A 44,315-nucleotide genomic window follows, 5' to 3' on the forward strand; every position below is an offset into this window, starting at 1 on the left:
CGGTTGTCGAGGGCAAGCCCTACTTCGTGTTCCATGAAGCGTTCGACTACTTTGAGGATGCCTACGGCCTCAAGCATGCGGGTGTGTTCAGTGTGGCCGCCGAAGTTCAGCCCGGTGCCCAGCACGTCGCTGCGATGCGCGCGCGTCTGCAAGCGGTCGGCAAGACTTGCGTGTTCAGCGAGCCGCCGCTGCGCCCTCGCCTGGCCGAGACGCTGGTGGCCGGCCTGCCGGTGAAACTGGCGGAACTTGATGCGCTGGGTGGCTACACACCAGCCACCGCACGGGGTTATGAGCAGGTGCTGGAGAAGTTGGGGAATGATCTGGCGGGGTGCCTGGAGTCGCTGTAACCGGAAAACAGGCGCCATTCCATTCGCGGGCAAGCAGAATGCCGCCCGCGATGCCTTTAAATGGCGAACGGCAGCGGCGTGCTGACCAGTTGACGCTGCGCCAGGCGATGCTCGAACTCTTTCGGGTCGTGAATCAGCACGTCCTGTCCGGCAAAGGACTCGGCAGCGATCAGGCGTGACAACCAGAAGCGCACGCAGGCCACCCGCAACAGGGTCGGCCACAGTTCGGCCTCGGCCGGGGTGAACGGCCGCAGCGCGGCGTAGGCGCCGAGCAATGCCCGCGCCCGTGGGCCGTCAATCAAGCCGTCATCGTCCGAACACCAGTCATTCAGGGCGATGGCCACGTCGTAGAGCATCGGCCCCGAGCAGGCGTTGTAGAAATCGATCAGCCCGGTCAGGTGCGTGCCTTCAAACATGGCGTTGTCGCGGAACAGGTCGGCGTGGATGTTGGCCCGTGGCAACGCCAGGATGCTGTCTTTGCGGGCGGTGATTTCATCCAGTGCGCGCTGTAGCAATGCGCGCGACTCAACCCCCAGGTGCGACAGAAGTTGTGTGCCCTCTTCGAGCATCCAGTCCAGGCCGCGATCGGTCTTGCGCTTGATCATCTTGTCTTTGGTTGCCAGGTGCAGATGCCCCAGCAGTTCCCCGACCTGCACACAGTGCTGCGCGTTGGCGACTTTGATGTGCTTGCCGGCCAGGCGTGGCTGCAACAGCGCAGGCTTGCCCGCCAGCTCACGCAGGGCGACACCCTCGGTGGTGCGTAGCGCATAGGGCACCGGCAGGTCGGCGTTGTGCAACACGTCGAGCAGTTCGATGAAGAACGGCATTTCCTGCGCCGGGCCACGCTCAATCAGGGTCAGGACAAACTCGCCCTGCTCCAGGCTGATGAAGTAGTTGGTGTTTTCACTGCCCGCGGCGATCCCCTGGAAATCAAGCAGGCGGCCGAGCCCATAAGGGGCGAGAAAGGTTTCCAGCTCGGGCCGAGCCAGGGGGGTGAACACAGACATGGTTAAAAACTGCTCAGTTCGGGTGCTGCTATAGAGCCAGCACCGATTAAAGTTAAGAAACTACTTCCACGAAAAAATTTCCCAGGCAGGGATCAGCATATCCGGCTGATCCGAGCGGATGAAATTGGCTTCCGTTCCGTCCGAGCGCACCAGGAAATACGGTTTGCCGCCCTTCGGAGTGACCTTGATCGCATACAGGAAGCCGTTCTGGCGGTATTCCTGGATGGTCTTGTCACCTTCAGTGCGAATGGTGACTTCCGGTTCTGGGGTCGGTGCGTCATCCGCTGCCATGGCAGCCAGCGGAATGCAGGTAAACAAGCCAGCCAGCAACAGGCGATTGAGTGTACGCATGATAACCTTGTCCCTTTGTCGTCAACGGTCCCGCTATTCTAGCGCCGGACCCGCCGAAAAGGTTGATCCTGCTCATGAGCCAAGCCCCCCTCGTCCTGGTGGACGGTTCTTCATACCTGTACCGCGCCTTTCACGCGCTGCCACCTTTGACTACCTCCAAAGGCCTGCCAACCGGTGCGGTCAAGGGCGTGCTGAACATGCTCAAGAGTCTGCGCAAGCAGTACCCGAACAGCCCGTTCGCCGTCGTGTTCGACGCCAAGGGTGGGACATTTCGCGACGACATGTACGCCGAATACAAGGCCAATCGCCCGAGCATGCCCGACGATATGCGCGTGCAGATCGAGCCCCTGCATGCCAGCGTGATTGCCCTGGGCTTCCCGCTGTTGTGCGTGGAAGGCGTTGAAGCGGACGACGTGATCGGCACGCTGGCCCGCAGCAGCGCGGCCGCTGACCGCCCGGTGGTGATCTCCACGGGCGACAAGGACATGGCGCAGCTGGTCGACGGGCACATTACCTTGGTCAATACCATGACCGGTAGCGCGATGGACGTGGCTGGCGTGAAGGAGAAATTCGGCGTCGCTCCCGAGCAGATCATCGACTATCTGGCGTTGATGGGCGATTCCTCCGACAACATTCCGGGCGTTCCGGGGATTGGCCCGAAGACTGCGTCCGGCCTGTTGGTGGGCGTCAATGGCGGCCTGACCGAGCTGTATGCACAGCTCGATATCGTGCCGACCCTGCCGATTCGCGGGGCCAAGACCCTGCCGGCCAAGCTCGAAGAGCACAAGGAGATGGCGTTCCTCTCCTATCGACTGGCGACCATCAAGGTCGACGTGCCGCTGGACGTGGGGCTGGACGATTTGCACCTGGGCGAGCCGGACCGCGAAAAACTGGCCGAGCTCTACACCCTGCTTGAATTCAAGAGCTGGTTCGATGAGCTGCAACGCGATGCCAAGCGTCTTGAGCTGAGTGCCGCTCCCCAGCCTGAGCCGGTGGCTGATCTGTTGAGTGCCACCGAGACCGAAGCCAGCGCGCCCGTGGTCGTTGAAGCGCGCTACGAAACCATCCTCGATCAGGCCCGTTTCGACGCCTGGCTGAAGAAGCTCAATGGCGCCAAGCTGTTTGCCTTCGACACGGAAACCACCGGTATCGACGCCCAGCAGGCGCAACTGGTGGGGCTGTCCTTCGCCGTGCAACCTTTTGAAGCGGCCTACATTCCGCTGATTCACGCCTACGAAGGTGTGCCGGAGCAGTTGGATCGCGACAGCGTCCTGCGTGCCCTGAAGCCGCTGCTGGAGGACCCGGACAAGCTCAAGGTTGGCCAGCACGCCAAGTTCGACATGAATATCCTGGCCAACTGCGCCATCGGTGGCGATCCAGCCTGCGGCATCACCGTGCGCGGCATTGCCTTCGACACCATGCTTGAGTCCTATGTGCTCAACTCCACCGCCACCCGCCATGACATGGACAGCCTGGCGCAGAAGTACCTGGACTACACCACCGTGAGCTTCCAGGACATCGCGGGCAAAGGGGCCAAGCAGCTGACCTTCGATCAGATCGCCCTTGAGCAGGCCGGGCCTTATGCTGCTGAAGACGCCGATGTGACCCTGCGGCTGCACCAGACCCTGCACGAGAAGCTGGCCGCCATCCCGAGCCTGGCCAGTGTGCTGAGCGATATCGAGATGCCGTTGGTGCCGGTGCTGGCGCGCATCGAACGCCAGGGTGCGCTGGTGGATGCCGAGCTGTTGGGGGTGCAGAGCATTGAGCTGGGCGACAAGATGACAGCCCTGGAGCGTGAAGCCATTCACATCGCCGGTGAGGAGTTCAATCTCGGCTCGCCCAAGCAGTTGGGTGCGATCCTCTACGAAAAGCTCGGCTATCCGGTGCTGAAGAAAACCGCCAAGGGCCAGCCGTCCACCGCCGAAGAGGTGCTGGCCAAGCTGGCGGAAGATGACTACCAACTGCCCAAGGTGCTGATGCAATACCGCTCCATGAGCAAGCTCAAGAGCACCTACACCGACCGCCTCCCTGAGCAGATCAACCCGCGCACCGGGCGGATTCACACCTCTTATCACCAGGCGGTGGCGTCCACCGGGCGCCTGTCCTCCAGTGATCCGAACCTGCAGAACATTCCGGTGCGTACCGCCGAGGGCCGGCGCATCCGCCAGGCTTTTATCGCCCCGAGCGGCTACAAACTGCTGGCGGCGGACTATTCGCAGATCGAGCTGCGGATCATGGCGCACCTGTCCCGGGACGAAGGCCTGCTCAATGCGTTTCGCAACAACCTGGACGTGCACACGGCCACGGCCGCCGAGGTGTTCAAGGTTGAGCTTCAGGACGTCACGTCCGACCAGCGTCGCAGCGCCAAGGCGATTAACTTCGGTCTGATCTACGGCATGGGGGCGCAGAAGCTCGGCAAGGACATTGGCGTCGATACCAAGCAGGCCAAGGCCTACATCGACACCTATTTTGCCCGCTATCCCGGCGTGCGCGAGTACATGGAGCGCACCCGTGCCCAGGCGGCGGACCAGGGGTATGTAGAAACGCTGTTCGGGCGCCGCCTGTACCTGCCCGAGATCCACTCCAACAAACCCCAGGAGCGCGCTGGCGCCGAACGCACGGCGATCAACGCGCCGATGCAGGGCACGGCGGCAGACATCATCAAGAAAGCCATGGTGGCGGTGGATAACTGGCTGATGGCTTCCGGCCTGGACGCCAAAGTCATCCTGCAGGTACACGATGAACTGGTGCTGGAGGTTCGCGAGGACCTGGTCGACCAGGTTCGCGAGGAAATTCGCGTGCACATGAGCGGCGCGGCGGCCCTGGATGTGCCTCTTCTGGTGGACGTCGGTGTCGGAAACAACTGGGATGAGGCTCATTAAGCCGTTTTGAGGCGCAATTGGCCGCGGCATAGTGTCGCGGCCATCGCAGGCGAAGGGCTGTTAGCTCGAAAAAATCTTGGATTATTCCAATCGATTTTGAAACTGGCCGGAACTAAATCCGTGAACCCCCACTCAGAATTACTGAATGGGTGGTGAAGCCCTTCGATGCTCCTATGTTGTGTTAAGTGTTGGCAGATATCTGGACCCCGCCCTAGCGGTCCGGAACTTAGACCCCGAACTACTCCCTCCCCATATGTAGTTCGGGGTTTTTTTTGCCTGAAAACTGTCTGTGGAACGGCCATGCTGCGTTAAAAGCGCGGCTCGAAATGCTCATTTAGGCCCCTAAAGTCGAACGCGACCCCGGTCGTTTCGAGCTGCGCTTTTGCCTTGCCTGACCGTCCCACAAACAGTTTTCGCATTTCCCAAAAGCTTATTGAGCTTCTGTCTCGGCGCCCTTGTCCGCCAGTTCCATCCAGTCCGCCAATACCGTGTAGGCCTCTTCCAGACCCAGGCGTTTGGGGGCCGAGAACAGCTGGATGGTCACGGCTTCGCCCCAGCCTTTGCGGATTTCTGCCTGAACCTTGAGCAGTGAGTTCTTCGCCGCGCCGTAGGTCAGTTTGTCGGCCTTGGTCAGCAGAATGTGCATCGGCATGCCGCTGGCGACAGCCCAGTCGAGCATCAACAGGTCGAAGTCGGTCATTGGATGACGGATGTCCATCATCAGAATCAGGCCCTTCAAGCTCTCGCGGCTGCCCAGGTAGGCTTCCAGGTGGCGCTGCCAGTGCTGCTTCAGCGGGATTGGCACTTTCGCGTAACCGTAGCCCGGCAGGTCGACCAGACGCCGATCTTCGTCTAGCTTGAAGAAGTTCAACAGCTGTGTGCGACCCGGAGTCTTCGAGGTGCGCGCCAGGCTGGCGTGGGTCAGGGTGTTCAGCGCGCTGGACTTGCCGGCGTTGGAACGCCCGGCGAAGGCCACTTCAAAGCCTTCGTCGTCAGGGCATTGATCGACTTTGGCAGCGCTGAGCATGAAGGTGGACTGTTGGCACAGACCAAGGATGGGGTTCTTGAGTTGCATGGGATTTCCGATGTGGGCGGTGCCGAGAATGGTCGCAAAGAGCTGCGTCGTTTCCGTTTCAGTGACGCCAGTATATAATGCCGCAGATTTTGTGTGCGCTTTGTCCCAGCGTAGGATGAAGTTCACGAGAGCGATTGACCTTGATTGCGCATAAGAACGCAGCACGCTCTCAACCCTGAAAAGGTCGTTTTATGACGAAATGGCTGCTAGCTGCCGGTGTCTTGATGCCGCTTTATGGCGCGCAGGCTACACAGGATCCGGAAGCTGTGTACAACCGTGTTTGTGGAGCCTGTCATTCCGGCCAACTCCCGACGGCGCCTCAAAAGGGCGATCAGGAAGCTTGGGCGCCAAGACTGGCGCAAGGTATGGAGACGCTGGTGCAACACGTGACCCAGGGTTTCAAGGCGATGCCGCCGCGTGGTTTGTGCATGGACTGCAGTGCCGAGGATTACCAGGCAATCATCCAGTGGATGAGCGAGTGATCCCGGTCCATAACTCTTTAACCCTTAGCCGTAGTTGGATTAGCTGATGAACAAATTAGTCGTGAGTCTGCTGTTGACCCTGGGCATCGCAGGTGGCGCCCATGCTGCGGGCGACGCTGCTGCTGGTCAGGCGAAAGCCGCAGTATGTGGTGCTTGCCATGGCCCGGATGGCAACAGCATGGCGCCAAACTTTCCAAAACTGGCGGGTCAGGGTGAGCGTTACCTGAACAAGCAACTGCACGACATCAAGTCGGGCAAGCGCACCGTTCTGGAGATGACCGGCCTGCTGACCAACCTGAGCGATCAGGACCTGGCTGACATTTCAGCCTACTTCGCCAGCCAGAAAGGCAGCGTCGGCGCGGCAGACCCGAAAGTCGTGGCTCGCGGTGAAGAGTTGTTCCGCGGCGGCAAACTGGAGCAGGGCATGCCATCGTGCACCGGTTGCCACTCGCCTAACGGCGCCGGCAACGCGGCAGCTGCTTTCCCGCACCTGGGTGGCCAGCACGCTCAATACACCGCCAAGCAACTGACCGATTTCCGTGAAGGCAACCGTACCAACGACGGTGACGCGAAAATCATGCAAAGCGTTGCAGCCAAGCTGAGCAACAAAGACATCGAAGCGGTGTCCAGCTACATTCAGGGCCTGCACTAAGGTCCGTCGAGCGGGCGTTACGCGGGAGGTTGAACCCGCACAACGTTAACGCTCGATTAATCCTTCGATGCAAGCATAAAAAGGGTGGCTTAGGCCGCCCTTTTTTGTGGCCGCTGCCGTTACACTAGAGAACTGATGCCCGCCATGGCCTGCCAGAAAGCAGGTCGCGCGAGGCGAGCCAATTTGCCCAGGAGTAAAGCATGCGTAATCTGATTCTCAGCGCCGCACTCGTCACTGCCAGCCTGTTCGGCGTCACCGCCCAGGCTGCTGAGCCGCTTGAAGCCGGTAAACAATATGTCGAACTGAGCAGCGCCGTTCCGGTGGCTGTGCCCGGCAAGATCGAAGTCGTGGAGCTGTTCTGGTATGGCTGCCCGCATTGCTATGCGTTCGAGCCCACCATCAACCCTTGGGCTGAAAAACTGCCGGCCGATGTGAACTTCGTGCGTATCCCGGCCATGTTCGGTGGTATCTGGAACGTGCACGGCCAGCTGTTCATCACCCTGGAAGCCATGGGTGTAGAGCAAAAGGTTCATAAAGCAGTGTTCGAAGCCGTCCACGATGGCAAGAAGCTCGCTACCCCGGAAGAAATGGCCGAGTTCCTGGCCGGCGAAGGTGTCGACAAGGACAAGTTCCTGAGCACCTACAACTCGTTCGCCGTCAAAGGCAAGGTTGAAGACGCCAAGAAGAAGGCCCAGGCCTATCAGATCTCCGGCGTACCGAGCATGGTCGTCAATGGCAAGTACCGCTTTGACCTTGGCACCGCTGGTGGTCCTGAAGGCGCTCTGAGCGTGGCTGACCAGTTGATCGCCAAGGAGCGCGCCGCTAAGTAAGCGGCGCACGCCATGCGTCGTTGGGGTACTGAACGCGTCGTCGGCCTGCATGATCCGCAGGTCAACGAGCATCATCTGGAACCCTCGGGCTTGCCCGCGGACAGTCGTCTGCGTCTGCTGAGCTTCAACATCCAGGTGGGTATCAGTACCGAGCGTTATCGGCACTACCTGACCCGTGGCTGGCAACACCTGCTGCCGCACACCGGGCGCGCCGACAACCTGCAAAAGATCGGCAACCTGCTGGGCGACTACGATCTGGTCGCCTTGCAGGAAGCGGATGGCGGCAGCCTTCGTTCCGGCTACGTCAATCAAGTCGAACACTTGGCCCAGCTTGGCGCCTTCCCCTACTGGTATCAGCAACTCAATCGAAACCTGGGTCGTCTCGGCCAGCACAGTAATGGTGTGCTCAGCCGGATGCGGCCCTGGCAGATTGAGGATCACCCGCTGCCTGGGCCCAAGGGCCGGGGTGCGATTCTCGTGCGGTTTGGCGAGGGGCCCGAGGCGCTGGTCGTCGTGATGATGCACCTGGCGCTCGGTGCCCGGGTTCGCAGTCTGCAACTGGCCTACATTCGCGAGTTGATCGGTGGCTACAAGCACCAGGTGCTGATGGGCGACATGAACACCCATGCCAGCGATCTGCTGCAAAGCTCGCCTTTGCGCGACCTGGGCCTGCTTGCGCCGCAAGTCGAAGCGACATTCCCCAGCTGGCGCCCGCAGCGTTGCCTGGACCATATTCTGCTCAGTCCGACCCTGACGCTTGAACGGGTCGAAGTGCTGGCGCAACCCATCTCCGATCACCTGCCGGTCGCGGTAGAGATTCGTCTGCCGGGTTCGCTCACGGCCGATGCATTGCCCGCGTTGAGTCCTGCCCTTCGCGGAACCCCTGAATGAGCGACGAAGCAAACCGCTGGAAAGAGAAGTACCTCAAAAGTATCGAACAGCAGGAAAAACTCGAGCGTCGCTGGGATGCCCGCCTCGACTTGCTGCGTCGTGGGCTGGTGCGCAGTACGCTGGCTGCCGAGGGGACCGACCGTGCGGTAGACCAATGCATGAAGGAAATGCGCGAAGTCATCCGCACCAATGAAATGGATGCCGGGTTGGCTGCGTTGCTGCCACGTCTGGAAAAAGCCGTGCTGGATTCCGAGCAGCGGCGCGAAACCCGGGTTGATCAGATCGGCTCGGCGCTTACCGCACTGGTCGCGCAACTCCAGGCCTTGCCATTGCCACGAGAGGTCAGTCGACCGCTCAAGACCTTTGCCAAGCAATTGGATGGTCGCGTCAGCCAGGCCCGCGAGATTCCCTTGCTGCTCGGTGAACTGAGTCAGTTACAGAGCCAGGCACTCAGTGTGCTGGAGAGCCCTGATGAACCTGACCGCCCAGGGTTGTTGCAGCGTCTGTTTGGGGGGCGTGATGAGGGCGGCGAAGAGCAGCCGGTCGGTTCGACCCAGCCAGTGCCTGCTGTTGGCATGACGCCTGAGCCTGTGACAGTGCCGATCGCGCAGCAGGCTCAGGAAGCATCGACAGCCGTCGTAGTGGAGTCCGAGCCTGAGCCGATCGAGGAGTCATCAGCGCTCGCAGTGGCCGCTTTTGAACCGCCGGTGCAGCAGGCTCGGCACGACTCGACCCAGGCTGCGGATCAGGATCTGGCAGTCCTGGACGAGCGGGAAGCGCCGCTTGCCCTGCAACCCGAGGTCGAAACCACGCCATTGGTCGACAGCCTGCCCTTGTCTCCAGCCGTGGCACACATCCACACCGAAGTGGATCCTGAGTATTGCGAACCGGACGCGCTTTATGCGCTCCCGGATTCGCCAGAGCCGTCCTACAGCTCGGTGGCCAAGCACATCGAAGGCACGCTGCTGGGGCTGCTGGACGATCTATCGTTGCCCGAACGCCACCGCCCGCAAGCCGAGGCCATGCGCGTACGGCTGAGAAACGGGTTGAATTGGTACGAACTGCTACCGATCCTCGATGATCTTGCGGTGTTGATGCTGGCGATCACCGACAGTGGCCAGCACGAGTTCGAGGTCTACCTCAAGCAGCTCAATGAGCGCCTGGAATCCTTCCAGAGCAACCTGCAAGCGGCCAGTGACGGGCACGCGGACAACCGTTCGGCCGCTCGCGAGATGGACACACAGCTCCGTGAACAGGTCGACGGATTGCACAGCAGCATGCAGGACGCTGCGGACCTGGAGGATCTCAAGCGTGTATTGGAGAACCACCTCGAGGGCCTGCTCGGCACTCTGGACCAGTACCAGCAGCAGCGCGACGAGCGCGAGCAGGAAGTTGCAGCGCGTCTGCAAGGCCTGGCGCAAAGGGTGGCGAGCATGGAGCAGGAAGCCCAAGGCTATCGCGAACACCTGGAAGAGCAGCGCCAGAAGGCCTTGGTCGACCCGCTCACCGGCTTGCCGAACCGGGCCGCCTGGAGCGAACGCCTGGAGCATGAAGTGGCCCGGTGGCAACAGCACGGCACGACCTTGTTGCTGGCGATGCTCGACCTGGATCACTTCAAGCGCATCAACGATAACTACGGCCACCTGGCCGGCGACAAGGTGCTGAAAATCATCGCAACGGTGCTGCGCAAGCGCCTGCGAGGTTCGGACTTCATTGCCCGCTTTGGTGGCGAAGAGTTTGTATTGCTGGTGCCCGACACCTCGCTGGCAGCGGGTGTGAACCTGCTGGAAACCTTGCGAGCGGCCATCGAAGCCTGCCCGTTTCACTTCAAGGGCGAACCGGTGACCATTACGGTTTCCATCGGTGTGACGGCGTTCAAGCCGGGAGAACGTAGCGATCTGGTGCTTAAGAGAGCCGATCAGGCGCTATATCGGGCAAAAAATGCCGGACGAAATCGCGTTGAGCCGGCCTGACGGCAATTGTTCCATTTTATTTAATCCGGCGCTTTTAGCGGCTCAGGTACAAGACGGTACGTTACACTGTTGCATTACTGTCTTCAGCGTACTGTCACTGCCATGAAATTCATTACTTTGCTCGTGTCCTTTCTTGTCCTGGCAGGTTGCGCCAGTGGTCCTCGTTACGATACCAGCCACCCTTCGGCCAATTACGACAACCGTGTGCAGTTCGTCGTCATGCATTACACCTCCGCGTCGCTGACGCAGTCACTGGCGTTGTTGACCCATGGCGAGGTCAGCAGTCATTACCTGGTCGGTGATGATAAAAACGCGACCATCTACAAGCTGGTGGATGAGAACTATCGCGCCTGGCATGCCGGTGAAAGCGAGTGGCAAGGGCGTACCTGGCTGAACTCGAGTTCCATCGGCATCGAGATCGTCAATCCGGGCTTCAGCGATACGCCGACCGGACGCGTCTGGTATCCCTACAGCGAAGCCCAGGTGCAGTCGCTGATCGTCCTGCTCAAGGACATCAACAAGCGTCATGGCATCAGCCCTCGCCAGGTGATCGGCCACAGTGACATCGCCCCCTTGCGCAAACTCGACCCAGGCCCGTTGTTCCCGTGGAAGCGCCTGGCCGAAGCCGGTGTGGCGCTCTGGCCCAACGAGCAGGCAGTCGCCCGTCAGCAAGCGGTGTTTGCGACACGGTTACCGAGCATCAGCTGGTTTCAGGAGCAACTGACGCGCCTGGGCTACACGACGCCGCAGACCGGCGAGCTGGATGTCGCCACCCGGCATGTACTGGCGGCCTTCCAGATGCGCTTCCGGCCATCGCGCTTCGACGGTACGCCAGACGCGCAAAGTGCTGCGATTCTGCAAGTACTCAATCAGACAAAATAATGACGCCCGCTCGACGGTAGGGGTCATATCTCAATCAGTAGCTATAACTCATTGGTAATCCTTCGGATGTTTAATGATGGCGGCTGCTCGAAAGACCCTGCGCAACTGGTTTCATCGCCCTTGGTTTTTGGCGATGCTGGCGGCTGCGCTCAGCGCGGCCTTGTTGTTGGCCGGTAGCCTGGGGTTGTCGTTGCGTCAGGTCCAGTTGCGGGAAAGCGAACAGATGAACGCCCAGGGGGAGCGTTTCCTGGAGCGACTGGAGCAACTGTTCGGCCAATTGCGCGAAGGCCTGGACGACCTTGAGGCACAACCACTGCGTGGCTGTGACATGAACATGCTCACGACCTTGCAGCAGGTCAGTTTCAACTACCGTTTCGTGTATGAAGCTGCCTACATCGACAAGACACAGTTCTGCTCCAACCGCCCTCATCAGGAAGCGCTTTCGGCCATCCGCCCACCCGATATCAAGGGCCCGACCTACAGCTATTGGCTCAATACGTCGACCGAACCCGATGAAAACCGCGCGGCATTGATGCTTGGGCGCGGCAATTTTCGGGTCGCGACGTCGCGCGGGCATTTGACCGACATGGTCGACTTGCCACCGGGCAGCAGCCTGTTGGTGATCCTCGATCATGGTGCCCGGGCGGTTCCGGTGCTTGGCGCGCCGCAAGCCTGGCCACTGACTGAGCCTTGGTCACCGTTCAGCAATGAGCCATTGCAGATCACCCGGACCCAGCTGATCTATCGGATGCCGACCAACAATCCTGAGTACCAACTGGTTTTGACCTCTCCGCGCACCCGCATGAGCTTGCCGGCACTGTGGTGGTGGTTGGTGTCGGCAAGCCTGATGGTGGGATTGAGCATCGGCGCGGTGGTGTATCTGTTGGCCCGGCAGCGACAGTCAATGGGCGGTGAGTTGCAGGGCGCGCTCAAGCGCGGCGAACTGCAGGTGTTGTATCAACCGATCTTTGACCTGCGCAGCCGCAACTGTGTCGGCGCTGAGGCCTTGTTGCGCTGGCGTCGACCGGACGGCACGCTGACCAGTCCGGACCTGTTCATTCCCATGGCGGAGAACACCGGGCAGATACGCCAGATCACCGACTTTGTCTTACAGCGCCTGCTTGAGCAGCTCGGCCAGTTGCTGCGCGCCAACCCGCAGCTGTATATCTCGGTCAACCTGGCGGCCTGTGATGTGATGGTGCCGAGAATCGGCGAAGTCATGGCCCGGCTGCTGGCCTTGCATCGTGTTGCGGCGCGGCAGATCGCGTTTGAGGTCACTGAGCGCGGTTTGATCGACGTGGCGGTCGCATGCCAGAACCTGCAAGCCTTGCGCGATGCCGGGCATCAGGTGCTGATCGACGACTTTGGCACCGGTTACTGCAGTCTGGCCTACCTGCAAACCCTGCCGGTGGACTGCCTGAAAATCGACAAGGCGTTCATTGATGCACTGGGTCATGACGCCGCGAGCAGCGGGGTGGCCCCCCATATCATCCGCATGGCGCATGCTCTGCAGCTTACGGTCATCGCCGAAGGCATCGAACATGAAGCCCAGGCCATGTTGCTGATGAGTGAAGGGGTGAATTACGGTCAGGGCTGGCTGTTTGCCCAGGCCCTGAGTGCGATGCAATTGATCGAGCTGGTGACCCGCGGCCGCCGACGGGCGCCGCGGCGTATCGATGACGAGGCTTGAACGCCTGCTATAACGGCAACGCCATGTAAAACTGAGCCCCCTGCCCCGGCCGTGAATACACGCCGATGCGGCCACCGTGCAGTTGCACGATCTCCTTGCACAGGGCCAGGCCAAGCCCGGCGCCCCCTTTCTTGCGTCCGACCTGAACAAACGGCTCGAAGATTCGCCCTTGCTGGCCATAGGCGATGCCTTCGCCGTTGTCTTCGACGCTGATGATCACCCGTTCGCCATTGCGACGGGCTTGTAAGCGTATCTGCCCGTTGGGGCGGGTGTGGCGCAGGGCATTGTCGATCAGGTTGTCCAGCACACGCTCCAGTTGCGCCTGATCGGCCTGCAGCCGTGGCATCGGGGCCTGTACCTCCACCCGCAACTCGATGCTGTGCTCACTGGCCCGTTCGACAAAGCGTCCTTGCGCTTGCTCCAGCAAGTTATCGACGTTACAGGCCGCCAGGGAGAGCTTTTGCAGACCGTTTTGATAGCGCGAGAAGTTCAGCAGGTCGTTGATCAACTGCACCAGACGCTGCATTTCGTCATTGACCGTATTCAGCAGATCCGTTTCGCGAGATTCTTCGGAAAAGTGTGCTCGTTCGCGGAACAAGCCGAAGGCCATGTGCATGCCGGTGACCGGCGTGCGCAGTTCATGGGAGGCGCGCAGTACGAACTCGCTGCGCACCCGCTCAAAGGCTCGCTGTTCGGTGACGTCGTGCAGCACCATCACCGCGCCGAGAATATGACCTTCGGTATGGCTGACGGGGGTCAGGCTGTAGCTCAGCAGGCGAGATTGGCCGTCGACTTCGATGCTCAGGTCTTCAGGTGCGCGCTCCAGCGAACCGCCATGCAGCACCCGTTGCAGTTGTTCATCGAGCTCCGGACGTTGCAGCGCGGCGCCCAGGCCCTGACCCAGGCGATCGTCGTCCCAGCCCAGCTGGCGTTGCGCGACCGGGTTAAAGTGCTCCAGATGCCCTTGGCGGTCGATCATCAGCAAGCCGTCGTCGATGCTGTCGAGCACCGCCTGCAAGCGTTGCTGGCCGGCGAGCAGTTCGTCGACGTTGGTTGCCTGATGTTCGCGCAAGGCTTCGGCCATGAGGCCGAAGCGCCGAGTCAGCTGGATCATCTCTGCGGCCGGGGAAATCGGCAGGGTAACGTCGAAATTGCCTTGGCCAATGTCGTCCGCCGCCTTGGCCAGCGCTTCGATGGGGGCACCGAAGCTTTGCGCGATACCGTGTGCGGTGACAAAACCGACGATCAGCACCGCCAGCGCCACCAGGCCAAGCAGGCCGGCGACCAGCAACGCACGTTGACGGACATCGTGCTGAGTGCTGGTGATGTTCTCCAGTACCCGTTTCTGTTCGGCAATCAGGCCGTTGCGCAGGATGTCGAGTTTTTCGGTGAGCGCCTGATTACCGCTGAGTGTGGCGGAAGGTTCCTGTGAGTGACGAAAGGCTTCGAGGAGCGCCCGGTAGTCATTGCGAGCCTGCTGGAAGCCGTGGTGGTCGGTATCGAGGCTATTCTCATGGGCGATGCCTTGGTCCAGTAGCTCGAAGGCGTGTCGCTCTGATGCGTGCAGCGCTTCAAGGTCGGGCGTTTCGTTGAGCATGATGACCCGTTGCTCGTCCAAGGTCTGTTGCAGCTTCAGGTCCAGGTCCAGGGTGATGAAGTTGTCGCGAACCAGCCCCTCCTGATCGCTGGTCATCTGCATCACGCTGACCAGCCCGAGCACCAGCCCGAGCAAGGCGACGGTTATCAATGCCGAGATGCTCAGAAACAGTCGCGTGCGCAACTTTATCGCCAGCTTCATAAGGTACTGCTCACAAATTGTACTGCTTGCGTTTGCGATACAGCGTCGAGGCGTCGATGCCCAGGGTCCTGGCGGCTTGGTCCAGGGTGCCGGAGCTGGCCAGTACCGCGCCGATGTGGGCTTTCTCCAGTTCATCCAGGCTCAACGCGGCACCGATTCGCGGAGCATTATTGGTGGTCTGCTCAGCCATGCCCAAATGGCTGATCTCCACCCTTTCCTGTGGGCAAATGATGCTCGCCCGTTCGACCGCGTTACGCAGTTCACGGATGTTGCCGGGCCATCGGTATCCCAGTAGCGCCTCGCGTGCCTCGTCGCTGAACCCTCTGGCCGGCCGGGCGTACTCTGTGACGAATCCGGCGAGGAAGCGGTCGGCCAGGGTCAGAATATCCTCTGCCCGTTCGCGTAGCGGTGGCAGGTGCAAGGTGATGACATTCAACCGGTACAGCAGGTCTTCACGGAAACGACCGTCGCGGACCATGTCTTCGAGGTTGAGGTTGGTGGCGGCGAGAATCCGCACATCGGCGCGACGGGTCACCGGGTCACCGACCCGCTCGTATTCCTTGTCCTGAATGAAGCGCAGCAGTTTGGACTGCAAGGTCAAAGGGAAATCACCGATCTCATCGAGGAACAGTGTGCCGCCATCGGCTTGATTGACCCGGCCCAGGGTGCTTTCGCTGGCCCCGGTGAATGCCCCCCGGCTATGACCGAACAGCTCGCTTTCCATCAACTCGGCCGTCAAGGACGGGCAGTTGACGGTGACGCAGGACTTCTTCGCGCGCTTGCTCCAGCCATGGATGGCCCGTGCCAGCTCGCCTTTACCCGTGCCTGACTCGCCGAGAAGCAAGATATTGGCGTCGGTGCTGGCAACCTGGCGCGCAGTTTCCAGGACGACTTTCATCGCCGGGCTATGGGAATCCAGGCCGTTGCCGGGTTTGCGCAGTTCGCCTTCGAGGGCTTCAAGGCGTGCCGAAAGCTGGCGAACCTCCAACTGTTTGGCAGTGGCCAGTCGCAGTTGATCCGGGCTGCAAGGCTTGACCAGATAATCGGCGGCACCGGCCTGGATGGCGTCGACGGCGGTGTCCACGGCTGAGTGTGCGGTGACGATGACCACGCGCATCCACGGTGCCTGGATGCGCATTTGCGCCAGCACGTCGAGACCGTTGTCTTCGCCCAGCCGCAGGTCGAGGAAGCACAGGTCGAAGACCTGACGCTGCAGCAGGAGATCTGCCTGGGCGGCGCTGTTGGCAGTGGCGACGTTGTAGCCTTCGTCTTCGAGGCAGTAGCGGAAGGTGCGCAGGATGGCTGCCTCATCGTCCACCAGCAGAATGCGGCCTTGATGCTCGTTGGCGAATTCCATTTTTCCTGCGCTCCTTGAATGAGTGATCTTGATTTAGTCCCGGAGAAATCAGGCAAGTTGCATGATTCATTCTGGTCGCTTCTGATCAAAGCGAAGCCGATATCTGCGCAACTCATCAATAAACGTACGTTTTTGTCAGGTATTACTGCCCATTCACGGGTGTTGGGTTGTCCTGCCTCCTTTTCTGACATCTGCACCGCCCCATACATTCCAAAAATTTTCCATTTGTCTCAGACCGATCGTGCATATCGCACGAGCGACCCTCGCGCATCGTGCAGGATGCGCTCAAACGGATTCTGGGTTTATTTATAACTGTCTGATTTTATTGGTGTTTTAACTGGAAAGAAGCTGGCATGCCGGCTGCAATGTTCTGGTTGATCCGGGTCGCTCATGACACAGCGCCCTCAAACCCATCACCACCCGTGTGGGAGGAGCATCAGGATGAATCGCCAACGTGGCGCCCCATTGCGACTCTTGCCGCTGTGTATCCAACAGGGACTGTCCATCGTGCTGGCGTTGGTGGTCACCCTGATCGGAGGCCAGCAGTTCTTGCGCTGGGAGCACAGTCAGCAGCCGGATGCAGGCATCGCACCAACCCTGCATATCGCCCCGCCCCGTTCCAGTGCTGTCAGCAGCCACCTGCCTGACGCGACTTCCAGGCGAATGATGGACATTGATCAGGCTCGGCCTGAGTTCAAGGGGCCGCCTCAGGAGCGCTGGGTGTTCTAGGCAGCAGGCCGGACGTGCGTTTCACACATCGGGTAAGGCAGCACCACTAATAGACGTGTAAGGAGAATCATCATGTTGAGCTGGGCAATCACATTCCTGATTATTGCCATTGTCGCTGCCGTACTTGGCTTCGGTGGTATCGCGGGCACCGCCACGGGTATCGCCAAGATTCTCTTTGTCGTGTTCCTGGTGATGTTCATCGCTTCCTTCTTCTTTGGCCGTCGCGGTGGTCGAGGCTGATCGCGAGGACTTGCTGCCAGTTTGAAAACCGAAAGGGATCAACAGGGTCTCTTTCCTTTGCGCCCACCCGAGGACGGTGCGCGCATGACCAGGGGGCCGGGACGTTCTGATTGTTTCAGGATCGGAGTGACCTACGGGTACAGGGAGTGCCCGCGAAAGGACCGGGTCAGGCAACGCAAAATTGCGCCGTCTGTTCGCCACTCGCTTGCAAGGTGGTGAACAGGCGGCGCGCTCACAAGTGCAAAGCACTGTCCTAGAGCGATCCAGGGATATTTATCGGGTAATTGTTCCTGCATCTGCCTGGCAAAGCATTTCGCAGTGTTTCCAAGTGACCGTATATCGAGATTTTTAAGATTAATTTCCGGTCATTTTTCGTCACTGCGAGTAGGGAAATTCTGTTTTTTTTGTCCCTTATCAGCTGATCAAAAAACAATCACTGTCCTCTGCGATGGCCGGTTCACGGCACTTATGCCTGCCGAAATGTCGTATTCGAACCGGTTGGGACGGCCGTTTTGTTTGAAAAAACTCATGCCGATTCGGCATAGGGTAGGCGTTTACGGCATTAGACGCGGTGTCCTTGCATCGGAATAGTTGCGCCTTTTTTCGCCTGCCAGAGAGCCGTATACACGCGTTCCGGGGCACCTTATACGGGGGTAGATGCTCAAACTTTTCCGCCATTGAGCGTTCCAGTTCGTGCATCTGCCCGAGTCAAACGCAAGTAAGGGTAATGATATGAAGAAGGCAAAGCTTAGCCTCGCCTGGCAGATCCTCATCGGTCTGGTCCTGGGTATAGCAATCGGCGCAGTGCTCAACCATTTCAGTGCTGAAAAAGCCTGGTGGATCAGCAACGTCCTGCAACCGGCGGGCGATATCTTTATCCGTCTCATCAAGATGATCGTGATCCCGATCGTGATCTCCTCGCTGATCGTCGGTATCGCTGGCGTGGGTGATGCGAAGAAGCTCGGGCGCATTGGTCTGAAGACCATCATTTACTTCGAAATCGTCACCACCATCGCCATTCTGGTGGGTCTGGTGCTGGCCAACCTGTTCCACCCGGGCTCGGGCATCGACATGAGCACCCTGGGGACTGTGGATATTTCCAAGTACCAGGCGACGGCGGCCGAGGTTCAGCATGAACATGCGTTCATCGAAACCATCCTCAACCTGATTCCATCGAACATCTTTGCTGCCATGGCGCGTGGCGAGATGCTGCCGATCATCTTCTTCTCGGTCCTGTTCGGCCTCGGTCTGTCGAGCCTGCAGTCCGACCTGCGCGAGCCGCTGGTGAAGATGTTCCAGGGCGTATCGGAAAGCATGTTCAAGGTCACTCACATGATCATGAACTACGCGCCGATCGGTGTGTTCGCGCTGATCGCGGTGACCGTTGCCAACTTCGGCTTTGCGTCCCTGCTGCCGCTGGCCAAGCTGGTGATCCTGGTTTACGCCGCCATTGCCTTCTTCGGCTTTGTCGTTCTGGGCCTGATCGCACGCCTGTTCGGTTTCTCGGTGCTTAAGCTGATGCGCATCTTCAAGGATGAGCTGGTGCTGGCCTACTCCACCGCGAGCTCGGAAACCGTGCTGCCGCGCGTGATCGAGAAGATGGAAGCCTACGGCGCGCCGAAAGCCATTTGCAGCTTCGTGGTGCCGACCGGTTACTCGTTCAACCTCGACGGTTCGACCCTGTACCAGAGCATCGCGGCAATCTTCATTGCCCAGTTGTACGGCATCGACCTGTCGATCAGCCAGCAACTGCTGCTGGTACTGACCCTGATGGTCACCTCCAAAGGTATCGCCGGCGTGCCGGGCGTGTCCTTCGTGGTGCTGCTGGCCACTCTGGGCAGCGTGGGTATTCCGTTGGAAGGCCTGGCGTTCATCGCCGGTGTCGACCGCATCATGGACATGGCCCGTACCGCACTGAACGTGATCGGCAACGCCCTGGCCGTACTGGTTATCGCGCGTTGGGAAGGCATGTACGACGATGCCAAGGGTCAGCGCTACTGGAACTCCCTGCCGCACTGGCGCAGCAAAGAGAAGCTGCCGGTCGGCGAGACTTCCAGCAACTGAGTTCGCCTACATGATCGTTCCCGCGCCCTGCGTGGGAATGCATCCCCGGACGCTTTGCGTCCGGCCCACAAACCCCGGAGAAATCCGGGGTTTGTCGTTTCTGCCCACCCCGCTATCATTCGCGCATCTTTTGGGGGGATTTGACTGATGCTCAATGGCCTGTGGCTTGGCTTTTTCGTCGTGGCGGCCGTTTCGGCACTGGCTCAGTGGCTGATCGGTGGCAATGCCGGGATCTTCGCGGCGATGGTGGAAAGCATCTTCGCCATGGCCAAGCTGTCGGTCGAAGTGATGGTGCTGTTGTTCGGTACCTTGACCCTGTGGCTGGGCTTTCTGAAAATCGCCGAGAAGGCCGGTATCGTCGAATGGCTGGCCAAGGCCCTGGGGCCACTGTTCCTGCGCCTGATGCCGGAAGTGCCGGCCGGCCATCCGGCCATCGGCCTGATCACCCTCAACTTTGCAGCCAACGGCCTGGGGCTGGACAACGCCGCCACGCCGATCGGACTCAAGGCCATGAAGGCGTTGCAGGAGCTCAACCCCAGCGCAACGGTGGCCAGTAACGCGCAGATTCTGTTCCTGGTGCTCAACGCGTCGTCACTGACCCTGTTGCCGGTGACCATCTTCATGTACCGCGCCCAGCAAGGCGCGCCCGATCCGACCCTGGTGTTCCTGCCGATTCTGTTGGCGACCAGTTGTTCGACCCTGGTCGGCCTGCTGTCGGTGGCGTTCGTGCAGCGTCTGCGCCTGTGGGACCCGGTGGTGCTGGCTTATCTGATTCCGGGTGCGCTGGTACTGGGTGGCTTCATGGCCTTGCTGGCGACGCTCTCAGCCACCGCGCTGGCCGGCCTGTCCTCGATCCTCGGCAACCTGACGCTGTTTGGGCTGATCATGCTGTTCCTGGTGATTGGTGCGCTGCGCCAGGTCAAGGTCTACGAAACATTCGTCGAGGGCGCCAAGGAAGGCTTCGACGTGGCCAAGAACCTGCTGCCGTACCTGGTGGCGATGCTCTGTGCGGTGGGTGTGCTGCGAGCCTCCGGCGCGCTGGACTTCGGCCTGGACGGGATTCGTCATCTGGTGGAGTGGGCTGGCTGGGACACCCGCTTCGTCGATGCCTTGCCGACGGCGATGGTCAAGCCGTTCTCGGGCAGCGCGGCGCGCGCCATGTTGATCGAAACCATGAAAACGTCAGGGGTGGACAGCTTCCCGGCGCTGGTCGCGGCGACGGTTCAGGGCAGTACCGAAACCACCTTCTACGTGCTGGCGGTGTATTTCGGCGCCGTGGGCATCCAGCGCGCGCGGCACGCCGTGGGCTGCGCCCTGCTGGCGGAACTCGCTGGCGTACTGGGCGCGATCGGGGTGTGCTACTGGTTCTTTGGGTAGTCCGCTATCTCTGTGGCGAGGGTGCTGACTGAAGGTTTCGTGGAAGCGTTCTGCTGCCCCTGCTCCACTGTCCACGCAATCACCTGCCTGGTCAGCGTATCGCCGGCCTGGCCGAACCCGGTCACCACGGCGGGCACTTTCACATCGTTCAATGGCTGGCGCACTTCAAAGCGCCGGCTGGCGAGGATGCGCTGGTCGGTGCCACGCACCAGCAATGCATCCAGGCGAATCACCACCTGTGCACTGTTGCCCTGATACTCGGTCTGGAAGGCTTGCAGGTTGCCGCCCAGTTCCAGGTCGGTCTGGAAGTTACTGTCGTCGGTGCTCAGCAGGCCTACGCGGCCGTCCTGGGTAAAGCCGTCGAGCAGACGGTTGCGCAGCAGGATTGGCGTCGCGTCGCTCCAGCGCGAAGCCTTGTAGCTGCTGATCAGGTCACCTTGCGGGATCACGGCGATCTTGGCACTGTTCAGTACGTCACCCGCCTGTGGTTTGGCGACCTTCAGCGACCAGCGTACCCCATTGGCGTGAGTCGACGGAGTGCTACCCTGGGCCGCGGGCAGGCGATAGATGTCCCGAGGCTCCGGTTTGGGGAGGATCGAGCAGGCGCTGGTCAGCGCCAGGCTTGCCAGCAGCGTGCCGTGGGCAAAAGTGCGGTAGACACCCTTCATGGTGTGAACTCCTTGTCATTGTCGCCGCCCAGCAGGTAGCCGCTGGGGTTGGCTTCGAGGCGACGTGAAATGGCCCGCAGCGAACTCAGGGTGTCGCGCAGTTCGCGCACGGCCGGTGCCAGGCCATTGAGCCCCTGCATGCCGTTGTTCAGTGCGTCCTGATTGCTGCTCAGCAGCGTGTTGATGGTTGCCGTGCTCTGCTCCAGGGATTTCATGGCGTGCTCGGCACTGCCGAACATCTGCTTGCCCTGGTCATTGAGCAGGCCATTGGCGTTACGCATCAACGCGGCGGTCTGTTCCATGGCGGCACCGGCCTGTTTGCCGACAACCGCCAGTTGTTGCATGGCCTGGCGGATATCGCCGCGCTGGTCGGCAATGGCCCCGGTGGTCTGTTCCAGATGATCGAGGGTCTTGCTCAGACGCTCGACGTTTTCCGGCGACAGCATCTGGTTGGCGTTGTACAGCAGCCGGTTGATGCTGCTCATCACGTCGTCGCTGTTGTCCAGCAACCGTGCGATGGGTGACGGCGAGGCGACGATGATTGGTAATTCACCGTCCTTGCCTTGCAGTTCCGGGCTTTTGGGGGTGCCGCCGCTGAGCTGGATGATCGAGGTGCCCGTAATGCCGGTCAGTGCCAGTTTGGCCCGAGTGTCTTCCTTGATCGGGGTGTCGCCACCCAGGCGAATCCGTGCCAGCACCCGGCGGGGATCGTCGGGGTCCAGGCGCAAACTCACCACATCGCCGACCTTGATCCCGCTGTATTGCACCGCACTGCCTTTGGACAGGCCGCTCACAGCTTCGTTGAAGACGACTTCATAATCCTTGAACTCCGTGTCGACACTGGACTTGGCCAGCCACAATCCGAACAGCAAGGCGCCGGCCACGACGATTACAGTGAACAGGCCGATCAATACATGATGGGCTCGGGTTTCCATGTCATACCTCGTTGAGCTGTGAAGCGGCTGTCAGCGCCGCGCGGCCACGTGGGCCATGGAAGTACTCGTGAATCCACGGGTCGCTGGTCTCGGACACGACGTCGATGGCATCGGCCACCAGCACCTTTTTCTGCGCCAGCACCGCCACCCGGTCGGTGATGGTGTAGAGCGTGTCGAGGTCGTGGGTCACCAGGAACACACTCAGTCCCAACGCATCGCGCAGCGTCAGGATCAACTGATCGAATGCGGCTGCACCGATAGGATCAAGGCCCGCGGTCGGCTCATCGAGAAACAGGATGTCCGGATCCAGCGCCAGTGCCCGGGCCAGTGCAGCACGTTTGATCATGCCGCCGGACAGCGAGGCCGGGTACTTGTCGGCCGCCGACAGGGGCAAGCCGGCGAGGGCCAGTTTCACGGCGGCTAGGTGCTCGGCATCGTCGCGGCTCAGCCCGGCGTGTTCGATCAGTGGCAGCGCGACGTTTTCAGTCACGGTCAGCGACGAGAACAATGCGCCCTTCTGGAACAGCACGCCGAAGCGCCGCTCGACCATTGAACGCTCATGCTCCGACAGGCTGGGCAGGTTCTTGCCAAATACCGTCACGTTGCCTTCGCTGGGCTGGCGCAGGCCGACGATGCTGCGTAGCAACACCGACTTGCCGCTGCCGGAACCACCCACTACGGCGAGGATCTCGCCCTTGTATAGATCCAGATCGAGATTCTCATGCACGCTTTGCTTGCCGAAGCGGTTGCACAGTCCACGGACTTCGATCACCGCTTCGGTGGGTGCACGGGGTAAGCGACTCACCAGCCCATCTCCATAAAGAACATCGCGGCCACCGCATCCAGCACGATCACCACAAAAATCGACTGCACCACGCTTGAGGTCGTGTGTGCGCCCACGGACTCGGCGCTGCCGCTGACCTTGAAGCCTTCCAGGCAGCCGATGGCGGCGATCAGGAAGGCGAAGATCGGCGCTTTGACCATGCCCACCAGAAAGTGCTGAACGCCAATGTCCGATTGCAGTAAGGACAGGAACATCGCCGGCGAGATATCCAGAGAGAGGGCGCAGACCACCCCGCCGCCGACAATCCCCGAGAGCATGGCCAGAAACGTCAACATGGGCAGTGCCACCAGCAACGCCAGTACCCGCGGCACCACCAGCAACTCGGTCGGGTCCAGGCCCAGGGTGCGGATGGCATCGATTTCTTCGTTGGCCTTCATGGAGCCGATTTGCGCGGTGAAGGCACTGGCAGTGCGGCCAGCCATGAGGATCGCGGTCAGCAATACGCCAAATTCACGTAAAAAGGAGAAGGCCACCAGGTCCACGGTAAAGATGCTCGCGCCAAAGCTGGCGAGTACTGTCGCCCCGAGGAACGCCACTACCGCGCCCACCAGAAAGGTCAGCAAGGCGACGATGGGGGCGGCGTCGAGCCCGGTTTGTTCGATGTGTGCCACCATCGGGGTGATCCGCCAGCGCTTGGGGCGAAACAGCCCGCGGGCGATGGTTTCCAGGATCAGGCCGACAAAGCCCAGCAGTTGCAGGGTGTCTTGCCAGACGGTATCGACAGCGCGACCAATCCGGGTCAGCAACTGGACGCCAACGCTGATGTCGGGTTCTTTGACGGGGATGCAGAAGTCGGCCATTGAGCAATAGACCGTTTGCAGCAGCGCGCGGTCGGCGGCTGACAGGCTGCAGTCGGGGTGTTCGGCCGATTTGCCGAGGCGCTCGGCCCCCAACAGTTCGACCAGCAAGGAAGCGCCTGCCGTGTCGAGGGCACCCAGTCCGTTAAGGTTAATGGTGGTGCGCTCGTCGTACTGACCTTTGAGGGTTTCACGCAGGCGCTTGAGGTCGGCGTAATGGGCGAGCGTCCAATCCCCCGTGATCCTCAGCAGCGCGGGGGTCTGCGAGGTATCGAGTCGGGCACTGCCGGTTATCGTATTGCTCATAAGCTCCTTGCTTGTTCGGCTGATACGCAGTGCTACGTAATAGCATGATCGCCGTTACTTTACCTCGTTCGGCGCCTGATTGTTTTGACCTGCGTCGCTCACGACGAAGCGCAGGACACCAATCACCTGGCCGTCTTCGGTCAGTACCTGAACCTGCCATTTACCCACCGGATTGCCGGGGAAATTCTGCTTGTGGGTCCAGGCCCGGTAGCCCTCCTTGCGCCCGCCGTGGATATCCAGGGCAATGCGGTCGACCTCTTTGCCGTTGAACTTCCAGACGTGATAAATCCGCTCGTCCAGCCCGCGCGGGGCGTTGATCGCGGTGTAGGCGTACAGGCCATCGCGGCTCAGTTGGGCAACGCTGACCTGATGCAGGCTGTCGCCTGGCGTACGGTCCTGCAGTTGGGTGCTGATGGCCACCTCGGTCATCCACAAGGTGGCCGGCGGTACCCACGAGCGCATGAACCAGCCAGTTGCCCCGATGACCAGGGTGATGCACAGCACGCTCAGCCCGCCGCGCAGTGTGCGAATCGGAAAGATCGAGGCCAGGCTCGGGAACGACAGCAGCATGGCGGTGCCCAGTGCCAGTTTGAAGCTCTGTGCAGTGGTCAGGTGCAGGATGATCGGCAGTGCGGTCAGCAGGGCGGCGAACAGCGTCAGGGTGTGCATGGCCAGGAACAACCAGCGCCGCGGTGCCAGCCACTTGTAGTACAGGGGGTCGATGATCGAGATCAGCGCCGCGGCGCCGAGCAGCCCGGTGAACACCAGTTGCCCGCTGTTCCAGGCGGTCGTGATGAAAAAGAACGGCAGGACGAAGAACAGGCTTTCCTGGTGGATCATCTGCGTGGCATAGCGCAGCAGAGGTTGCGGAATTTCGCGCTTGAACACCTTGGCGAACAGTTCGGTCAGGCTGTTTTCCAGCATCAGCCAGACCCAACTGACCAGCATGATGATTGCAATCCAGGTCGCCAGACCTTGTTGGCGGTCAACCAGGATAAAGCTGCCGATCCCCGAGATGAAACCACCCAGGGCAATGACCCCGGGGTAGCGCTTCATCAGTTCGAGAATGCGCTGTACGGTCTGGGGGAGATTAGGCATTGGACGGTTCACAGTGCTCAAGGGAAAAACCCGCACAGGATACCGCTGGCACACTGATGTTGCGAGAAGCCTGTGGCGAGGGAGCCAGTGCCCTCGCGATCGTTACGGGTGCCTGCGATGCCAACGCCAGCCCAGCACACCGAATACCAGCACCCCCAACATGCCACCCAACAACCACAGCACCTGGTCATCGCTGAGCAGTGGCTTCTCGATTCGCAGGTAACCCGGCTGGTCGAGCAGTGCATGCAGGGCCAGGTTGGCCTGTTTGAGCGTCACCGCGCGCAAGCGTCTGGCGGGGTTGTCGAAGCGACCGTCTTCATAGTCTGACAGGGCGCTCCAGTAGTAGTCGGCCAATCCGCTGTTGCCTTGCACGGCCCAGGCTTGCCGGGTAATGGCCGCCTGTTTCAGGCGCTCGAAGCCGACAGGGTCGAGGCCGTTTTTCAGCAGGTCGGCCTTGAGCTCATCCAGGACCTGCTGCGCCTGCGGCAGGTCATCGCGCTCAAGATCCGCATTGAGGCTCATGAAGCCTACGCCACCGAACACTTCGCGTTCGGCGGACGGGCCATAGGACAAGCCATGTGCCAGTCGTAGCTGACGGTAAAGCGCCCAGTCGAGGTAGTCCTTGAGCAGATCGAAGGTCTCGTCGTACTGATCGTCGAGCACCGGCTCCGGGAGCAGCCAGTGCAGCCTGGCACCGTCGCCCACCCATCCGTGGATCAGGTTGCGCCGGGCCTGGGCGGTGTTCTGAATCTGCGGCAGGGGCGGATGCGCGGTGGGCTCGATCGGCTTGAGTTGACCGAAAGTGCGTTCAAGGTAGGCCGGTAGCAGGCGATCGAGGTCGCCCACGATAATCAGCGTCATGTTATTGGGGGCATACCAGTCCTTGCGCACCCTCTTCAATTGTTCGCGGGTCAGATGATGGACTTCGGCCCGCTCCGGGCACTTGAGGCCCAACTCCACGGCCAGTTGATTACTCGCCGTGTGGCCCAGGTCCTGGCGGTCGAGCCAGCGTTGCAGGTGGGTGTAGTGGCCACCATCTTCACGTTCAACCACCTGTTTGGCGGCGCGGATGGCCGTGTCGTAGATGCGGGTTTTGGTCAGCAGTGCCAACAGGACGTCCAGGACCTTACGCTGGTTTTTCGCCGGGGCTTCGATGACGAAGGTGGTGTCGGCATTGCTGGTGTAGGCGTTCCATTCACCCCCCAGCCCCTGCATGCGCTCTTCAAGCCCACCCTCGCCTCCGGCGTCGATGCCGCTGAACAGCACATGCTCAAGCAGGTGAGGCAGTTCTTTGTCAGCGCAGGCGAAATCATCAAGGCCAACTCCAACCACCAGACGAATGGCGACATGGCCACGTTCACTGCCGGGTTTGAGCAGAATCTGCAGGCCGTTTGGTAGCACGTAACCTTCAACCTGAAAGCGGTCCAGGGCCCATGAGCAGGTGGAGCCGAGCAGCAGACACGCGAACAACAGACAACGCATAACAACCTTCCTGGCGGGTAGAGGCGGGAGCGAGGGTTTTCATTCAGCTTTTATAGGGACTTTTTACAACGCTAGACGTTCAGGGTGAATGGGTGATGTCAGCCATGTCCTCGACAGCCAGGGCGCCGGTTTCGAAGGTTTCCAGCACCACGTAGGCGCTGCCGCAGAACAGTGAGTTCAAGCGTTTCATGTCGGCAATCAGCTCCAGGTGCAGCGAGCTGGTCTCGATGCTTTGTACGATTTTTCTTTGTAGCCGGCTGACGTGGGCATGGGCCAGGCGTCTCTCCTGAGCCCGAAAGCGGCGTTTCTCGCGCAACAGCTGTCGGGCACTTTCCTTATCGGCGCTGAGAAACACCGACAACCCCAGGCGCAGGTTGGCGATCAATTGATGGTGCAAACCGGCCAGTTCTTCTAGGCCGACGTCGGAAAAGGAGCGACGCTGCGAGGTCTTTTGCTGCTGAACCTTGCGCAGCATACGTTCGATCAGGTCCGAGGCGAGCTTCAGGTTGATCGCCAGCTCGATGATTTCCGCCCAGCGCCGGCTGTCCTGGTCGCTGAGGTCTTCGCGGGGCATCTGCGCCAGGTAGAGCTTGATCGCGCTATAGAGGGCTTCAACGTCATCGCTCAAGCGCCGCACTTCCTGGGTGACGGCGGTCTGCTTGCCGCGCAGCACGTCGAGCATGGCTTCGAGCATGTTATCGATCAGGTCGCCGATGCGCAGGGTTTCCCGGGAGGCGTTGGCCAGGGCCAGGCTCGGGGTGGTGAGGGCTGTTGGGTCCAGATGCCGGGGTTTTGCCTGACCGTTGGTTTCCGGACGCTCCGGTAGCAGCCAGGCGCAGAGCCGTGCCATCGGGCTGACGGTGGGCAGCAGGATCAGGCAGCGAAGGGTGTTGTAGAGCAGATGAAAACCGATCACCAGGCCCTGAGGGCTGAAATCAAGGCTGTCCATCCAGTGCACCAGCGGGTCGAGTACCGGAATGATCAACAGCAGGCCGATCATTTTGTACAGCAGGCTACCCAGTGCGACTTGCCGCCCTGCGGCGTTTTGCATGCTGGTGCTGAGGAATGCCAATACACCGCTGCCAATGTTGGCGCCAATGACCAGGCCAATGGCCACTGGCAGGCTGATCACTCCGGCGCCGGCAAGGGTCGCCGTGAGCAGTACCGCCGCCAGACTGGAGTAGGAAATCATCGCGAACAGTGCGCCGATCAGGGCATCGAGCAGGATGTCGCCGGTCAGCGAGGCAAACAGCACCTTGACGCCCTGGGCATGGGTGATGGGAGCCGCGGCTTCGACGATCAGTTGCAGGGCCAGAATAATCAGCCCTAGGCCAATCCCTACCCGGCCGAGTTGGCCTGCGCGAGTTTGCTTGCGCGAGAGAAAGAGAATCACGCCCAGGAAAATCAGCAGCGGCGACAGCCAGGACAGATCCAGGGTCAGGACCCGCGCCATCAACGCGGTACCGACATCGGCGCCGAGCATGGTTGCCAGGGCCGGCGTCAGTGCCATCAGGCCCTGGCCGACGAATGAAGTTACCAGCATCGCGGTGGCGTTGCTGCTCTGGACCATGGCGGTCACCAGGATCCCGGCGATGAAGGCCAGCCAGCGCTTGGACATGTTGCGGCCAATGACGTGGCGCAGGTTGGAACCGTAGACCCGCAGGATGCCGGTTCGCACGATGTGCGTGCCCCAGATCAGCAGGGCCACCGCAGACAATAGATTGAGCAGGGTCAGCATAGTGGGCCCCCTGAATGCATAGCGCCCCAAAGGGGCAAGTTGACGGTGCCGCGTAACGTTATGGATTCTGTACTTAAGCTGTAGTTGGCGAATGGTCCTGACGCCAGCATCGCATAGCTAAAGAGGTGATTGAAACAAAGCTGTCATGAAAACAGCGTTCTGCAGACGTGAAAAAGGGGCTCGAAAGCCCCTTTTCCTGCCGCGCAGTCGGGTTACTGGCCCGGGATGTCCTTGCGCAGTTTTACCGGCTCGTGAGCCAGGTTCTTCTTTTTCGCCATTGCCGAGCGCATCTTGATGTTGAACGCTTCGACAGCCAGCGAGAACGCCATGGCGAAGTAGACATAGCCTTTTGGCACATGCACTTCGAAGGCTTCGGCGATCAGCACGGTACCCACCACCAGCAGGAACGACAGCGCGAGCATTTTCAGCGATGGGTGCTTGTCGATGAACTCGCTGATTTTGCCAGCTGCCAGCATCATCACCAGCACTGCAACGACGATCGCGGCCACCATGACCGGAACATGGGACACCATGCCGACGGCGGTAATGACCGAGTCCAGGGAAAATACGATGTCGATGATTGCGATCTGGATGATCGTGTAGAGGAAGTTGCCGCCCTTGCCGCTTGGCTCGTCGGTTGTTTCGTCCTCACCTTCCAGTGCGTGGTACATCTCCTGGGAGCTTTTCCACAGCAGGAACAGGCCACCGAAGAACAGGATCAGGTCCCGTCCGGAAATACCCTGGCCGAAGATTACAAACAGATCTGCGGTCAGACGCATGACCCAGGTGATCGACAGCAGCAACAGGATCCGGGTGATCATGGCCAGCGCCAGGCCAAAGATCCGGGTACGTGCCTGCATATGCTTGGGCATGCGGCTGACCAGGATCGAGATCATGATGATGTTGTCGATGCCCAGAACGATTTCCAGGGCCGTCAGTGTGAAGAAGGCAACCCAGATCTCCGGGTTGGTCAGCCATTCCATGTGTATTCCTTTGAGCGAGTGTTAAACCACGACGCCAGCCGCTTCAAACATCGAAGTCAGGCTGGCGGCGCAGTGATGTGAGGATGTTACAGGGTGCTGAACAATGGAAAAATACCCATCAGCAACGCGGCGACCAGTATGCACAAGCAAACCAGCACTGCCCACTTGAGGGTGAAGCGCTGGTGATCGCCGAATTCGATCCCGGCCAGCGCCACCAGCAGGTAGGTCGAAGGCACCAGCGGGCTCAGCAAGTGTACGGGTTGGCCAACGATCGAGGCACGGGCCATTTCCACGGCGGTGATGCCATAGTGGCTGGCGGCTTCGGCGAGAACCGGTAACACGCCGTAATAAAATGCATCGTTGGACATGAAGAACGTGAACGGCATGCTCACCAGTGCGGTGATCACGGCCAGGTACGGGCCCAGGAACTCCGGAATCACGGCCAGCAAGCTTTTGGACATGGCATCGACCATGCCGGTGCCGGACAGGATACCGGTGAAGATACCCGCGGCAAAGATCAACCCGACGACCGCCAGTACACTACCGGCGTGAGCCGCCACGCGGTCCTTCTGTTGTTGCAGGCACGGATAGTTGACGATCATCGCGATACTGAACGCGACCATGAACAGCACGGGCAGTGGCAGCAGGCCGGCGATCAGGGCGCACATCAGGACCAGCGTCAGGGCACCGTTGAACCAGATCAGCTTTGGACGACGGGCGTCCGGGAACTGGGAAACGCTGATCTCGCTGTGGTCGATCTCATCGCCTGCCAGGTGCAATTCACCCAGGCGTGCACGCTCACGCTTACCGTACAGGTAGGCAATCGCCAGGATCGCCACCACGCCGGCAAGCATGGCCGGGATCATCGGCACGAAAATGTCCGACGGGTCGACATGCAATGCGCTGGCGGCTCGGGCGGTCGGGCCACCCCAGGGGGTCATGTTCATCACGCCACCGGCGAGGATGATCAGGCCGGCCATGATCCGCGGGCTCATGCCGATGCGGCTGTACAACGGCAGCATGGCGGCCACGCAGATCATGTAGGTGGTCGCGCCGTCACCGTCCAGGGACACGACCAGGGCCAGCACGGCGGTGCCGACGGACACCTTCAGCGGGTCGCCCTTGACCAGCTTGAGGATCTTGCGCACCGCCGGGTCAAACAGGCCGGAGTCGATCATCAGTGCGAAATAGAGAATGGCGAACATCAGCATCACCCCGGTCGGGGCCAGCTTGGTGATGCCTTCGAGCATCATCGGGCCGATCTTCGGCGCAAAGCCACCGAACAGGGCAAACAGGATCGGAACGATGATCAGGGCGATCAGCGCCGAGAGGCGCTTGGTCATGATCAGGTACATGAACGTGATGACCATGGCAAAGCCAAGGAAAGTCAGCATGGGAATACTCCAGGCGTAGCGCGACTAGGGAATGGCGGACCGGATGGGGTCAGCGCAGAACGGGAGGCACGAGGCGTACGAAGGGAGTCGGGGCGAACAGGCGGGTAGGAGCGAACATCAGAATCACCATTGTTGTTGTTAAATGGGCCGGGCAAACGATGCAACGTTCGCGTCGGCCAACCGGTCTATTGCCGGTAGTGAGGCGATCCTAATCGGCCAACCTTTCAGCTACCTTTCGCAGAACAAACAGCGGACGAGATGTTCAAGGTCGCAGGTTGACGCCTAAAGTAATGGGCTGGACGCCGACCGGACGGCCCGAAGCCTGAGTAGGGGGATCTGCAGATGAGCGAACTTCACACCGGTGGATGCCATTGCGGGCAACTGCGTTATGAATTCAGCGGGCCATTGCGCGACATCGCCCATTGTCACTGCTCGATATGCCGACGGGTCAGCGGAGGTCTGGTGACCACCTGGATCACCCTGCCCCGCTCTGCATTCCGATGGCTGGCCGGGACTGCGGCGCGGTACGACTCTTCTGAAAACTGCGCGCGGTTTTTCTGCGCCCATTGTGGTGCGCACCTGGCGCTGATCACTCAGCTGAGCCCGGACACCATCGACGTGACCATCGCCACCCTCGACCATCCTGAGCACGCCCCGGCCGACCGGCACATCTGGACCGACAGCCGCTTGCCCTGGCTGCACCTGGATGAGCAGTTGCCTGAAGAGGCACAGGAAAGCCTGTAGCCCAGGCCTCAAGGCAGCTCCAGGCCTCCGGCTGCCTTGTGCAGGGCTCGCAGGTGTTCACCCAATTGCTTGAGGTTGGCCTCGCTGGCTGCAATTTCTGCTGCGCGCGCGGGTTCCAGCAGCGCCCTCACCTCTTTGTCCAGATCGCCGGTCAGCGCCAGCAGTTTCTTCTGCCGGGTGCTGCTCTCCGATTCCAGGCGTTGCCATTCATTGGCTTGCGGCAGTCCATAGCCGCCCCTGTCGAGCAATTCCGCGGGGCGGCTGAGGAAGCCGCTGTTAGCGAGAATCTGCTGCAAGGTCTGGTTGGCTTTATCCATGCCGCCGTTCGTCAGCTCGCGGGCGTCCAGGTAGCGTTGTTTCACTTCATTCTGGGCCAGCATCAGTTGCTGGCGGAAACTGGCCTGTTCCAGCAACAGCAGCGCGGCGCTGGTCCGCAGATCGGCCTGGTCAAACCACGGGCGACGCTCTGCGGCGCTCAAGGCCAGCCAGTCTTCAACCTTGTCCTGTCTGATCGGCAGGTGTTTTTTCAGTACCTCGAACATGGCCTGGTAGCGGTCACGGAACGAGTCAAAGCGATAGCCAAGGCGCAAGGCTTCACGTGGATCGTCGAGCACGCTGGTGTCCGCCAGTCCCCGGGCCTTGAGCACTTCCAGCAAGCCGTTGGGCATGATGCTGTCCAGCCCGGTCAACTGCGGGTTGTGACTGCCGCTGCGCAACAGCTTCAGGCTTTCGACCGCGCAGTTGTTGGACAGGAAGAAGTAGTTGCCGTCGTAGCTCCAGTGCATCTCCGCCGCGTGCTCGACCACCTCTTCGATTTCGCTGCGCGACAGATTGAGCGGTACCGAGGCCAGGCTGCGCAGTTCGGTCTTGGTGTATTCGTCGATGACCTGGGACAGCGGCAGCACGAAAAGCCGCGACGGGTACTTGCCGACCAGACCGTCCCAGCTCGAGAGCTGTACGTCCCCGACGAACGCTCGGTAGGACAATACCAGTGAGTATTCCAGGTCCAGGCGACAGTCCGGCCCGCGTGGGCGGCCCGGTGCGCAGATCACCAGGCGCAACATGCTGTGGCCCCAGCGACTGACCAGGTTCTGGTTGGCTTCGGCCAACAGGTAGTCAACGGCGTAGACCCGTTCAGGATCGACCTGCCCCAGCGGCTGCCTGGCGAAGTCGTTGCCGGCGTTCAGGAAGGCGTAGGAGCTGGCGCAGGTGTCTTTGGTGGCGGGTGCCCAGCCAAAGTGTTCCTGGTAATAGCGGTACAACGCGGGACGGCGGCAGGCGTAACTCGGGTCGAGGAGGAAGTACTCCATGTTGACCGCGACGAATTCCTTGGGGCTGCTGGTCTCGTAGAGATCCGGGCTGCGGACGATCTGGCGGTTGTGTTGCTCACGTTCACCCCGACGACCGACGTACTGCTGCCAGCCGGCCAGGTCCAGCAGGCGCGGGTCGTCACTCAGGGTAAAGCGACGCCCCGTCTGGCCACGGCACTGATCGGGGATGCCGACCAGTCCCGAACTGTTGTTTTGTCGCGTGCAGCGCTGGATCAGCACACGTTCGGGGCCTGACCACAGGCGCGCACGGTCGTAGATATGGGTGAGTTCGTGCAGCACCGTGGCGAGCATTTCCCGGCGTACGGTGCCGTGCGGGCGATGGGTTTTTTTCGTCGCGGCACTGCCGTCGGTCAGGCTGGCCAGCAGCTTGCGATTGAGATCGAGTTCCGACACCAGCGACGCCTGGCCGTAAGCGTTGCTCGGCATGTTGTCGGTCCAGCCGACATCGATGCGACGGTCCAGTTGCTCGATAAAGCGTGGCGGCAGTGCCTGCATCGCTTCATCCAGCAGTGCCTGGCTGGCCTGTTGCTCTGCCGGGCTCAAACCTTCGGTCTTGAGGTGTAGTTGCAGGCTGGCTTGCGCTGTGCCGCCGAGCAGCAACAAGCATGCACTCAGCAGCCAGGTGACGAGCGGCCTCACAGTGCGAGGATAGCTTCGGCGAGGACCTGATCACTGGCGTCGCGAGCTTCAGGCACGCGGGTGCGCAAGGTGTCGAAGGCGGCTTCCAGGTGCGCGCCACGGATATCACCGTTGCTGGCAACGAAACTGGCGGCATCGTCCCGGGCCTCACGGATGACTTTCATGTCGCGGATCGAGGTGGTGGTATCGGATGTGAAATCCAGGGTGCGCTGGGTCGCACGGATCAATATGTTGCTGGTGGCTACCAGGGTGTGTGCCTGGGCCACATCGGCCAACAACAGTAGGCCAAGGGTGGCAGCAATCAGCGGGTTACGCATGGAACGACTCCGGAAGAACAGGGATAACTATTGGACGAGAATTGTCTGTGCCAGTTCAAGCTCGCTGACACGAAGTTTTGGCGGAGCCTGGCGCAGGTAAACCAGCGCAGGCTCCAGGCGCACGGCTCGGGGCAGAGCCTGCGCGGAGGAAGCGGGGCCGGTCAGGCCGACCCCGTTGACGTGCAATCAGATGGTCAGGATGGCCTGAGCCAGCTGTGCATCGGTCGCGCTCAGCTGTGGAACCTGCTTGCGGATGTGCTCCAGAGCGCTTTCCAGGCGAACGCCACGGATGGCGCCTTCGCTGGCCACGAAGCTGGCCGCATCGTCGCGAGCCGCTCGTACGATCTTGTCGTCGCGGAACGAAGAGGTGACATCGGAGGTCGCGTCGGAAGTGGCTTTGAGTGCGCCGACAATTGCGTCAGTGGTGGCGATCAGGCTGGTCGCGTGCGAGTTGGCGGCAACGGCCAGCAGGGCCGCAGCGCTGAGCAGACGAAGACGGGACATGGGGGTAACTCCTGTTGATGAACAAAAACCAAAAAGTGGTGCTGAATACGCCGGGCAACACACCGTGTGTCGCGTTGAAGCTGTGAATCAGACGCGTCATACGCAGTGTTCGCCACGTGTTCTTGGATATTAGGCCGTTGCCCAAGGGTTCGAATAGTCCCATCGCACTTTGTCACACCTCCAATCGCCAAAATGGCCTATCCAGTTCGGCGGCTCGGTCCGAGTGGCTCAGGCCAATGTCGTGCAGTTGCTGGTCATTGAGTTGAGCCAGCAGGCGCCGGGTTCGTGCCCTCTCCATGCAACGACCGGTAGCCGCGAACAGGCGGGCCATCAGCTTGAGGGTGCTTAAGCGCTGGGGGCGTGGGAGCGAAATATCGAGTGAGCGGTCCATGATGAAGTCCTCGCGCAGAGGCTGGTAAAGCAGCCTTGGGAGAACAGGGTGAGCTTTTTTGTGGCACTGGAGCAGCTACAGCAGTGTTTAATTGTACTGGTTCAGTTGTTTGGTATTTGAAACTGTACCTGTCAGGCATCAACGCTTCTGTACCGACGTTTATTCAGCCCTGAAACGACAAAACCCGTCGCGATTGCCCGCGACGGGTTTTGTGTATGCAATTCAGGGTGCTGGCGGTGGACCCGGTGGGTCAGGGCCAGCGACGCTAACTTAGCGCCAGAACGGCTTGCTCAGCTCTTCGTAACGCTGTGCTTCGCTAATCCCTGCGTCAGCCAGCAGACGCGAATCCAGGCGAGCCAGTTGGTGGCGGCTGGAGATGCGGCGTTGCCACAGCATCAGGTTGGCGAGAACGCGCAGAGGCATGGAAGCCTGGGTTTTTTCAGCTTTGTCTTCGAAGAACAGTTCGGAACTGAGTGTACGTTCCATGATTGACATCCTTCCGCTTGTGGCGGGATTAGGTAGTGGTTTAACTGGTACCCATGATCCTCTCGTTTGGCCAGTCTCTCTAGATACAGTTCACCTGTATTGTGAGGGACCAGTTAACTGTTAATAGGGGCTGTACTGGTCTAAATTGAGGCAACTGTACCTATCTGCACTGTAGTAGTGCATTTTTAAGGTTTTTGTCTGGGAAGGTAGGCAAATAGGGTAGGAAAAGGCCGGTACAGTAGTACAGTTTTTGCTGGATTTTGATTGAGTGAGGGCGAGCTGACGAAACTGTGTTTGCGCCAGCCGCCTTCTGTATCAATCACACGGCGAGCATGTGACCGGTTTCTTCCAGGTTCATGTGCCAGCTGAGTGCATCGCGCAGGATGTGTGGCGTGTGTCCGCCGAGGGCGCAAGCCTTGTCGAAGTAGTCATTCAGCGCCTGGCGATAGTCCGGGTGCACACAGTTGTCGATGACCACCCGGGCACGCTCCCGAGGTGCCAGGCCGCGCAAATCGGCAAGGCCGATCTCGGTAACCAGGATGTCCACATCATGTTCGGTGTGGTCAACGTGGCTGACCATCGGCACCACGCTGGAAATCGCCCCGCCCTTGGCAATCGACTTGGTGACGAAGATCGACAGGTGCGCGTTACGGGCAAAGTCTCCCGAGCCGCCGATGCCGTTCATCATCCGCGTGCCGCAGACGTGGGTGGAGTTGACGTTGCCGTACAGATCGAACTCCAGGGCAGTGTTGATGCCGATGATGCCCAGGCGACGAACCACTTCAGGGTGGTTGGAGATCTCCTGCGGGCGCAGCACCAGCTTGTCCTTGTAGCGCTCCAGATTGCCGAACACATCGGCATTGCGTCGGCTCGACAGGGTGATCGAACTGCCCGAGGCAAAGCTCAGTTTGCCGGCGTCGATCAGGTCGAAGGTCGAGTCCTGCAGCACTTCGGAGTACATGGTCAGGTCTTCGAATGGCGAGTCGATCAACCCGCACATCACGGAGTTGGCGATGTTGCCAATACCGGCTTGCAGCGGCCCGAGCTTGTTGGTCATGCGCCCGGCGTCCACTTCCTGCTTGAAGAAGTCGATCAGGTGGTCGGCAATCGCCTGGGTCTCGCTGTCGGGCGGCAACACCGTGGACGGTGAGTCCGACTGATTGGTGATGACGATCGCGACGATTTTTTCCGGCGGGATCGGGATGGCGGTGCTGCCAATGCGATCATCGACCTTGACCAGCGGGATCGGGGTGCGGGTCGGGCGGTAGGTCGGAATATAGATGTCGTGCAGACCTTCCAGGTTCGGGTTGTGCGCCAGGTTGATCTCGATGATCACCTGCTGGGCGAAAATCGCGAAACTGGCGGAGTTGCCGACCGAGGTCGTGGGCACGATGTGGCCTTGCTCTGTGATTGCCACGGCTTCAATCACCGCGATGTCCGGCAGCTTGAGTTGCTGGTTGCGCAGCTGCTCCACGGTCTCCGACAGATGCTGGTCAATGAACATGACTTCGCCGGCGTTGATCGCCTTGCGCAGTGTGCTGTCGACCTGGAACGGCATGCGACGGGCCAGCACGCCGGCCTCGGTGAGTTCTTTGTCGAGGTCGTTGCCCAGGCTGGCACCGGTCATCAGGCTAATCTTCAGCGGCGTGACCTTGGCGCGCTCGGCCAGTGCATGGGGCACCGCCTTGGCTTCGCCGGCGCGGGTGAAACCGCTCATGCCGACGGTCATGCCGTCTTGAATCAGAGCGGCAGCATCGGCGGCGCTCATCACCTTATCCAACAACGAAGGCAAGCGAATACGGTCACGGTACATGGATTGTTATCTCGGGCAGCGGAAGCAAGATGCGCAGTCTAGTGATTTCAAAAAAATTCGTCCCGCTACCATGGTCGAATGCCGATCGCTGATTTAGAGCCTTTGGTCGGGTTATAGCGGGTAATAAAAAACCCCAGCCTACTAGAGGCTGGGGTTTGGGGTATTGCGCTGGCGCAGGTTTTAATCGACTGCTTTAACCATATCCTCGATGACTTTCTTGGCGTCACCGAAGACCATCATGGTTTTGTCCAGGTAGAACAGTTCGTTTTCCAAACCGGCATAGCCGCTGGCCATCGAACGCTTGTTGACGATTACGGTCTTGGCTTTATAGGCCTCGAGGATCGGCATGCCGGCAATCGGCGACTTCGGATCGTTCTTCGCCGCGGGGTTGACCACGTCGTTGGCGCCCAGCACCAGCACCACGTCGGTCTGGCCGAACTCGGAGTTGATGTCCTCCATCTCGAACACTTGCTCATAAGGCACTTCGGCCTCGGCCAGCAGGACGTTCATATGGCCTGGCATCCGCCCGGCGACCGGGTGGATCGCAAACTTCACAGTGACACCACGGTGAGTCAGCTTCTCCGCCAGCTCCATCAGCGAGTGCTGGGCACGTGCCACCGCCAGGCCGTAGCCCGGCACGATGATCACGGTGTCGGCGTTGGTCAGCAGGAACGCGGCATCGTCGGACGAGCCGGACTTCACCGGACGAGCTTCCTGGGCGCCAGCTGGGCCTGCGGTATCCGTTGCACCGCCAAAACCGCCGAGCAGTACGTTGAAGAACGAGCGGTTCATCGCTTTGCACATGATGTACGAGAGGATGGCACCGGAAGAACCCACCAAGGAGCCTGCGATGATCAGCATCGAGTTGTTCAGCGAGAAGCCGATACCCGCTGCTGCCCAACCGGAATAGCTATTGAGCATTGACACCACCACCGGCATATCGGCACCGCCGATCGGGATGATGATCAGCACGCCCATCACGAAGGCCAGGGCCAGCATCAAGGCGAAAGCGCCGAGGTTGCCGGTCAGCATGAAGGTGATGCCCAAGCCGAGCGTCGCCAGGCCCAGCACCAGGTTCAGCTTGTGCTGGCCGCCAAACTGTACCGGTGCGCCCTGGAACAGGCGGAACTTGTACTTGCCCGACAGCTTGCCGAAGGCAATTACCGAACCGGAGAAGGTGATGGCACCAATCGCCGCGCCAAGGAACAGTTCCATGCGGTTACCGGCCGGGATCGGATCACCCAGCTGTTTGACGATGCCCAGCGACTGCGGCTCGACCACGGCGGCGATGGCGATGAACACGGCGGCCATACCGATCATGCTGTGCATGAACGCGACCAGTTCCGGCATCTTGGTCATTTCAACGCGCTTGGCCATGATCGAACCGGCCGTGCCGCCCACCAGCAGGCCGACGATCACATAGCCGATACCCGCGGTGGCCAGCTCTGCGCCCAGCTTATAGATGAGGCCCACGGTGGTGATGATGGCCAGCGCCATGCCGAGCATGCCGAACAGGTTGCCGCGGCGTGAGGTGGTTGGGTGCGACAGGCCTTTGAGGGCCTGGATAAAGCAGATCGACGCGATCAAGTAGAGCGTCGTTACGAGGTTCATGCTCATTACTTGGGCGCCTCTTCTTTTACGGCTTTCGGGGCTTTTTTCTTGAACATCTCAAGCATGCGGCGGGTGACCAGGAAGCCACCGAACACGTTGACCGCAGCCAGTGCCACGGCGAGGGTGCCCATGGTCTTGCCCAGCGGTGTCACGGTCAAGGCGGCCGCCAGCATGGCGCCAACGATCACGATCGCGGAGATGGCGTTGGTCACGGCCATCAGCGGCGTGTGCAAGGCGGGTGTAACGTTCCAGACCACGTGATAACCGACATAGATCGCCAGCACGAAGATGATCAGGTTGTAGATACCGGGGGAGATAAGCTCTTCCATCGTCTGAATCCCTGCTTAGGCGTTTTTGCGGATGACTTGGCCATCGCGGCACATCAGGCACGCGGCGACGATGTCGTCTTCTAGGTTGATCTCGAACTGGCCTTCTTTGGTGAAGACCAGTTTCAGGAAGTCCAGCAGGTTGCGGGCGTACAGCGCCGAGGCGTCTGCACCGACCTGTGCGGCCAGGTTGGTCGGGCCGGCAATCGTCACGCCATGCGCGACGATCACTTGATCGGCCACGGTCAGCGGGCAGTTACCGCCTTGCGCCGCTGCGAGGTCGATGACCACCGAGCCCGGTTTCATTTGCGCGACGGTTTCCGCGCTCAGCAGGACTGGCGCCTTGCGACCCGGAATCAGTGCGGTGGTGATGACGATGTCAGCCTGCTTGGCGCGCTCATGCACGGCCTGGGCCTGACGTTGCATCCAACTGGTCGGCATCGGGCGAGCGTAACCGCCAACGCCGACCGCGCACTCACGCTCTTCGTCGGTTTCGTACGGGACGTCGACGAACTTCGCACCCAGGGATTCAATCTGTTCCTTCACGGCCGGACGTACGTCGGACGCTTCAATCACGGCACCCAGGCGCTTGGCGGTGGCGATGGCCTGCAAGCCCGCGACACCGGCGCCCAGAATCAGCACGCGCGCGGCTTTCACGGTGCCTGCTGCGGTCATCAGCATCGGCATGAAGCGCGGATAGTGATGCGCGGCCAGCAGCACGGCTTTATAGCCGGCAATGTTGGCTTGCGAAGAGAGCACGTCGAGGCTTTGTGCGCGGGATGTGCGTGGCGCGGCTTCCAGGGCGAACGCGGTAATGCCGCGCTCGGCCAGTTTGGCAATGGTTTCATTGCTGAACGGGTTGAGCATGCCAACCAGCACGGTTCCACTTTTGATCAGGGTCAGTTCGATGTCGCTGGGGGCGACCACCTTCAGAATCAGCTCTGCACCAAATGCATCGTGGGCGCTGCCAATCACCGCACCTGCCGCTTCATAAGCACTGTCCACAACGCTGGCATTGACGCCCGCGCCGCTTTGCACAGTGACTGTATGACCCTGGCCGATCAGCTTCTTGATGGTTTCCGGGGTTGCAGCAACCCGCGTTTCACCGGTCTGGGTTTCGAGAGGAACACCAATGTGCACGTCAAATCTCCTGCTTGATCTTATTGCTTTGATCTTTCTTGGAAGTCCAGCGCACTGCGGAGGGTGCACTGGGGCGGCCGATCAGCACGACTCCGCCGTATTTCGGGCGGGGCGCGGCATTTTGCAGGCGAACTTTGTGCCCTTCAAGGGATTATGACGGGTGACGGAAAATTAACTACAAGTCACCCCGTGACCGAATGTCGCAACTGAACTGTTCAATCCCTTGCAGGCCGTGCCTTTCAAGGATTCTGGCCGAAATTCAAGAATTTACACATCGGCCGTATGAATGATGCGCCATGGTATCGATTCAAGGCCGCAAAGCCGCGTCGTTAGGCGCGTGTGGCACGATTGTACCGGTTGTGGGTACAGTCTACGGATATGCGACAAATAGTTATATCTGTAGGGCTTTTGGTTATTTGACTACGGGGTCAGCTAATGTCGGGCAGCCCCTGTCCTTCTATGTTGTAGCTGTGAGCCTGCTTGATCAGCCAGTCTCGAAATGCGCGTAAAGAGGCAGATTCGACCTTTCGATCAGGAATCATCAGGTAATAGGCCTTGATACTCGACAGTGCCTGGGTGTTGGCAATGACCAGTCGTTTCTCTGCCAGTTCGCGTTGAATCAGGAAGGGTGGGATCAAGGCAATACCCATGTCATGCATGGCTGCTTGGGCGAGCATGGAGAATAGCTCGTATCGGGGGCCTGTCATGTCGCGGGGGATGTTCAGGTGCTGTGAGTTGAACCATTGACGCCAGGCATAGGGGCGCGTGGTCTGTTGCAGCAGGGGCAGGTCGGCAATCATCTCGGCACTCAGGTGAGTGCGATCGCCCAGCAAGGTCGGGCTGCACACCGGCATTGGGTTCTCCCCCATCAGCCTGTGGGATTCGGTGCCGGACCAGTCGGCATCGCCAAAGTAGATCGCAGCGTCGAATTCGGTGTCGGCAAACAGAAAGGGCCGTGTGCGGTTGGTGAGGTTGACCGTCACTTCCGGGTGTTGCTGCTGAAAGTCCTTGAGTCGTGGCAGCAGCCATTGAGTGCCGAAGGTGGGGACAACCGCCAGTTCGATGACATTGGCGCCCTGCTGGCCCATTACCGACAGTGTGTCGCGCTCAACGGCGTCCAGTTGGGTGGCGACGCGTCGGCTGTAGGAAAGACCGGCTTCCGTCAGCTTCACTCCGCGCCGCGAGCGTCGGAACAGTTCGACGCTGAGGAATTCCTCCAGGCTGGCGATCTGTCGGCAGATGGCGCCTTGAGTCAGCGAAAGCTCCTGGGCCGCCTTGGTAAAGCTCTCGTGGCGGGCGGCGGCTTCGAAGCTGATCAGTGCGGCAGTGCTGGGTATTTTGCGGCGCATGTACGGCAACCTCACACGTTATTGGTGCTTTCAGGGTTTCAGGAAGTTACGGAGTGAGAAACTAGCACAACAGCATGCAAAATCCTCGTTTGCCCAATGCCTAAACGGCGCCTAGGATCAGTCCACGATATTTGACCTACTCGCGAGGACACTCTCATGGCCGGTAAAGCTAGCTTCAACTGGATCGATCCCCTGCTGCTGGATCAACAGCTCACTGAAGAAGAGCGCATGGTGCGCGATAGCGCTGCTCAGTTTGCGCAGGACAAGCTGGCGCCACGCATTCTTGAAGCGTTCCGCCATGAGAAAACCGACCCGGCCATCTTCCGCGAAATGGGCGAGATCGGCCTGCTGGGCGCGACCATTCCCGAGCAATACGGCGGCAGCGGCCTGAACTACGTGAGCTACGGCCTGATTGCCCGTGAAGTCGAGCGTGTCGACTCTGGCTATCGCTCGATGATGAGTGTGCAGTCCTCCCTGGTCATGGTGCCGATCAATGAGTTTGGTACTGAAGCCCAGAAGCAGAAATACCTGCCGAAACTGGCAAGCGGTGAGTGGATTGGCTGCTTCGGTCTGACCGAGCCAAACCATGGTTCCGATCCAGGCTCGATGATTACCCGGGCGCGCAAAGTGGAAGGCGGCTACAGCCTGACCGGCAGCAAGATGTGGATCACCAACAGTCCGATCGCTGACGTATTCGTGGTATGGGCTAAGGACGATGCCGGCGACATTCGTGGCTTCGTGCTGGAAAAAGGCTGGAAAGGGCTGAGTGCCCCAGTCATCCACGGCAAGGTAGGCCTGCGTGCCTCCATCACTGGTGAGATCGTGATGGACAACGTGTTTGTTCCCGAAGAGAACATCTTCCCGGACGTGCGCGGCTTGAAGGGTCCATTCACTTGCCTCAACTCTGCCCGTTATGGCATCTCCTGGGGCGCATTGGGTGCGGCCGAGTTCTGCTGGCACACCGCTCGTCAGTACACCCTGGATCGTCAGCAGTTTGGCCGCCCTCTGGCTGCCACTCAGTTGATCCAGAAGAAGCTGGCCGACATGCAGACTGAAATCACCCTCGCCTTGCAAGGTTGCCTGCGTCTGGGGCGTATGAAGGATGAAGGCACGGCCGCTGTCGAAATCACCTCGATGATGAAGCGCAACTCGTGCGGCAAGTCGCTGGATATCGTCCGTATGGCCCGTGACATGCTGGGCGGCAACGGCATCTCCGATGAGTTCGGTGTTGCACGTCACCTGGTCAACCTCGAGGTGGTCAATACCTACGAAGGCACCCATGACGTCCATGCGCTGATCCTGGGTCGTGCGCAGACCGGTCTCCAGGCGTTCTATTAATAGGAGAGCGGCCATGGGTGCGTTATCGCATTTGCGGGTACTGGATTTGTCGCGGGTACTGGCCGGGCCTTGGGCCGGTCAGATCCTTGCGGACCTTGGTGCCGAGGTGATCAAGGTCGAGCGTCCCGGTAATGGCGATGACACTCGCGCCTGGGGCCCGCCCTTCCTGAAGGATGCCTACGGCGAAAACACCAGCGAGGCCGCCTATTACTTGTCGGCCAATCGCAACAAGCAATCGGTGACCATCGACTTTACCCAGGCTGAAGGTCAGCGCCTGGTGCGTGAGTTGGCGGCGAAGTCCGACATCCTGATCGAAAACTTCAAGGTCGGCGGTCTGGCGGCTTACGGGCTGGACTATGAGTCGCTCAAGGCGATCAACCCTAACCTGATCTATTGCTCGATCACCGGTTTTGGTCAAACCGGTCCTTATGCAAAGCGCGCCGGCTATGACTTCATGATTCAGGGGCTTGGCGGCCTGATGAGCCTGACGGGGCGACCCGAGGGGGATGAGGGGGCTGGACCGGTGAAAGTCGGTGTGGCGCTGACGGATATTCTGACGGGCCTCTACTCGACGGTGGCGATCCTGGCAGCCTTGGCTCACCGGGATCATGACGGTGGCGGCCAGCACATCGATATGGCGCTGCTGGATGTGCAGGTCGCGTGTCTGGCTAACCAAGCGATGAACTACCTGACGACGGGGGTGGCGCCCAAGCGCTTGGGCAATGCACACCCGAACATCGTCCCTTACCAGGATTTCCCGACGGCGGATGGCAACTTCATCCTGACAGTGGGTAATGACGGGCAGTTTCGCAAGTTCGCTGAAGTGGCTGGCCAGGCGCAGTGGGCGGATGATCCGCGGTTTGCGACCAACAAACTGCGGGTGGCCAATCGTGCGGTGCTGATTCCGTTGATTCGCCAGGCGACAGTCTTCAAGACTACTGCCGAGTGGGTGGCGCAGTTGGAGCTGGCCGGTGTGCCGTGCGGGCCGATCAACGACCTGTCGCAGGTATTCGCCGATCCCCAGGTGCAGGCTCGTGGCCTGGCGATAGAGTTGCCTCATGCTTTGGCAGGGTTGGTGCCGCAGGTTGCCAGCCCGATTCGCTTGTCCGAGACCCCGGTTGAGTACCGCAGCGCTCCTCCTCTACTGGGCGAGCATACGCTTGAGGTGTTGCAGCGGGTGCTGGGGCTTGATGGGGCGGCCGTTGCTGCTTTCAAAGAGGCCGGCGTGCTCTGAGGGGTTCTTCTATATAGAAGCGATGCTTTTCCTTGCTTGTCCGGGAGGGAAAACATCGCTTTTGCCCGTTTGTGCAGTTTATTGATAGAAACTCTGAATTAGCAGTTGACGGCGAATTTTATCTGTCTATAATCCGCCCACTTCCGGCGCAGTCGAAACGGAAAACTCCTTGGTAAACAACGAGTTACGCAGTTTTCGGCAGCAGGTTGCTTCAGGTCAT

41 protein-coding genes (1 of these 41 only partly in view) are annotated in these 44,315 nt (G+C 60.3%); 16 read left to right on the forward strand and 25 right to left on the reverse strand.

Going from position 1 to position 44,315, the window contains the following annotated elements; genetic code table 11:
• A protein-coding gene (locus CKW07_RS22155; protein ID WP_095147048.1) for a zinc ABC transporter substrate-binding protein crosses the window boundary here: on the forward strand, window positions 1–347 show its 3' end. Its footprint begins 583 nt before the window's first position; only the last 347 of its 930 coding nucleotides appear in the window; the start codon falls outside the window, past its left edge; its stop codon occupies window positions 345–347.
• 56 nt (window positions 348–403) lie between these two features.
• On the opposite strand, the gene CKW07_RS22160 is transcribed toward CKW07_RS22155, so the two are convergent.
• The gene (locus CKW07_RS22160) at window positions 404–1,354 is read right to left on the reverse strand and encodes a homoserine kinase (RefSeq protein WP_095147049.1); all 951 of its coding nucleotides are present in this window, start codon (window positions 1,352–1,354) and stop codon (window positions 404–406) included.
• A 60-nt stretch (window positions 1,355–1,414) separates the two neighbouring features.
• Window positions 1,415–1,705, reverse strand: coding sequence for a DUF2782 domain-containing protein (locus CKW07_RS22165; RefSeq protein WP_095083454.1), 291 nt, complete (start codon window positions 1,703–1,705; stop codon window positions 1,415–1,417).
• 74 nt (window positions 1,706–1,779) lie between these two features.
• Here CKW07_RS22165 and polA point away from each other — a divergent pair, with 74 nt between their 5' ends.
• A complete protein-coding gene (polA, locus tag CKW07_RS22170; protein WP_095147050.1) occupies window positions 1,780–4,587 on the forward strand; it encodes a DNA polymerase I in 2,808 nt (935 codons plus the stop codon).
• Between the two features lie 430 nt (window positions 4,588–5,017).
• Here the strand turns inward: polA and yihA are convergent, their stop codons facing one another.
• The gene (gene yihA, locus CKW07_RS22175; protein WP_095147051.1) at window positions 5,018–5,662 is read right to left on the reverse strand and encodes a ribosome biogenesis GTP-binding protein YihA/YsxC; all 645 of its coding nucleotides are present in this window, start codon (window positions 5,660–5,662) and stop codon (window positions 5,018–5,020) included.
• Between the two features lie 191 nt (window positions 5,663–5,853).
• Between yihA and CKW07_RS22180 the strand changes: the two genes are divergently transcribed.
• The 7 genes from CKW07_RS22180 (at window position 5,854) to CKW07_RS22210 (ending at window position 13,062) form a co-directional block, all read left to right on the forward strand.
• Entirely contained in the window at window positions 5,854–6,144 is a 291-nt protein-coding gene (locus tag CKW07_RS22180; protein ID WP_095083448.1) for a cytochrome c5 family protein, read from the forward strand.
• Between the two features lie 46 nt (window positions 6,145–6,190).
• Window positions 6,191–6,796, forward strand: a complete 606-nt coding sequence (locus tag CKW07_RS22185) for a cytochrome c (RefSeq protein WP_095083446.1) — start codon at window positions 6,191–6,193, stop codon at window positions 6,794–6,796.
• A 200-nt stretch (window positions 6,797–6,996) separates the two neighbouring features.
• Entirely contained in the window at window positions 6,997–7,626 is a 630-nt protein-coding gene (locus CKW07_RS22190; protein WP_095147052.1) for a thiol:disulfide interchange protein DsbA/DsbL, read from the forward strand.
• A gap of 12 nt (window positions 7,627–7,638) precedes the next feature.
• Entirely contained in the window at window positions 7,639–8,517 is an 879-nt protein-coding gene (locus CKW07_RS22195; protein ID WP_095083442.1) for an endonuclease/exonuclease/phosphatase family protein, read from the forward strand.
• Complete coding sequence (locus tag CKW07_RS22200; RefSeq protein ID WP_095147053.1) at window positions 8,514–10,490, forward strand: GGDEF domain-containing protein; 1,977 nt, start codon at window positions 8,514–8,516, stop codon at window positions 10,488–10,490. Before CKW07_RS22195 ends, CKW07_RS22200 begins: the two co-directional genes overlap by 4 nt.
• Window positions 10,491–10,592: 102 nt before the next feature.
• Entirely contained in the window at window positions 10,593–11,372 is a 780-nt protein-coding gene (locus CKW07_RS22205) for an N-acetylmuramoyl-L-alanine amidase (protein ID WP_095147054.1), read from the forward strand.
• Window positions 11,373–11,445: 73 nt separating this feature from the next.
• Window positions 11,446–13,062 (forward strand): EAL domain-containing protein, encoded by a 1,617-nt coding sequence (locus CKW07_RS22210; RefSeq protein ID WP_095147055.1) that lies wholly within the window; start codon window positions 11,446–11,448, stop codon window positions 13,060–13,062.
• 7 nt (window positions 13,063–13,069) lie between these two features.
• On the opposite strand, the gene CKW07_RS22215 is transcribed toward CKW07_RS22210, so the two are convergent.
• Window positions 13,070–14,860 (reverse strand): ATP-binding protein, encoded by a 1,791-nt coding sequence (locus tag CKW07_RS22215; protein ID WP_095147056.1) that lies wholly within the window; start codon window positions 14,858–14,860, stop codon window positions 13,070–13,072.
• 10 nt (window positions 14,861–14,870) lie between these two features.
• Window positions 14,871–16,217, reverse strand: a complete 1,347-nt coding sequence (algB, locus tag CKW07_RS22220; protein WP_095147057.1) for a sigma-54-dependent response regulator transcription factor AlgB — start codon at window positions 16,215–16,217, stop codon at window positions 14,871–14,873.
• 441 nt (window positions 16,218–16,658) lie between these two features.
• Between algB and CKW07_RS22225 the strand changes: the two genes are divergently transcribed.
• From CKW07_RS22225 to CKW07_RS22240, 4 genes are all read left to right on the forward strand, one after another.
• Window positions 16,659–16,946 (forward strand): hypothetical protein, encoded by a 288-nt coding sequence (locus CKW07_RS22225; RefSeq protein WP_095147058.1) that lies wholly within the window; start codon window positions 16,659–16,661, stop codon window positions 16,944–16,946.
• A gap of 72 nt (window positions 16,947–17,018) precedes the next feature.
• A complete protein-coding gene (locus CKW07_RS22230) occupies window positions 17,019–17,186 on the forward strand; it encodes a DUF1328 domain-containing protein (RefSeq protein WP_095147059.1) in 168 nt (55 codons plus the stop codon).
• Between the two features lie 732 nt (window positions 17,187–17,918).
• The gene (gene gltP, locus CKW07_RS22235; RefSeq protein WP_095147060.1) at window positions 17,919–19,250 is read left to right on the forward strand and encodes a glutamate/aspartate:proton symporter GltP; all 1,332 of its coding nucleotides are present in this window, start codon (window positions 17,919–17,921) and stop codon (window positions 19,248–19,250) included.
• 147 nt (window positions 19,251–19,397) lie between these two features.
• Window positions 19,398–20,627: a nucleoside recognition domain-containing protein gene (locus CKW07_RS22240; protein WP_095147061.1), complete on the forward strand. Its 1,230-nt coding sequence runs from the start codon at window positions 19,398–19,400 to the stop codon at window positions 20,625–20,627.
• Here the strand turns inward: CKW07_RS22240 and CKW07_RS22245 are convergent.
• From CKW07_RS22245 to CKW07_RS22285, 9 genes are all read right to left on the reverse strand, one after another.
• A complete protein-coding gene (locus CKW07_RS22245) occupies window positions 20,609–21,295 on the reverse strand; it encodes an ABC-type transport auxiliary lipoprotein family protein (protein WP_095147062.1) in 687 nt (228 codons plus the stop codon). The two genes, CKW07_RS22240 and CKW07_RS22245, sit on opposite strands and share 19 nt — an antisense overlap.
• Window positions 21,292–22,230: an MlaD family protein gene (locus tag CKW07_RS22250; RefSeq protein ID WP_095147063.1), complete on the reverse strand. Its 939-nt coding sequence runs from the start codon at window positions 22,228–22,230 to the stop codon at window positions 21,292–21,294. Before CKW07_RS22250 ends, CKW07_RS22245 begins: the two co-directional genes overlap by 4 nt.
• A gap of 1 nt (window position 22,231) precedes the next feature.
• Window positions 22,232–23,035 carry an ABC transporter ATP-binding protein gene (locus tag CKW07_RS22255; RefSeq protein WP_095147064.1) on the reverse strand — a complete coding sequence of 268 codons (804 nt, stop codon included), beginning with the start codon at window positions 23,033–23,035 and terminating at the stop codon, window positions 22,232–22,234.
• A complete protein-coding gene (locus CKW07_RS22260) occupies window positions 23,032–24,177 on the reverse strand; it encodes an ABC transporter permease (RefSeq protein WP_095147065.1) in 1,146 nt (381 codons plus the stop codon). Before CKW07_RS22260 ends, CKW07_RS22255 begins: the two co-directional genes overlap by 4 nt.
• Before the next feature lie 54 nt (window positions 24,178–24,231).
• Entirely contained in the window at window positions 24,232–25,275 is a 1,044-nt protein-coding gene (locus tag CKW07_RS22265) for a DUF5924 family protein (protein ID WP_095147066.1), read from the reverse strand.
• Window positions 25,276–25,377: 102 nt separating this feature from the next.
• Window positions 25,378–26,757, reverse strand: coding sequence for a pitrilysin family protein (locus CKW07_RS22270; RefSeq protein ID WP_095147067.1), 1,380 nt, complete (start codon window positions 26,755–26,757; stop codon window positions 25,378–25,380).
• A gap of 79 nt (window positions 26,758–26,836) precedes the next feature.
• Entirely contained in the window at window positions 26,837–28,495 is a 1,659-nt protein-coding gene (locus CKW07_RS22275; protein WP_095147068.1) for a Na/Pi cotransporter family protein, read from the reverse strand.
• A 212-nt stretch (window positions 28,496–28,707) separates the two neighbouring features.
• The gene (locus tag CKW07_RS22280) at window positions 28,708–29,478 is read right to left on the reverse strand and encodes a TerC family protein (RefSeq protein WP_095147069.1); all 771 of its coding nucleotides are present in this window, start codon (window positions 29,476–29,478) and stop codon (window positions 28,708–28,710) included.
• Window positions 29,479–29,564: 86 nt separating this feature from the next.
• A complete protein-coding gene (locus tag CKW07_RS22285) occupies window positions 29,565–30,872 on the reverse strand; it encodes a CitMHS family transporter (RefSeq protein WP_095083401.1) in 1,308 nt (435 codons plus the stop codon).
• Between the two features lie 342 nt (window positions 30,873–31,214).
• Between CKW07_RS22285 and CKW07_RS22290 the strand changes: the two genes are divergently transcribed.
• Window positions 31,215–31,616 carry a GFA family protein gene (locus CKW07_RS22290; RefSeq protein WP_095147070.1) on the forward strand — a complete coding sequence of 134 codons (402 nt, stop codon included), beginning with the start codon at window positions 31,215–31,217 and terminating at the stop codon, window positions 31,614–31,616.
• A gap of 8 nt (window positions 31,617–31,624) precedes the next feature.
• Here CKW07_RS22290 and CKW07_RS22295 read toward each other — a convergent pair whose 3' ends face one another.
• The 11 genes from CKW07_RS22295 to CKW07_RS22340 form a co-directional block, all read right to left on the reverse strand.
• On the reverse strand, window positions 31,625–33,586 hold the full coding sequence (locus tag CKW07_RS22295) for a DUF4105 domain-containing protein (RefSeq protein ID WP_095147071.1): 1,962 nt from the start codon (window positions 33,584–33,586) through the stop codon (window positions 31,625–31,627).
• Window positions 33,583–33,903, reverse strand: coding sequence for a DUF2388 domain-containing protein (locus CKW07_RS22300; protein ID WP_095083395.1), 321 nt, complete (start codon window positions 33,901–33,903; stop codon window positions 33,583–33,585). The genes CKW07_RS22295 and CKW07_RS22300 overlap by 4 nt, the downstream gene beginning before the upstream one ends.
• A 27-nt stretch (window positions 33,904–33,930) precedes the next feature.
• On the reverse strand, window positions 33,931–34,026 hold the full coding sequence (locus CKW07_RS25805; protein ID WP_371850668.1) for a DUF2388 domain-containing protein: 96 nt from the start codon (window positions 34,024–34,026) through the stop codon (window positions 33,931–33,933).
• Window positions 34,027–34,089: 63 nt separating this feature from the next.
• Window positions 34,090–34,407, reverse strand: a complete 318-nt coding sequence (locus tag CKW07_RS22305; protein ID WP_095083393.1) for a DUF2388 domain-containing protein — start codon at window positions 34,405–34,407, stop codon at window positions 34,090–34,092.
• A 172-nt stretch (window positions 34,408–34,579) separates the two neighbouring features.
• On the reverse strand, window positions 34,580–34,798 hold the full coding sequence (locus CKW07_RS22310) for a DUF1127 domain-containing protein (RefSeq protein WP_095147072.1): 219 nt from the start codon (window positions 34,796–34,798) through the stop codon (window positions 34,580–34,582).
• 270 nt (window positions 34,799–35,068) lie between these two features.
• Window positions 35,069–35,284 (reverse strand): DUF1127 domain-containing protein, encoded by a 216-nt coding sequence (locus CKW07_RS22315; RefSeq protein ID WP_095083390.1) that lies wholly within the window; start codon window positions 35,282–35,284, stop codon window positions 35,069–35,071.
• A gap of 319 nt (window positions 35,285–35,603) precedes the next feature.
• On the reverse strand, window positions 35,604–37,097 hold the full coding sequence (locus tag CKW07_RS22320; RefSeq protein ID WP_095147073.1) for an acetyl-CoA hydrolase/transferase family protein: 1,494 nt from the start codon (window positions 37,095–37,097) through the stop codon (window positions 35,604–35,606).
• A 180-nt stretch (window positions 37,098–37,277) separates the two neighbouring features.
• Window positions 37,278–38,714, reverse strand: coding sequence for an NAD(P)(+) transhydrogenase (Re/Si-specific) subunit beta (locus CKW07_RS22325; protein WP_095147074.1), 1,437 nt, complete (start codon window positions 38,712–38,714; stop codon window positions 37,278–37,280).
• Window positions 38,714–39,037 (reverse strand): NAD(P) transhydrogenase subunit alpha, encoded by a 324-nt coding sequence (locus CKW07_RS22330; RefSeq protein WP_003187010.1) that lies wholly within the window; start codon window positions 39,035–39,037, stop codon window positions 38,714–38,716. Before CKW07_RS22330 ends, CKW07_RS22325 begins: the two co-directional genes overlap by 1 nt.
• A 15-nt stretch (window positions 39,038–39,052) precedes the next feature.
• Entirely contained in the window at window positions 39,053–40,174 is a 1,122-nt protein-coding gene (locus CKW07_RS22335) for a Re/Si-specific NAD(P)(+) transhydrogenase subunit alpha (RefSeq protein ID WP_095147075.1), read from the reverse strand.
• Between the two features lie 428 nt (window positions 40,175–40,602).
• Window positions 40,603–41,523: a LysR family transcriptional regulator gene (locus CKW07_RS22340; protein ID WP_095147076.1), complete on the reverse strand. Its 921-nt coding sequence runs from the start codon at window positions 41,521–41,523 to the stop codon at window positions 40,603–40,605.
• A 156-nt stretch (window positions 41,524–41,679) separates the two neighbouring features.
• On the opposite strand from CKW07_RS22340, the gene CKW07_RS22345 reads away from it, so the two are divergent.
• Window positions 41,680–42,861, forward strand: coding sequence for an acyl-CoA dehydrogenase (locus tag CKW07_RS22345; RefSeq protein ID WP_095147077.1), 1,182 nt, complete (start codon window positions 41,680–41,682; stop codon window positions 42,859–42,861).
• 13 nt (window positions 42,862–42,874) lie between these two features.
• Window positions 42,875–44,095 carry a CaiB/BaiF CoA-transferase family protein gene (locus CKW07_RS22350; RefSeq protein WP_095147078.1) on the forward strand — a complete coding sequence of 407 codons (1,221 nt, stop codon included), beginning with the start codon at window positions 42,875–42,877 and terminating at the stop codon, window positions 44,093–44,095.
• Window positions 44,096–44,315: the final 220 nt, after the last annotated feature.

It is taken from the genome of Pseudomonas sp. Irchel s3b6 (assembly GCF_900187415.1).
Taxonomy (GTDB): Bacteria; Pseudomonadota; Gammaproteobacteria; order Pseudomonadales; family Pseudomonadaceae; genus Aquipseudomonas.

Excerpts from the sequence above, each read along its gene's own strand:
- CKW07_RS22160 (WP_095147049.1), bottom strand. The coding sequence starts at position 1,354 with ATGTCTGTGTTCACCCCCCTGGCTCGGCCCGAGCTGGAAACCTTTCTC.
- CKW07_RS22165 (WP_095083454.1), bottom strand. The coding sequence starts at position 1,705 with ATGCGTACACTCAATCGCCTGTTGCTGGCTGGCTTGTTTACCTGCATT.
- polA (WP_095147050.1), top strand. The coding sequence starts at position 1,780 with ATGAGCCAAGCCCCCCTCGTCCTGGTGGACGGTTCTTCATACCTGTAC.
- yihA (WP_095147051.1), bottom strand. The coding sequence starts at position 5,662 with ATGCAACTCAAGAACCCCATCCTTGGTCTGTGCCAACAGTCCACCTTC.
- CKW07_RS22180 (WP_095083448.1), top strand. The coding sequence starts at position 5,854 with ATGACGAAATGGCTGCTAGCTGCCGGTGTCTTGATGCCGCTTTATGGC.
- CKW07_RS22185 (WP_095083446.1), top strand. The coding sequence starts at position 6,191 with ATGAACAAATTAGTCGTGAGTCTGCTGTTGACCCTGGGCATCGCAGGT.
- CKW07_RS22190 (WP_095147052.1), top strand. The coding sequence starts at position 6,997 with ATGCGTAATCTGATTCTCAGCGCCGCACTCGTCACTGCCAGCCTGTTC.
- CKW07_RS22195 (WP_095083442.1), top strand. The coding sequence starts at position 7,639 with ATGCGTCGTTGGGGTACTGAACGCGTCGTCGGCCTGCATGATCCGCAG.
- CKW07_RS22200 (WP_095147053.1), top strand. The coding sequence starts at position 8,514 with ATGAGCGACGAAGCAAACCGCTGGAAAGAGAAGTACCTCAAAAGTATC.
- CKW07_RS22205 (WP_095147054.1), top strand. The coding sequence starts at position 10,593 with ATGAAATTCATTACTTTGCTCGTGTCCTTTCTTGTCCTGGCAGGTTGC.
- CKW07_RS22210 (WP_095147055.1), top strand. The coding sequence starts at position 11,446 with ATGATGGCGGCTGCTCGAAAGACCCTGCGCAACTGGTTTCATCGCCCT.
- CKW07_RS22215 (WP_095147056.1), bottom strand. The coding sequence starts at position 14,860 with ATGAAGCTGGCGATAAAGTTGCGCACGCGACTGTTTCTGAGCATCTCG.
- algB (WP_095147057.1), bottom strand. The coding sequence starts at position 16,217 with ATGGAATTCGCCAACGAGCATCAAGGCCGCATTCTGCTGGTGGACGAT.
- CKW07_RS22225 (WP_095147058.1), top strand. The coding sequence starts at position 16,659 with ATGAATCGCCAACGTGGCGCCCCATTGCGACTCTTGCCGCTGTGTATC.
- CKW07_RS22230 (WP_095147059.1), top strand. The coding sequence starts at position 17,019 with ATGTTGAGCTGGGCAATCACATTCCTGATTATTGCCATTGTCGCTGCC.
- gltP (WP_095147060.1), top strand. The coding sequence starts at position 17,919 with ATGAAGAAGGCAAAGCTTAGCCTCGCCTGGCAGATCCTCATCGGTCTG.
- CKW07_RS22240 (WP_095147061.1), top strand. The coding sequence starts at position 19,398 with ATGCTCAATGGCCTGTGGCTTGGCTTTTTCGTCGTGGCGGCCGTTTCG.
- CKW07_RS22245 (WP_095147062.1), bottom strand. The coding sequence starts at position 21,295 with ATGAAGGGTGTCTACCGCACTTTTGCCCACGGCACGCTGCTGGCAAGC.
- CKW07_RS22250 (WP_095147063.1), bottom strand. The coding sequence starts at position 22,230 with ATGGAAACCCGAGCCCATCATGTATTGATCGGCCTGTTCACTGTAATC.
- CKW07_RS22260 (WP_095147065.1), bottom strand. The coding sequence starts at position 24,177 with ATGAGCAATACGATAACCGGCAGTGCCCGACTCGATACCTCGCAGACC.
- CKW07_RS22265 (WP_095147066.1), bottom strand. The coding sequence starts at position 25,275 with ATGCCTAATCTCCCCCAGACCGTACAGCGCATTCTCGAACTGATGAAG.
- CKW07_RS22270 (WP_095147067.1), bottom strand. The coding sequence starts at position 26,757 with ATGCGTTGTCTGTTGTTCGCGTGTCTGCTGCTCGGCTCCACCTGCTCA.
- CKW07_RS22275 (WP_095147068.1), bottom strand. The coding sequence starts at position 28,495 with ATGCTGACCCTGCTCAATCTATTGTCTGCGGTGGCCCTGCTGATCTGG.
- CKW07_RS22280 (WP_095147069.1), bottom strand. The coding sequence starts at position 29,478 with ATGGAATGGCTGACCAACCCGGAGATCTGGGTTGCCTTCTTCACACTG.
- CKW07_RS22285 (WP_095083401.1), bottom strand. The coding sequence starts at position 30,872 with ATGCTGACTTTCCTTGGCTTTGCCATGGTCATCACGTTCATGTACCTG.
- CKW07_RS22290 (WP_095147070.1), top strand. The coding sequence starts at position 31,215 with ATGAGCGAACTTCACACCGGTGGATGCCATTGCGGGCAACTGCGTTAT.
- CKW07_RS22300 (WP_095083395.1), bottom strand. The coding sequence starts at position 33,903 with ATGCGTAACCCGCTGATTGCTGCCACCCTTGGCCTACTGTTGTTGGCC.
- CKW07_RS22305 (WP_095083393.1), bottom strand. The coding sequence starts at position 34,407 with ATGTCCCGTCTTCGTCTGCTCAGCGCTGCGGCCCTGCTGGCCGTTGCC.
- CKW07_RS22310 (WP_095147072.1), bottom strand. The coding sequence starts at position 34,798 with ATGGACCGCTCACTCGATATTTCGCTCCCACGCCCCCAGCGCTTAAGC.
- CKW07_RS22315 (WP_095083390.1), bottom strand. The coding sequence starts at position 35,284 with ATGGAACGTACACTCAGTTCCGAACTGTTCTTCGAAGACAAAGCTGAA.
- CKW07_RS22320 (WP_095147073.1), bottom strand. The coding sequence starts at position 37,097 with ATGTACCGTGACCGTATTCGCTTGCCTTCGTTGTTGGATAAGGTGATG.
- CKW07_RS22325 (WP_095147074.1), bottom strand. The coding sequence starts at position 38,714 with ATGAGCATGAACCTCGTAACGACGCTCTACTTGATCGCGTCGATCTGC.
- CKW07_RS22330 (WP_003187010.1), bottom strand. The coding sequence starts at position 39,037 with ATGGAAGAGCTTATCTCCCCCGGTATCTACAACCTGATCATCTTCGTG.
- CKW07_RS22340 (WP_095147076.1), bottom strand. The coding sequence starts at position 41,523 with ATGCGCCGCAAAATACCCAGCACTGCCGCACTGATCAGCTTCGAAGCC.
- CKW07_RS22345 (WP_095147077.1), top strand. The coding sequence starts at position 41,680 with ATGGCCGGTAAAGCTAGCTTCAACTGGATCGATCCCCTGCTGCTGGAT.
- CKW07_RS22350 (WP_095147078.1), top strand. The coding sequence starts at position 42,875 with ATGGGTGCGTTATCGCATTTGCGGGTACTGGATTTGTCGCGGGTACTG.